We start from the raw sequence: 52246 nt of genomic DNA on the forward strand, positions 1-52246 counted from the left end.
CCGCTGGAAAGGCGAACCCGACCCCGCCCACGTCGCCGCCATCGACGCCTACTGGGTCTCGGCCGCCGAACACGGCATGAACGCCTCCACCTTCACCGCCCGCGTCATCGCCTCCACCGGAGCCGACGTCGCCGCCTGCCTCTCCGGCGCCATCGGCGCCATGTCCGGACCCCTGCACGGCGGCGCCCCCGCCCGCGTCCTACCGATGATCGAACACGTCGAGAAGACCGGCGACGCCCGCGCCCTGATCACCGGCATCCTCGACCGCAAAGAAAAACTCATGGGCTTCGGACACCGCGTCTACCGCGCCGAAGACCCCCGCGCCCGCGTCCTACGCGCCACCGCCAAGAGACTGAACGCACCCCGCTACGAGGTCGCTGCCGCCCTCGAACAAGCCGCGTTGACCGAACTACGTGAACGCCGCCCCGACCGCGCCATCGAAACCAACGTCGAATTCTGGGCCGCGGTGATCCTCGACTTCGCCGAAGTACCCGCCCACATGATGCCCGCCATGTTCACCTGCGGACGCACCGCAGGCTGGTGCGCCCACATCCTCGAACAGAAACGCCTCGGCAAGCTCGTCCGCCCGGCCGCCCTGTACACCGGCCCCGAACCCCGCACCCCCGAGTCCGTCGACGGCTGGGAACTGATCCGGTAGTCGAAGCCGCGGCGGCACCCGACTAGCCTATGGGTGCCATATTCCATCGACGCTAGGACGCGCTACTCCATGGCCGATTTGCCGATCATTCCCGCCGATCTCCTGCCCGCCGACGGACGCTTCGGTTGCGGCCCGTCCAAGGTTCGCCCCGAGCAGCTGCAATCCCTGGTCGACGTCGGCGCGTCCGTGTTCGGCACCAGCCACCGACAGAAGCCCGTCAAGGACGTCGTCGGACGCGTACGCAGTGGCTTGAAGGACCTGTTCTCGCTCCCCGACGGCTACCAGGTAGTGCTCGGCAACGGTGGCACCACCGCGTTCTGGGATGCCGCTGCGTTCGGCCTCATTCGCGAGAAGTCGCTGCACCTCACCAACGGCGAGTTCAGCTCGAAGTTCGCCTCGGTGGCCAAGAACAACCCCTTCATCGGCGATCCCATCGTCGTCAAGGCCGAGCCGGGCAGTGCACCCGAGCCCACCTCCGACCCGTCCGTCGACCTCATCGGGTGGGCACACAACGAGACGTCCACGGGCGTGGCCATCCCGGTCAGCCGTCCGGCGGGCTCCGAGAACGCCCTCGTCGCGATCGACGCCACCTCCGGTGCGGGCGGTCTTCCGGTGAACGTCGCCAATTCCGACGTCTACTACTTCGCACCGCAGAAATGCTTCGCCGCCGACGGTGGGCTGTGGGTCGCGCTGATGAGCCCGGCCGCGCTTGCCCGCGTCGACGAGATCGCCTCCAGCGGCCGTTGGGTTCCGGACTTCCTGTCTCTGCCGATCGCCGTCGACAACAGCAGCAAGGACCAGACGTACAACACCCCGGCGGTGGCGACACTGCTGCTGTTCGCGGATCAGATCGAATGGCTCAACGGCAAGGGCGGCCTCGATTGGGCCACCAAGCGCACCGCCGATTCGTCCTCGCGCCTGTACGACTGGGCCGAGAAGAGCGAGTTCGCAACACCGTTCGTGACGAACCCGGATCACCGCAGCCAGGTTGTCGGAACCATCGACTTCGACGAGAAGGTCGACGCAGCTCAGGTCGCCAAGATCCTGCGCGCCAACGGCGTCGTCGACACCGAGCCGTACCGCAAGCTCGGCCGCAACCAGTTGCGCGTCGGAATGTTCCCGGCCATCGAGCCGGACGACATCACCGCACTGACGAAGAGCATCGACTGGGTCGTCTCCGCGCTGTGAGCTAGTTGCCAGCAAGCTCCCAGCTGGGGTGCTCCCTTCGAGGCCTACACTTGCATTCAAGTACGCAAGCGTAACGACCTCGGAGGGAGCGCTCGTATGTTCAGGCTCCTGGCATTCGCGCTGCGGATTCGCGTGACGCTGGTCTACTGCATCCTCGCGGCGGCAGGCACGGTAGCGCTCGGCCAGATCGGGCCGCACGACCGGTGGCACGTGCTGCATGCGGCGAGTACCAACCTCCACAATCTGACCGACGGCCACCTCGCCACCCTCGTCACGAGCGTCTTTCTCACCGAGGGTCGGGTGAATTGGCTGTGGCTCGCCGGAGTCGCATTCCTGTTCGCCGTCGCCGAATGGATATCCGGTTGGCGACGATTCCTGGTCACGTTCAGCGCCGGCCACATCGGCGCGACGGCTCTGGTTGCGGTCGGACTGTTCATCGGCATACGCGTCGATTGGTTGGCCGACTCACTGGCAATGGCAGTCGACGTCGGGGTCAGCTACGCAGCTGCAGCGGTGGCCGGATCCATGATTCGTTACCTACCGATGCCGTGGCGGCTGGGCTGGGCCGCGCTCTGGATCGCGGTCGTCGCCGTCAGCGGAATATCGAACCCGTCGTTCACCGCCGTCGGACACGCAGTCGCCCTGAGCATCGGCCTCGGCCTGGGCACGTTGTACTTACAGAGGGACGCATCGATGTTGCGTCACAAGACAATTGACGCAACATCGGCCGATCGAGTGCAGCCGAGCCCGCAGCTGTCTACTCTCTGATGGAGAAACGATCGCCGGCGCAGCGATGCGTGTCGAACACCCACCGAGGACACCCGGTGAACTAGGGTCGAATTCGACGGTATCGCGAGCCGGCGCGATGAGGAGGTCACAGTGCGAGACTTACACGTGGTGGGTCTCGGTGCCGACGGAAAGTTCGTCGTGTGCGCAGATCCCAAGACCGGCGACAGATTCCGGCTTCCGGCCGACGACAAACTCCGCGCGGCCTCACGCGGCGACATCGCTCGACTAGGACAGATTGAGATCGAAATGGACAGCTTGCTTCGGCCGAAGGAAATCCAGGCTCGAATTCGGAGTGGAGCGACCATCGAACAGGTCGCCGCCGATTCCGGAATGGCCGTCAGCCGCGTCGAGGTGTTCGCTCACCCCGTTCTGCTCGAGCGCTCGCAGGCCGCGTCGATGGCTCAGGCCGGTCATCCGCTGCGCCACGACGGACCCGCCGTCCAGACTCTGCTCGACATCGTCACCCTTGCTTTCCGCGCTCGTGGCCACAATCTCGACGACGCCGAGTGGGACGCGTGGCGCGACGAGGACAACAAGTGGGTCGCACAGCTGAAGTGGCAGGCGGGACGCACCACCAACAAGGCGCACTGGCAGTTCCTGCCCGACGGACACGGCGGCACCATCGCGCCGCTCGACGACACCGCACACGAACTGATCGACCCCGACTTCGGACGTCAGCTACGCGGCCTCGCTCCGGTACGCGCCCTCGCGCCCGCATCGGCAGACGACGAAGCCTCGCAGCAGAGCTTCGACGAGTACTACGGAACCACCTCGGACAGCGAACTCGACGCCGAGACGGTCGAGATCGAGGCCGACGAGACCCCGGCCCCCGAAGTCGATCAGCCGCACGAGCCGGTGGCCAGAGACCCCAAGCCCGCGCTCAAAGCTGCACCCGGTCACGGCGGTAAGGACAAACGCGGCAAACCGGCTATGCCGTCCTGGGAAGACGTCCTGCTCGGCGTCCGTAGCAGCGGTCACAACTGACTTCGTCGATGCACAACTGACTTCGTCGAATGACCGATTTACCGCTCGGTGACAAATTGCCGACGCTCACGCCGTAGGCTTCCGACGAAGCTTACGGAGAGAGAGGTGCCGGCAGTGGGGGCCAAAGCGTCAACGATCTGGTACGTGGACACACCGGATCCGATTTCTGTCCTCCGAGAGGCGACCACCTCGGACTGGAATGCTGCGACGGCCCTCGTCGGCCGTCTGTACCCCCACCTGACCGCTGTGCCCCTCGCTCAGGGTCCGATATCGACATCGGCGGGTGTGGACGACGATCACGTCTTCATCGGCTGCTATCCGGGCGTGACCGTGGTGTGCGGGTCCAATATTTCGGTCCCGACACCGTCGACGCTTCCCGAATCCTTCACTCGCCCTCTGGCATCCGAGCACACCTATCTCGTCGCATCGGATCCCCAGCACGCGTGGGGTGCCTTCGCCTACTGGGAACGCGGTGAATTTCGTCGATCGTTCAGCGCTACTCCGGTGTACATCTACGAGGACGCGGGCCTACCGCTGGTGTGGGAGCGGTCGTTCTGGGCCGGTGAGCATCCGCTGATCTATCCCCCCGGAGTGATGCCGGATCCTCAGTCTCTGCCGTTTCACCCGCAGGAATTCGCCGAGGCCGCCAACGCCCAATGGCTCGGATTCCGCTACACCGGTGCCCCGCACCCCGGTGAATTCGATCCGGCCACACTGCCGGTCTGCGGCTTCACGATGTACGTTCCCGGGCAGGAGCCACCGCCGCCGAACCAGCAGAGCCGAGGCTCGAACGGATCGAGTGGCCAGGCCCCCATGCCGGACGCCTCGGACCAGACGGCACCGCGACCGAAGAAGCGTTGGTTCTCGCGCAAATAGGCGAGTCAGAAGGCCAGGGCCGCGAGTGCCACGAAGCTCAGTAGCGCACCGGCACTCGCACCGTAGACGGCCCAGCGCCAGACCGGGACGGCGATCCATCGCAGGACCGTCGGGGCTGCGCCTGCCACGACGATGATGTTCAAGCCGATCGCGAGCAGCGGTTGAATTCTGGCCAGTTCCAGCCCGAATGCCGTCAGTGCCACTGCCACCAGTGTCGCCGAGATCAGGGCGATCGGAAGACCTGTCCAGCGAACACCCGGGTCTCGATCGGTCACGTCAGACGCACCCGTTCGTAGAATCCCATTGCCGCAGCCGTCGCGACGTTGAGTGAATCGGTACCCGGTGCCATCGGGATACGAGCCCGAATGTCTGTGGCGCGCATGGCATGTTCGGTCAGACCCGGACCCTCTGCGCCGAGCAGCAACGCGACCTTCTCCCCCGTCATCGCCGTGGCCAGCGACACGGCCTCCGGATTGGGCGTCAGTGAGATCAGCTGAAAACCGTGCGCGCGAACACGATCGAGACCACGCGGCCACTCGGGCACCTTCGCGAACGGCACGCGCAGAACGTGCCCCATGGACACCCGTACCGACCGCCGGTACAGCGGATCGGCGCACGCGGCACCGAACAGCACGGCATCGACGCCGAGGCCGGCCGCATTCCGGAACATCGACCCGAGATTCTCGTGGTCGTTGACCCCCTCGAGAATCGCCACCGTGTTCGCGCCGGCCAGCACCTCGTCCAGTTCGAGGGCCTGCGGCCTGTTCGCCGCCGCCAGCACTCCACGATTGAGATGGAAGCCGACGACCTCGGCCATCACCTCGGCCGACGTCCGATAGAACGGGACATCCGATTCTGCGAGATCGTCGCGCAACGCGTCGAGTCGTCGATCCACGCCGAGCAGGCTGATCATCGGAAAACGCGAGGTCAACAGGCGCTGCGCGACAAGCACCCCCTCGGCGATCACCAAACCCTTGCCCTCGGGCAGATCGGGTCGCCTGTCCGAGGAGTTGAGGTCGCGAAAATCGTCCAGCCGGGGGTCGAGAGGATCGTCGACATCGATTACATGAACCACCCGCTCATCTTGTCACCCGGCCTTTCCGGCAGTCCGTCGGCGAAGGCCTACATCTGTATGGAAAAGTAAAGAGCGATGACTACCGACGAATCGATCACCATCCGCACCGCCTCCGACCACGACTGGGATGCCGTCGCGCTACTCGACGCCCACGCGTTCGGCGAGCACCAGAACGCCGAGGATCTTGCCGAGACGCAGATCCTCACCAAGTCCGAGCACGTGTACCTGGCATGGGACGGCGAGACCCCGGTGGGTGTCGCCATGCACTTCCCGATGTCGGTGACCGTTCCGGGCGGCGCGCAGGTCGAGGCCTCCGGAGTGTCCTGGGTGTCGGTCGCACCGACGCATCGCCGACGCGGCATCCTGCGATCGATGTTCACCCAGCAGCACCGCGCTCTGAACGACGCGGGTGCGCCGCTGTCTCTGCTGACAGCCAGCGAGGCGACGATCTACGGACGCTTCGGGTACGGGCCGGTGACCGAGGAGATCAGCGTCTCGATCGACCGCCGGTTCGCGCAGTTCCGCAAGGACGCTCCCCCGGCGACGGGTGTGCGGCTGATCGAATCGGCCGAGGCCACCGAGCTGCTCCCGGACATCTACCACCGGTGGCAGCAGCAGACCGCAGGTGCCCAGCCCAAGCCGCCGATCCGCTGGGAGCGCTTCTTCGCCGATCGCGAGAACCGACGCGACGGATTGACCGCACTGTTCTTCATCGTCCATGCCGACGGCTACGTCGCCTACCGCCGCGGACGCAATCCAAGCCGGGTGGTGGTGCAGGAATTCATTGCCGTGACAGACGACGCGTACGCCGCGCTGTGGCAGATCCTGGTGGGGGTCGACCTGGTCGACACCATCGAGGTCAGGCAGGCAAAGGACGAAGCACTGCCGTTCCTGCTGACCAACAACCGGCTACCGAAGGTCACGGCTCACCACGACGCTCTGTGGGCCCGCATCATGCACGTCGAGGCAGCGCTCGAGGCGCGCACGTACGCTCTCGACACGTCTCTGATCATCGCCGTGCGAGATCCGTTCCTCGAAGCGGGCGGTACCTACTCGTTCACCGTGACCGATGGCACAGCGACCTGCACCCGGGTGGAATCCGAACCGGACATCGAACTCGACATCGATGTGCTCGCCAGCATCTACTTCGGCGCGCACCGGGCCAGGTTGTTCGCCGCGGCCAATCGCCTCACCGCCCGCAACGAGGAATCTCTGCATGCGCTGGATCTGACGTTCGGAACAGCACGCCCGGCCGTCATGGGTTGGGGTTTCTAGACCGTCCCGTTCGGCTTGTCGAGCGCAGTCTCCGAGCCGCCCTGCATCCGGAGGGCGGCGTACAGCGTCACCGCGAGCAGCACCGTCATGTAGGCGATGAATTCGACACTGCCGTGACCGCTCGTGGCGTGGTAGATCAACGGTGCCGTGCCCCCGAAGAGCGAGTTCGCCAGGGCGTAGCCGAAGCCGACGCCCAGCGCTCGGATGTGAGGGGGAAATACTTCCGCCTTGGCGATGCCGTTCACCGACAGGTAGCAGGTGAGCACGAAGAACGCGCACACCAGGATTGCGAAGACCGCGGGCGGGGACGTGACCCGGGTGGTGGCCAGCACCAACGCCCCGGTAGCGGGTATCCCCAGCGCCCCGAATACGACGAGCAAGGGCTTTCTGCCGATGCGGTCGCTCAGTGCACCGCCGACCGGCTGCAGCACCATGAGCACAACGAAGGCCGCGAGTACGAGGCCGGTCGCGGTGAGCTCTCCCCTGGCCCCGTCCGCGGCGAAGAACGTCTCGCGAACGATCGAGGGAGCCGTGACGGTGTAGGTGTAGAACGCCGCGCTTCCTCCCGCGGTCAGCAGGAACACCCACAACAGCGGACGCCAGTGATCGCGAAACAGTGCACCCATCGTGGCGTCCCGGTCCGCCTGCGGTGCCGTCGGTTCTCGCGGGGCGCGATCGAGTCCGCGCGCCCACCACAGAGACGCCAGGCCGGCCGCGCCTCCCGCGGCGAACGCGAGGCGAAAGCCCCACTCGGAGATTGCCGCACGGTCGGTGCTCGCGAGCAGCACGAGTAGGCACGTCTGCGCGAGCACAAGGCCGCCGACGATGGTCGCGGCCTGGAACGAGGCGAAGAATCCGCGATGACCTCGGGTGCCCGACTCGGAGAGCAACACCGTCGCCGCCGCGTACTCGCCACCGGTTGCGATGCCCTGGACGATGCTCACGACCGCGAGGATCACCGCTGCCCAGGCACCGATGTCGTGGATCGTGGGAGTGACCGCCAGAGCAACCGATCCGGCCGACATGAGCGTGACCGCCGCGACGAGCGCGAACTGTCGGCCTCGAACGTCCGCGAGCCTGCCGAACAGCCAGGAGCCGAGCGGGCGCACGACGAAGGTCAGTGCGAAGAGTCCGTAGACGTACACGAGTGAGTTCGTCGAGGCCGGATCGAAGAATTCGGTCCGAAAGTACGGCGCGAACGTCGCGTAGAGGTACAGGTTGAACCACTGCACGAGGTTGGGCACCGAGCCCACCAGAATGACGCGCATCTGTGTACGACGGCCGGGTCCAACTGCCGGCCTCGCCGGGTCGGTGCGATTCACGAGCTGAAAGTACCCGAACAGGTGCGTTCCCGCAGGTGAGCCGCTTATCCCGCCAAACCGTGGGTGAATGCGAAGTGCACGGCCTGAGCCCGGTCACGTAGTTGTGCCTTGGCGAACAGATGATTGATATGTGTTTTGACCGTCGCCTCGCTGACGAACATCTGCTGAGCGATCTCCCGATTCGAGAGGCCGGCGGCGATCGCGCGTAGGACGTCCAGCTCGCGTGGCGTCAACCCGGCCGGGATCTGCTGCGTGCGAGGCGCTTCGACGGCTCCGAGCAATCGTGCCTGGACCTCCGGGTTCAGCACCGCCTGCCCCGCTGCTGCCGCTCGCAATGCCGCCGCGATCTCGACCCGTCCGGCGTCCTTGGTGAGATATCCGCGTGCGCCAGCGCCGAGTGCATCGAGTATCGAGCGTTCGTCCGAGAAGGTCGTCAACACCACCACGGGCAAGTCGGGGAAGCGCCCCTTCAGGATTCGCGTGGCTTCGATTCCGTCGGTTCCCGGCATCCGCAGATCCATCAGCACCACGTCGAGGGGATCGTCGCTCATCGCCGCGGTCACCTCGGTGACCGCGCTCGCTCCGTCGGCAGCGGTCGCAACCACGGTGATGTCCTCGATGAGGTCCAACATCGTGGCCAGCGCCTCACGCACCGACGCCTGATCGTCGGCGATCACTATCCGAATGCTCATGCTCTCGTTTCCGTATCCGGTTCTGCGCGGTTGTGCAGAGGAACCCGGGCACGCACGATCCAACCGCGCCCGTCGGGACCGGCAGTGACCGACCCGCCGACGAGCGCGGCGCGCTCGCGCATACCGACAAGCCCCATTCCTGTGCTCTCGACCGGGTCCGGTGGCGACAGGGCTGGGCCGTTGGCCACGGAGAGTTCGACCGATCCGGCATCGAACCGAAGCACTACATCGACAGCAGCCCCGGGGGCGTGGTTGCGTGCGTTGGTCATCGCCTCCTGCGCGCACCGAACCATGGACTGGGCCTGCGGAGTATCGAGATCGCACGCCGTGCCGTCGACACGGAAGCTCGCGTCCTCGCCCACGAGAGCGGCCAACGTCGGCACGAGGGGCAGCGCATCCTGACGCAAAGTCTGTACGGCACGGCGGGTCTCGGTGAGTCCTTCCCGAACGAGACTCTGCGCCTTGCCCACTGCCGCTCTGGCCTCCTCGGCGCGGCCGGCGTCGAGCAACGCGTCGGCGACTTCGAGTTGCATGTTGACCCCGGACAGCGAGTGAGCGAGTACGTCGTGAATGTCGCGGGCGATGCGGGCACGCTCGGCCAGGGCATGCTCGCGGAGTTCGGCATCGGTGGCGCGGCGCGCATTACGCAGTGCGTCCAGCCGACTGCGCCGTGAGTACCCGATCAGCACCGGCCAACCCGCGAACAGCCCTGTAGCCCATGGCCATCCGTCGACACCATTGTGCTCGGCGATCCACAGCGCGGTTGCGCACGCCACGCTGAGCGCGATCGCGAACGGGAACGAGATCGACGGCTTGAATCGCCACCCCGCATGTCCCGCGAACAGAAACGGGAACAGCGTTGCCGCAGTGGTGCCCCCGAGGGGAAGCATCGCTGCAGACGCGACCAGCGCGACACCCGCACCGACCAGAGACGAACGCGGACCCACGAACCGCCGCGGAATCGCCGATGCCAGCAGCACGGCACTGTTGACGACGAGCAGCGCGAGCAGAATCGGATTGCTCAGGTCCGAGGTGGCAAAGGCCGCGACGATCACGACGGCCGCGACATACGGCCGGCTCGACAGCCTGAGGCTGTCGAGCGTGGGCAACCGTACGTCGGGGTTGGGTGCCGATGTCACCGAATCTTCGTTCCTCCGCCGCGAACCCGATTGTGCATGTCGGACAGCGTAGGCGAGATCGTGTGGTGACCCGACTTGTCGGCGCGCCAGACGATGGTGGCGTCGGAGTGCATGGCGCGGTAGAGAACGGCGATCGACTCGGCGAGGAATCCGATGCCCACGGCCAGCATCGTGGCCTGACCGGCGACGGACGCCGCGGTCGGATCGATGGCGCTCTCCACCGGAATCAGCAGCACGCGGACGGCGATGGCGGCGATCCACAGGCCGATCGACGCGACCGAGTACCGCATCCAGGCCGTCCCGTCCCGCTCGGAGATTCTGACGGTGTAGCCGCGGATCACGCCGAAGCCCACGCCGACGATGCAGCCGAGGAGCAGGAACCCGATGGCCGTGGCCGACAGGTCCGTCGAGTTCAGTGATGCCAACCCGACGAGCGCCAGAATCGCCGGCAGCACCAGCATGCGCCGGGCTTCCATGAGCTGGCCGGTCATGCGCCGCACCAGCAGGTATCCGACCAGGAGGACTACGAGAGCAATCGTTGCAATGTTCATGGCAGTAACGCTACGAAGATCGCGGTGGTGGCGAATCGACCCACGGGTGGAGATCGGGTGGAGAACGACAGCCATGACTTTTGTCATGGCTGGACCGTGACGGTGTCATCTCAGGTCATGATGCGCTGCACTGTTTTCGGTGGTTCGGGCGCAGCAGACTCGTAGTCATGAAGCAACCAGACGAAGGAAATCTGTTCACCGATCTGATGGAGCTCGGACCGGCTCCGACCATGGCGCGTGAGATCGTCGTCATCGTCATCAGTCTCGCGATTATCGCTGTGCTGTTCGCGATCGTCGGTACGTCGCTTCCGGCGTTCGTCGCACTCGGCGTCATCGTCGCCTTCATGGGCGTCCGGTTCGTCATCGGACTGCGCCAGTGGGGAAAGCAATCATGACCATCATCGACGTCGACGGTATGACGCGTCGCTACGGCTCGGGCAAGAATGCGTACGAGGCCGTCCAGGCTCTGGATCTGCATATCGCCGAGGGTGAGCTGTTCGGATTACTGGGCACCAACGGTGCCGGCAAGACCTCGACTCTCGAAGTGATTCAGGGCCTTTCGCGGCCCAGCAAGGGCACGGTACGGATCATGGGAATGGATCCTGTGGCCGATCGCCGTAAGGTGCGGCCGGCTCTGGGCATCATGTTGCAGAAGGGTGGCCTGCCACAGGATCTGACGACCGCCGAGAGTCTGCGAATGTGGGCCGGCACCTGCAGCGATCCGTTGCCGGTGACCGAGGTACTCGGTCGCGTCGACCTGGCCGATCGCGCCGATACTCGGGTGAAGTTTCTCTCCGGCGGCGAGCAGCGCAGGCTGGACCTCGCCTGCGCGATCATCAGCCGTCCGCGCATCCTGTTCCTGGACGAGCCCACCACCGGTCTCGATCCCGAAAGTCGACGCAACACATGGCGGTTGATTCAGGAGCTGAAGAACTCCGGCGTGACGATCATGTTGACGACGCACTACCTGGACGAGGCCGAGTCGCTGTGCGATCGACTCGCGATCATGCACCGCGGCAGGGTTGTTCGCAGTGGCACCGTGGACGAGGTGGTCGCCGACCATCCGGCGAAGATCGAACTGAAGGCCCCGGGCACGGCACTGCCGTCGCTGCCGGGCACGTCGATGGACGTCTCGGGTGACACGATCTCGATCCAGACGTCCTCGGTTCAGGAGACGCTGACCGATCTGCTGCTGTGGGCCCGCACCAGCGGGGTGACGCTCCACGGCCTGGACGCCCGAGCGGCATCACTCGAGACCGTATTCCTTTCCATCGCAGATGAATTCGACAAGCCGGACTTCACAGACCAGAAGGTGATGAGCGCATGAACACGATGACCGCCCTGTCGCGAGCAGAGTTCACGCTGCTCGGACGCAACCGAGTACTGCTGTTCAACGCGGTCGTCATGCCGTTGATCTTCCCCGTCGTGCTGCTGATCGTCGGCAGCCGGGGCGACGACGGACTGACCGACACCGGCGTCGGAGCGGCGCTCGAGATCTTCGCCCTGTTCCTGTTGGTGTTCATGGTCTACTACAACATGCTCTCGATCTACGCCACACGTCGAGACGAGTTGGTGCTCAAGCGACTTCGTACCGGGGAGAGCTCGGACGTTCAGATCCTTCTCGGACCGGCGATACCCTCGCTGATTCTCACCGTCGCACTCGGTCTGATCGTCGGTGCCGTTGTGGTGGCCTTCGGCGGCCCGGTTCCCACCAATGCTTTGCTCGTCGCCGTTGCCCTTCTCGGCGGTGCCGCATTGTTCGCCGCTCTGGCATTGATCACGTCTGCCTTCACCCGCAACGCCGAAGCGGCGCAGATCACCAGCCTGCCGGTCATCCTGATCGCCATGGCCGGTTCGTCCCTGCTGCGCGACGTACTTCCGGATTCGCTGAGCAAGGTCATCGAACTGACTCCGATGGCGGCCGTGTCGGACCTGTTGAATCTGGGCTGGTTCGGTACCACCACGCCCGGCGACACGTCGATCGGATTCGCCGGCACCTTCGGCGAGGCCGTTATGCCTCTCGCGGTGATGCTCGCCTGGATCGTCGGGAGCGTCCTGATCGCCCGTACGCACTTCCGCTGGGAACCGCGGTCCTAGATCGCACCTGTCGCCGTCCGTCTGCGAGGCTGGAGATCATGAAGCTGTACGAGTACCTCAATCCACTGCACGGCTGGAACGACAGCAGTGCAGTGGACAAGGTACGCGTCTACACCCGCCAGTCCTTCCTGCTCATCACCGTCGGTATTGCCGGCGGCGCGATGCTGACAACGCTTCAGTACGACGATTATCTATCGGCGGCGGCAGCAGCAGTGTGTGCCGCCGCCGCTTTCGTAGTTGTGCAGCGCACCCCCGCACTCGGCGGCGAGTCGACGGCCAACCCACGAATCCCGTTGGCGATCATGGCCGTCGCCGCTGTGGTGCTGGTTGCCGGAGGGACCACGAGCAACGCACTGTGGGCCGCCGTACTCGTCACCACTGCGGTCGCGACCCTGATTCCGTTGCGATGGTCCCTGGCCGCGGCCGTGGCGGCCGCGGCGCTTGCTGCGGCTCTGGGAACCCCCGCAGTGGAAACCCTGATTCTCGGCATCTTCATCGCCTTCATGGCGTTCACCGTGCAACTGTCGGCGTGGTTGCTGCGCATCGTCACCGAACTCGACGCCACCCGCGACGCCGCCGCCGCCCTCTCGGTGGCCGAGGAGCGTTTGCGATTCTCGCGAGATCTGCACGACGTCGTCGGACGCGCACTCTCGGCCATAGCCGTCAAGAGCGAACTCGCCGCGACACTGGCTCGTCGGGGGGACGACCGAGCGGCCGGCCAGATGGACGAGGTTCGCGTTCTGGCCCAGGAATCCATGGCCGACGCCAGAAAGCTGGTCCGGGGCTACCGATCGGTCGATGTGGCGTCGGAACTCGACGGAGCTCGATCACTGCTGTCCGCGGCAGGCATCTCCACCGAACTGGTCGGCGAGACCTCGGTCCTGTCCGAGCGTGCGGCCGAGGCGGCCGCCTGGGTGGTCCGCGAGGGAGTGACGAACATTCTGCGACATTCCGCGGCCACCTACTGCCGGATCGAGCTGACCGACAACGGCATTCGACTGATCAACGATCATCCGCAACCATCGACCGGTCGCGACGACGGCACCGGTCTGAGCGGCCTGCGCGAAAGGTTGGTCGCAGTCGGAGGCACCGTGACCGCGGAACAGACCAGCGACGACTTCACCCTCACGGCGATTTTGCCCCAGAACCCGAGGACCACACCATGATCCGAGTCCTGTTGGCCGACGACGAGAATCTGATTCGATCGGCGCTGGCGACCATGCTCGATCTCGAGGACGATATCGAGATCGTCGGCCAGGCCGACTCCGGCGAGATGGCACTGACCGTGGCGGCCACCCACACACCCGACGTGGCGGTGCTGGACTTGCAGATGGGCGGGATCGACGGCATCGAGACGGCCCAGAAGATTGCCGAGACACTGCCCGCCTGCGCGTCGATCATCGTCACCAGTCACGGTCGGCCGGGCTACCTGAAGAAGGCGCTCGAAGCAGGCGTGCGGGGGTTCCTGCCGAAGACCACCTCGGCCGCCACCCTGGCCGAGGTGGTGCGCACCGTGCACGGCGGCGGGCGCTACGTCGATCCGACACTCGCCGCAGAAGCCATCGGGGCCGGGGACTCACCGCTCACACCGCGTGAGGCCGATGTGCTCGAGTTCGCCGCCGACGGCGCGTCGATCGCGGAGATCGCACAGCGCGCGCATCTGTCGCCGGGGACCACTCGTAACTACCTGTCCGCGGCGGCCGCGAAACTCGGGGCGGCGAACCGGCACGAGGCCTGCGCACTGGCCCGACGCCACGGGTGGATCTGACGAGCGTCAGACCTTGCTTCCGACGGCCACCGTGTCGAGAGTGGGCAGCCGGTGACCGTCTGCAGGCGGCACCACGGTGATCCGCAAGTTGTTGTGCCGCAGTAGATACACGGCTGCGAAGAGACCCGTCGCCAGTGAGATGACGCCGCCGAACACGAGCGGTGCGCGAGGGTCGAGGACGTCGGCGAGCCAGCCGAGCACCGGGCTGCCCAGCGGGGTTCCACCCAGGAAGCACAGCATGTAGATGCCCATCACGCGCCCGCGCATGTCGGACGGTACCGACATCTGCAGAATGTTCATCGCCGACGTCGTGAACGTCAGCGTCAACGCGCCGGTGGGCACCAACAGAATGGCCACCAGAACGTAATTGGGCATCAACCCCACGAGCAGTTCGAACAGCCCGAACGCGATGACGGCACCGATGAAGAGCCGCAATCGCGGGGCCGTGGCGCGCCGGGCCGCCAGGGTCGCTCCCGCCAACGTGCCGACCGCGAGGGTGGTCGAGAGCAATCCGTATGCGTCGGCTCCGCTGCCGAACGTGTTGCGCGCCAACACCGACAGACTCAGGGGAAAGTTGAGTCCGAACGTCGAGACCATGAACACCGTCGCCAGCAGCACGCGAAGGTCTCCCCGTCCCCAGACGTACCGGAAGCCTTCACGCACCTGCCCTTTGGCTCGCGGGGCCGGTTCGACACGGAAGAGCTGGCCGACGTTCATCGCCACCAGGGCACCGAACACCGCGGCGAACGACACCGCGTTGATGAGAAACACCCAGCCGGTACCGACGAGGGTGATGAGAACTCCGGACACCGCAGGCCCGACGATCCGCGCCATGTTGAACGTCATCGAGTTCAACGCGATCGCGTTGGAGAGAGTTTCCTTGCCGACCATCTCGATGGTGAACGACTGCCGCACCGGCGCGTCGATGGCGGACGAGCAGCCGAGGATGAAGGCAATGACGTAGACGTGCCACAGCTCGACCATGTTGCCGACGTCGAGCACGCCGAGCACCAGACCACAGACTGCGGCGAACACCTGGGTGATCATGAGGAGCTTGCGCTTGTCGTACCGGTCTGCCAGTACCCCACCCCAGACCGAGAGAAACAGCGTCGGCCCGAATTGCAGGGCCATGACGATGCCGACGGCGAAGCCGTTGCCGCCGGACAGCGTCAGCACGAGCCAGTCCTGGGCAACCCGCTGCATCCACGTTCCCACCAGCGAGACGATCTGCCCCGACGCCCACAATCGGTAGTTGCGAGTCTTCAGAGCAGCGAACATCGACGAACCGGATGTAGAGGAAGCAGGGGCCACCACTCAGATAATAAACCTAGGTAACTACTCGGAGTCGCTCACCAGGGCACCGATGATGTTCACCGCGTCACGCAGGATGTCGAGTTGCTCGGCTGTGAGGCCCGCGAGCTGGGCGGTCATCCACGCCTCGCGCGCGCTCGCCTCGTCGGCGATCAGCTCCTGACCGGCAGGCGAGAGCGAGACGATCACCTGGCGTCCGTCGGTGGGGTGCGGAGTGCGCACCACGAGGCCGAGTTCGGCCAACGACGCGATCACTCGCGTCATCGACGGCGGCTGCACCCTCTCCCGCGCAGCCAACGCACCGGGCGTCATGTCGCCCTCCCGGCTCAGCGTGGCCAGAGCCGACAGCTGCGTCAGTGATACTTGCGAGTCCACTCGCCTACCTCGAAGGTGGCGAGTCAGCCTCACCACCGCAAGCGACAGATCGCTTGCCAATTCCCGGTTGTCTTTAACTACGTTTCCCGACGTCACAGCGCAGAGAATACGCCCTGGTACCGACCGCGCGTCATGTAACCGCCTCGGTGATGGGTCCCACCGCGAAATATGCAACAAACAGCAGTGCAACAATCCACAACAGGGGATGTACCGACTTCGCACGGCCGGATCCGACCGCGAGTACCACCCAGGTGATGAAACCGACGCCGATCCCGTTCGCGATCGAGTAGGTGAACGGCATCACCACGATGGTCAGGAAGGCGGGCAGCGCGTAATCGAAGCGTCGGAAGTCGATGTCGAGTACCTGCCCGATCATCAGCGCACCCACCACGACCAGCGCCGGAGCGGCCGCTTCGATCGGGACGACGGCCGTGAGCGGAGTGAAGAACATGGCCAGCAAGAACAGTAATCCGGTGACCACGTTGGCCAGCCCCGTGCGGGCACCCTCGGCGATTCCAGACGCAGATTCCACGAACACGGTGTTCGACGACGCCGACGCACCGCCACCGACGATCGCGCCGGCACCCTCGACCACCAGAGCCTTACCGATGTTCGGCAGTTTCCCGTCCTTGTCCAGATTCGCTTCCTTGCCCAAGCCGGTCATCGTGCCCATCGCGTCGAAGAAGTTGGCGAGCACGAGCGTGAACACCAGCAGGCTTGCCGCCAGCACGCCGATGCGTGTGAACGCTCCGAAGAGATCGACGTTGCCGACGAGCGACAGATCGGGAGACTGCACCAACTGGCTCGGCAACTGCGGCACCGACAGATTCCACCCCTTGGGGTCGACGCCGTTGGAGGGTCCCACATCGGTGACGGCCTCGACGATCGCCGCGAAGATCGTCGTGACGACGATGCCGATCAGCAGTCCGCCGCGGACCTTGCGCACCACCAGTACACCCATCAGCAGCAGCCCGAACACGAAGATGACCGTCGGCCACGACGCGATCGACCCGTCGATGCCGAGCCCGACGGGAACCGTCGTACCTGCGGCGTCGGGGATACGGCGCACGAAGCCGGAGTCGACCAGCCCGATAAACGCGATGAACGCGCCGATACCGGCGGCGATCGCTGCCTTCAGCTCCGCCGGTATCGCGTTGAAGACCGCCGTGCGGAACCCGGTGACAGCCAGCAACACGATGATGATGCCGTCGATGACCACCAGCCCCATCGCCTCGGGCCACGTCACCTGAGGTGCGATGGTCACGGCGAGCAGCGTGTTGATACCCAGGCCTGCCGCGATACCGAAGGGGTAGTTCGCGATGATGCCGAAGGCGATGCTCATGAACCCGGCCACCAGCGCTGTCACAGCGGCAACCTGGGCCACCGGCAGAATGTTGCCGAGCACGTCGGTCTTGGCCGCTGCGTCGTCGGCGGAGAAGCTGCCGAGAATGAGCGGATTGAGGACGACGATATAGGCCATGGCCACGAAGGTGACCACGCCTCCCCGTACCTCGGACCCCACCGTCGAGCCGCGCTCGGTGATCTTGAAGTAGTTGTCGAGTAGCCGCGACGACAATTGCATGAGCGAACGATAAAGCACACTGCGAGACTTGGGGAAATATGGTGGCGTAGCGTGATTTTGTGGCCGACCTCCCCCAGATCCCGCGCAGCCTCACCGATCCGGTTCCGGTGTTGGCGATCGGCATACTCGGCTGGATCGTCGCGCTGGTCGTGTTCACCGCCACCGGAGACCGCACCGGCGATGCGCTCGCCACGTGCTGGTCCGGCATTGCGGTCGGTGCCGTAGGGTTCGGAATCTTCCTGATGCAGAGAGCCGCGTCACGTCGTGGGAGCAAAACCGCCCAGCGCGGCCTCGATTGAGACCAGCATCACGTTAGCCCGATCACCACACCGCCCCTGACGTGGGCAAACTAACCCCTCAGCCGGTTGAGTAACACAAAGTTAACGTGGACCATGGGTTATGTCAGTTAATCAACCTCTTTGATCCACGAAAGCCAGGCCATGAAGCTCGTCTCTCAGTACCGCAACCGTCGCAACCACGTCCGCTCGCTCCGCGCCCTCTACGCACGCGCCAACGCTGTCTCCAGCCCGGCCATGCGCGACGAGCTGCTCGTCATCGCCCAGCGCTCGGATTTCTCGCGCTGATCAGCCTGACGGCATAGATCCATCCCAGCCCCCACAGGGCACCGAACACCCAGCCGGCCAGTACGTCCGTGGTCCAATGCGCACCCAGATAGATCCGAGAGAACCCGATCAGCAGGGACGCGACCACCGGTAGCGCACGCAGTACCGGCCGATGCAGCCACGGATGCGGCGATCGCATCATCACCGCGATCGCCACCGTGGCAAGCAACATCGACATCATCGCGTGGCCCGACGGAAACGAATGGCTCGCAATATCCACCAGCCGCTCCGGCATCGGTGGGCGCTCCCTCGCGAACGCGAATTTGAGCGCATTCATCAGACCCCAGCCGGTGAGCATCGACCCCGCGACGACCACGGCATCCGATTTGCGTCCGACGCGAAGCACCGCAACGACGACCACCGCGGACAACAGAAACATCGACACCGTGTTGCCGAGTGTGGTGATGATCCAGAACATTGTGGTGAGCCAGTCGACTCGATGCCCGACCATCCAGTCCAGCACTGTCGCGTCAAAGCCCACGAGGTCGCTCCCAACTCGCCGCACAATGGACGGTACCGTCTGCGGTAACCCACAACGGCACGGCGTGGTCACCACTGACGTCCCCGGTCGATCGGACCACCAGTTCCCGGTGCACCACCACCCCTCCTGATGGCAGCGGCAATCCCATTACTGCACAGGCCAATACAGCTCCAGGTTCGCGGTCCCAGGAGCTGACACGTCCGACTCCGAGCACTTCTCCGCTGATCGCCTCCGACGCAGGCCTGATGTCGAGAACGTCCGCCAGAGCGGCCGCGGTAGGGATGTCCGAGAGAACTGCAACCTCCGGCGGTACGACGCTTGCCAGCCACGGCGTGTCGATCACCAACGCGTCCGACGCGTCGATGACGGCTCCGCCGAGAGTGCGAACTCGATCCGGTGGATCGATGTCGGCGACGTCGATGCGCCCGTCGACAACTGCGGTCGCGATCAGCGTGTGAGTACGTGCGATCACCGCGGGACTCGGATGCCTCTGCGGATCCGACAGAGCCTGCAGCAGTACACGAGCTGTCTCGACGCTCTCGCACTTCGGCGCGGCGAGCACCGCCTCCAACTCGTCGGCGCGCGGGTGATCCAGCGGATCGAGCAGGCCTGCGAAAGTCTCGTCGGACGGCGCACGGAACGCACTCAGGGGCACCCTCTGCATTCGCGCATGACGCCTGAGCCACCACGCGGTGTAGCCGTCCCGATCGGTCAGAGCCGCACGGGTACTCGGATCGTCGAGCAGAACGGTCAACGCCTCGGACCATGCGTCCGAACGAACGAGATCGAGATCTCGGACTGCGAGCAGCGTGTCCGGTTCCGCGGACAGGCCGGACCACCACGCCGACTCGTCGTCGAGGTCGTGATCGGGCCCCGTCGGCAGCTCGTCGCGTACCACCGAGAAACCCCACCCGACGCCCACCGCGCGCAGCGCCCGTTCACCGAACCTCGTCACCACCGCAGGCGCGAGTACGCCGAACGGTGAATCCTGCACCAGCAGCTTCGCCAACGGCGCTCCGGGAAGCAACAATTCGTCGGCACTGCGCAGCTCGCCGTGCTCGTCTTCGAGTGGCAGGCCGCCGATCCAGCCGGGTAATTCACCCGCCTCCGAGGCCAGGGCGAGAACGGCATTCACCAGAGTCTCGACGTCGTCGTGGCTGTCCCAGTCGAGATCGTCGAGCGCCGCCTCGAGGGCCGGGTCCGTCAGCAATTCGGATGCGGTTGCCGTGCGGGCACCGAGCCGCGTCAGCAGCGGACTCACTGCACCCGGATGCACCAGACGCACCCACGTCACCGCTGCCGAGGCGTCGGAGCCGATCACCGTTGTTCGCGCACCGGTCACCGTGCGGCCATCTGCCAGCGGAACAGGCAGGGCAGCAAGCTCTTCCGCAGCAACACCGTCGACGACGAGGGGCGTCAACGCGTCGTACAACTGCTGCCACCACTGCGGCTCGCGATCCAGACCACCGAGCATCTCCGCCAGCCCGGCCAATCCGATCCGGTGCACCCCCACTGCCGAGAGCGCCGACGCGTGGCGCGCTCCCGACAGCGTCGCGTCGACCAGATCGGGTACGACGTCGATCAGCACCGAGGCGAGTTCCTCGGAGGCGTCCGCGACGACATTCGACCGCTCCGGCACGAGGTCGCGTCCGTGTGCACCGGGAAGCCATGGCGCACTGGACAATCGGCGGAAGATCAGCTCTCGCAACTGCCCATCGACCTCGCTTCGAGCGAATCCGACCTCGGGCACGAACGTCACCCGCGACGGCGCAGGCAGTGACGCTACGAATTCTGCGTACCCGCGTGCCACCGCATCGAACGAGGCACCCGGCAGCACGCGCCGCCGGTCCGGCTGCATCGGCACATCGGCAATCACCAACGCGGGCAACGACAACAGCTCGTCCGATCGGGTGGGAGCCCGCAACACGTCGGGTGACGCAGGAACCGGTAGACCGTCGACCACCGGAGCCAGCCAGCGCGCGGCAGGGGTGGTGAACTGTCGCCATGTTCGCGATCCGATCGCGATGTCGGCACTCCGGGCATCGAGTGTCGTTCTGACACAGTCGATCACAACGCCCTCGATCTCGATCGAGTCCAGCGCTTCGAGTTCGAGAAGCAAATCCACGGCCTCGTCCGAACATCCGGACGCAAAGGAGTCCGCGTCCGCATCCGTTCGCGGCGTCAACACGATCTCCGTGTCGAACCCCGCAGCGGGCGGTTCCGCCACCGGCCACGCCAACCTCAATACCGGCACGCCCGCCTCGGGCATGGCCATCCCGCGCTCGCGCAGCGCAGCCGAGGTGCGCCGCGCACTGAACAGCACCCCGCCGCCCAGCGATCGCACCTCGATCTCGTCGGACACCGATCGCACCGCGGTGAAACCGACTCCGAACTGCCCGACGCCTCCGTCTGCAGCGGACTTGGCCGACGCTCTCAGGGCCGTCAGTGCATGTACACCGGAAACATCAAGCCCAGCACCGGTATTGGCGATGTGAATGGAACCGGCGTCATCGGTCCAGACAGCCAACCGTCCCGAAACACCCGCCCGCGACGCCGCGTCCGCGGCGTTCTGCGCGAGCTCGGTCAACAGCCGATCGCGGTAGCCTCCGCGCACCAGATCCGACTCGGACGCCGAATCCTCACGAAGTCGCGTGGGCGACGAACCCCAGGCCGCGAGAATCGACTCGCGCAGCGACCCGGTATCGAACGGGTCGATCAGCTCGGCGATACCGAATCCTCTTCGTGCTCAGTCTCATCGGCCACCTCGGGTTCCACAGACTCGGTAGATACCGGAGCCGTTTCACCGGCCGGTACGTCTGCTTCCTGAACTGCCTCCACCTGCTCGGCCTCGGCCGACGTTTCTGTTCCCTCGGTCGATCCGTCGGACCCGTCCACACTGTCGGTGGTCTCGCCCGTGGAAGCGGCCTCGACCGGAGTACTTGTCTCGTCCGACGCACTCGCCTCGACCGGAGTACTTGTCTCGGCCGGAGGCGTCGGCGCTGCGGTGACGTCGAGAGCCGCGTCGTCGTACGGCTCGAATTGCGGCGATCCTGCTCCGGTGGGCAGTTCGGTATCGGAATGCGCACCGCAGCCGTACTCCGCATGCACCACGCGCCCGTCGGCGGCGAATTCGTTGCCGCACACTCCGAATGCGGCCGACAACGATCCGGCGATGGGCAGGTAGAAGCCGCAGAGCCCACACGTCGACGGCGCAGCCTTGGCCATCTCGGCATCGGGACCGAAATCGCCGTCGTGCCAGCGTTGGGCGGCGTCGAGACGTCCTTCGAGGCTAGTGACCTTCGTTCTACCGAGACCGATCTCGCCGGCAACGTCGTCGATGGCGGGATCACCGGAGCTGACGTAGCCCGGCACGAGTCGTGGGTCGTCCTGCCGCGGAGACAGCAGATCGCCAGGTCCCAGATCGCCGGGACGGATACGTTCGTCCCACGGCACCCAGGACGGTGCCACCAGAGCGTCGGGGCCCGGCAGCAGAACCAACTCGCTGACCGTGGCGCGGTCGGCGTCCTCCGGAGCCGCGACCACGACGGCCCACTGCCACCCTCGGTAGCCCTCGAGATCGCTGGCGAACCGGTGAGTGGCCGCGCTGGCGTCCTCGACGGTGACCCCGAGATACTCGCCGACACCTCCCTCTCCCAGGTCGAGCAGAGCCTGCCGCGCGAGGTCCACGGCATCGGCCAAGACGGGGCGGATGGAATCGAGCTCTGGAGAAGATACGAAACTCACACATTCAGTTTGCCGCATCGACTCGGTGACGCCCAGTTCGGGCTGCCATCATGGATGCAATGACCGTCCGCGCTCGCACCTTCGCCGCCGTCCTGATCTCTGCACTCGCGGTCACCGCCTGCTCGTCGCCATCGGGATCGACGACCGCAGCTCCGACGACCTCGGACTCGGTGCCGACCCTGACTGCAGACGTCGTGCGCGAATACGACCGCGGCGACGACGCGTTCACTCAAGGATTCGAGATCGACGGTGACGTGCTCTACGAGGGCACCGGGCTGGAAGGCTCGTCGTTCGTCAGGCGCACCTCACTCGAGAACATGACCGAGCTGGAGCGGGTCGATCTGCCGTCCGACCTGTTCGGCGAAGGGATCACCGTCGACGGGGACACCCTGTGGCAGATCACCTGGCAAGACGGAGTCGCCATCGCCCGCGACCGGGACACCCTGACCGAGCAGCGTCGAGTGAACTACGACGGCGAAGGCTGGGGACTCTGCACCGAAGGTCGAGGAACACCGGACGACCGCCTCGTCATGAGCGACGGCACATCCACCCTGACCTTCCGCGACCCCACCTCTTTCGACGCCGTCGACACGGTGGACGTCACACTCGACGGCAATCCGGTGGAACGGCTCAACGAGCTCGAATGTGCCGAGGACGGCTCGATCTACGCCAATGTGTGGCAGACATTCGACATCATGCGCATCGACCCCGAGACCGGGAAAGTGACGGCCGTCATCGACGGCACACCGCTGTGGAATTCGATGTCCGACTCCGATCGAGGCGGAGCCGACGTCTTCAACGGCATCGCACAGATTCCGGGTACCGACCGATTCCTCGTGACCGGAAAATTCTGGCCCAAGATCTTCGAGGTGCGATTCACCGATACCGCGCCCGTAGGACAGAATTGACCCCGTGACCGATCCCCGTCTCCCCCACACCCCACCGGGTGCGGACGACCCCGAACAGAACGGCGTGTCCGGTCACTCCGCAGGCTCCGCTCCTGATCACTCGGATCATCCGGGTCTGGCCAACTACCCGCCCGCACCTGCTCACTCCGCCCATGTTCCGAGTCGCCGCGAACCGCTGCCGCCGCTGCATCCGCCGCGAACCGAGAAGATCACCGCTCCGCGTGGCCGGTCCGGCACTCGCAAGCCCCCGCCGATGCCGAAGAAGCTGACCGTCACTCGCGTTGCCGCCATGCGCGGCCGCGAGCTGACCGGCAAGGGCATCGCGTCGTTTCAGCGAGCTGCGAAAGCAGACGGTGCGGACAAGTCCGGGCTCACGGCACTGACCTACGCGACCATGGCCAATTTCGCGTCGGACGCGGCGTTGGCGATCGCCTTGGCCAACACACTCTTCTTCTCTGCGGCCACCGGTGAGGACAAGACCAAGGTCGCGCTGTATCTCGTCATCACTATCGCGCCGTTCGCGCTGATCGCACCGTTGATCGGACCGCTACTGGACCGCCTTCAACACGGTCGACGCATCGCGCTGGCCACATCGTTCGGGTTGCGCACCGTGCTGGCGGTAGTGCTGGTGTTCAACTTCGACAGTTGGGTGCTGTACCCCGCCGCCCTGGGGATGCTCGTACTCAGCAAGTCCTTTGCAGTCCTCAAAAGTGCGGTCACACCGAGGGTGCTACCGCCGGAGATCGACCTCGTCCGCGTCAATTCTCGGCTCACCGTCTTCGGCCTGCTCGGTGGCACCATCGCGGCAGGGGCCGTCGCCGGCGGTATCGCCTTCTTCGCAGGCTCACCCGGCGCGCTGTGGTTCGTCGCCGCGATCACCGTGCTCGGCGGCTACCTCAGCATGCAGATCCCGTCCTGGGTGGAGATCACCGAGGGTGAAGTGCCGGCCACCCTGAGCTACCACGCCGACCAGCACAACGGCAGCGACTTCGCCGGGAGCAGTGCCCCGACAGAAAATCTGCGCCGCACGCCGCCGAGCAAAGCGAAGAACCGTAGACAGCCCCTGGGACGGGCCGTCATCGTGGGACTGTGGGGAAACGGCACCATCCGCATCCTCACCGGCTTCCTGACGCTCTACATCGCGTTCGTTGCCAAATCCCGCACCGAACACGAGCCGCTGCAGCAGGCCGCGATGCTCGGACTCGTCGGAGCCGCCGCCGGTCTCGGCAACTTCGCGGGTAACGCGCTCGGTGCCAGGATCAAGCTCGGCCGGCCGTCGTTGGTGGTCCTACGGTGCACCATCGCGGTGACGGTAGTGGCAGTCGTCGCTGCGATCACCGACAGCCTGCTCACCGCAGCCGTGGCAGCGCTGGTGGCGTCGAGTGCCAGCGCGCTGGCCAAGGTCTCCCTCGACGCGTCGCTGCAGGCCGATCTGCCGCCGGAATCGATCGCGTCGGGATTCGGCCGATCGGAAACCGTCATGCAGTTGTGCTGGGTTCTGGGCGGCACGCTCGGGGTGCTGCTCCCCACCGAATACTGGCTCGGTTTCACCGTCGTGTCGGTGTTGCTTACGATCGGCCTCGTGCAGACCTTCCTCACCTACCGCGGCAGATCGCTCCTACCCGGCTTCGGCGGCAACCGCCCCGATCACGTCGAACAAGAAATGTCCGACGGCTCCTTCGGCGAAAACGTGACCAAGTGAATCTCGCTCCCCGCACCAAGAAGATCGCGGCGATCATCGTCGCCGGTCTCGTCGTCATCGCCGTCGCATTCGTTGCGGTGCTCGCCTTGCTGATCGGGAGAGCACCGGAGAAGGAACCGACCGTCACCGCGTACGCCAACGGTCGCGCCGTCGTGGTGGAGCCGTACCTGTACTGCGCTGTCAGCGACCCACTGTGCACCAATGTCGGTGAGACCACCGAGGTCCAGGTCGGCAACGCCAGGACGGTGCAGCTCTCGCTGCCCGCCCCCATCTACTCAGCCCCGTGGGTGCTCGCCGTGGTCTACGGCGACGACAGTGGCGACGTGGTGGAGAACACCGAGTTCAACGAGCCGGACACCAAGCTGAGCGTCACGGTTCCCACGAAGGACGACAGCAACCGGACGCTGCTCGGCATCGAGGTGCGCTTGCCCACCGGCATCATTGACACCGATACCAATCAGGAAGGGTTCGTCAGCCACGCCATCTGGTCGATCGGCACCCGCCCGTAGTTTCGGTGGATGTCAGCTGTCGAGCTCACGGGCGACGGCCCGAACGACCTCGGAGATTCGCTGCGCGATCTTGCGATCCGGGTACTTCCCCTTACGAAGTTCGGGCTGCACCGTCGCCTCGAGCAGTGTGATCATGTCCTCGACCATCCCGTGCAGCTCGTCGGGTGTGTGCTTGCGCTCGACGGGCTCACGGCGCGTGCTGCCGGTGTTCTGCCGCACCGACGGTGCAGGCTCGAGCACCTTCAAGCTCAGCGCCTGTGGTCCGCGACGGCCCGCGGCCATTCCGAACTCGACGCGCTGACCGGCTTTGAGGCCCTCGACGCCCTCCGGCAACGCCGACGAACGCACGTAGACGTCCTCGCCTTCCTCCTGAGAGAGGAATCCGAATCCCTTGTCGACGTCGTACCACTTCACCTTGCCGGTCGGCACTGAGCTCACCCGTTCATCTGTTGCTGTCGGTCGTTTCGTTGTCCGCCGGCCCGATGTTCGGACCTGCGGTCTGCACAAATTTCGCGCCCCACGAAAACGTAGGACGCGAATACACCAGTCTAGCGCGGTGAGTACCGATGAAGCATTCGAGTTCTTCGCACCCCGCACTTCGCATTACCGTGGTGCACGTGGACACGACACATGGACGAAGCAGGACCCGTAAGAGCAGCACCGTTCTGCTGCGCATCGCGCTCGCACTGTTCGCGATAGGCCTCGTCGCCATCGTCGCGATCCTGCTGTTTCCGATCTTCTCCGACTCGAAGCCCCCGCTGAGCCTGTATCTGACGGCCATGTTCTCGGCACCGGCCGGGTTCGTGCTGGCTTTGGTGTACGCGCTGGCGTCCGGACGGCGGGCTCGGTAGATCATGCGATTGATCCTGAACATCATCTGGCTGGTCTTCGGTGGGCTGTGGCTGGCCATCGGTTACTTCTTCGCCGGCCTCCTGCTGTGCATCCTGATCGTGACCATCCCGTTCGGCATCGCGTCGTTCCGTATCGGCGTGTACGCACTGTGGCCGTTCGGGTCGACGATCGTCGACAAGCCAGGGTCCGGGTCCGGTGCGCTCGTCGGGAACGTGCTCTGGTTGATCCTCGCCGGCTGGTGGTTGGCGCTCACTCATGTGGTCACCGCCGTCGCAATGGCGATCACCATCATCGGCATTCCACTCGCGATCGCGAACCTGAAGTTGATCCCCGTATCTCTGATGCCCCTCGGCAAAGACATCGTTGCCGTTCGGTGACTTTCCGGACGACTCTCGCTGCCTGTGACTTCCATCACATAACGCTGAGGTAACAGGCCGGCAACGGACCGGGGTTCACTGCCCGCAACGCCCACTAGCTGGGCGGACGCGAGAGGCCCGAAAGAGGTACGAAATGTGCTCGGGACGACGCCGCGAAATCGACAGTTACCAAATAGTGACGTAGGCCGGGAATTTCAGTACGGTCAGCAGCGGCCGGAAAGTTCGGCCGAACTCCGGTCCGCAGCGCCAAACCTCGTCCCGCGGATACCGGAACACCCTCGACGATCACCCAGGGGACGAGGACGGGGGACCCACGTCCTCCACGGACAACCGGGAAGTTGTCGCAACTCACGAAGTTGCACCGACTTCCCTTGGGGTGAAGCCCAATTGCCCATTCGAGACGAATGAGCGAAAAGGCCGGGCTACCTCTCAGCCCGAACCCGACAGCTGACCTCGCAGGCGCGTGTGGAGAGGATTTCAACTCGTATGAGCGGACGTCATCGCAAGCCGAGCACCACTGGCAAGACCGTCGCGAAGGTTGCTGTCACCGGAGCCATCATGGGTACCGCGGGCATCGCCTTCACCGGCACCGCGAACGCGGCACCGGATTCCGACTGGGATCGCCTTGCACAGTGTGAAGCCGGCGGCAACTGGGGCATCAACACCGGCAACGGCTTCCAGGGCGGGTTGCAGTTCTCCCCCAGCACCTGGAACGCACACGGCGGCCAGCAGTACGCAGCCACGGCCAACCAGGCCAGCCGCGAAGAGCAGATCGCAGTCGCCGAGAAGGTCCTCGACTCGCAGGGCTGGGGCGCATGGCCGTCCTGCTCCTCGAGCCTCGGCCTGAGCAGCGCGCCGACCGAGCGCAGCGTTCCGGTCACCCCCAAGGCACCGGAAGTTCCCGCACTTCCCGATCTGTCGTCCATCCCGGCAGTCGACAGCTCGGCCGAGGTCGTCAACGGCATCGTCACCGCCGTCCAGAACCTCACCAACGATCCGGCGATCGCCTCGTTCGTCCAGAACGCAGCGCAGGGCATTCAGCTCGATCCGCAGGTCGTGAACTTCTACCAGGCCAACAAGGCATTCCTGCCCCAGTAAGCGCCCGCGACGGTTCGCATCTCGTACGAAAAAAGCCCCCGACATCGTCGGGGGCTTTTTCGGTACTGCGTGGCCTTTGCTAGCGGTTGACCACGGTCACCGGATGCGCGTACGGCAGGTCTTCGACGGGCAGCGGGAACTCCGTGTCCTCGCCGAAGGGCGACAAGCCACCCGATCGAGCGGACGAGAGTTCGGTCACCGCGTGGTCACCGCGAGCGGTGTCCGGCCAGCCTGGATCGACATAGGGCTTCTTCGACTTGTTCACCATGCGCCTATTTTGACACCTGCACTGCGGCGAGCACCAGCCCAGGTCTCTAATCTGATAGACGATGACCGACACGACTGTGCCTCGACACACCGACACGCCCCCCGATCTACCGCAGTGGATCGCAGCTCGCTCCGACGCCGAGCTGATCAAGGCCATGTCGCTGCGTCCGGATCTGACCGCTCCGCCGCCCGCCTCCCTGGCCGTACTCGCCGGACGGGCCGAGCAGCGACGGTCGATTCTGCACACCGCGGACACCCTCGACACACTCGCCTTGACCGTCCTCGAGATCCTCGCCATCGAGGAGGCCTACGAACGGCCGGTCACTCGCACCGCACTACTGGCCGTCGTGGCCAAACGGGCACCGGCCAAGAGCGTCGACAAGGCGCTGGCCCAGCTCCGCGAGCGGTTGCTGGTGTGGGGCGACGCGTCCGGCCTCCGGATCAGCGCGACCGCCGCGGACGCCGTGCCGTGGCGCATCGGACGCGCGCTCGATCCGGTCGACAATCTCACCGAGTCGCACATCACCGCAGCTCTCGCCGAACTCGGCGAGGGGGAACGCAATCTGCTCGACACCCTCGCCAGATCGTCCCCGACCGGCCGCACCCGAGACGCGGCACCGGGCACTCCGCCCGACCGGCCGGTCCAGAAGCTGCTCGCCGCCGGCCTGCTGATCTGGCTGGACGAGCAAACCGTCGAACTGCCCGTCCAGGTGGGGCAGATTCTGCGCGGCGAGCCGATGTCCGATCCACGGTCGCTCGCCGAGCCGAAGCTCGCCACCACGACACAGTCGCTCACCGACGTCGATGCCGCTGCCGCAGGCGAGGCCCTCGAATTGGGTAGGCACTGCGTCCTGATCATCGAAGCCCTCTCCGCGTCGCCTGCTCCTGCTCTCAAGGCAGGCGGACTCGGCGTGCGCGAGCTCCGCAAGATCACCAAGGCGACCGGCCTCGACGACGACCGAGTCAGCATCCTCGCCGAACTGCTGGCGGCAGCGAATCTGATCTCCAGCGGAACACCGGATCCGGTTCCCGCATCCGACACCGGCGACGACTACTGGGCTCCCACACCGGCGGTCGATGCCTGGCTCACCGCTGCCCCGGCGGCCCGCTGGCACACGCTCGCCTCCGCCTGGCTCGAGGTGCCGCGGGCGCCGTGGGTCATCGGTATGCGCGACCCCAACGACAAGCCCATCGCCGCCCTGTCCGAGGAAGTTCGCTCTCCGGCAGCACCGCGGGATCGACGGATGATCCTGGAACTGCTCACCGAACTCGGCAGCGGACACTCGGCCCAGCCGGCGGATCTCGCCCGGATCCTGGCGTGGCGTCGTCCCCGATGGTCCGGACGCTTCGGCGTCACACCCGTCGGACACGTCATCGCCGAAGCAACCGCGCTGGGAATCGTCGGCCGCGGAGCGATGTCGACCCCGGGACGATCGCTGCTGCACGACGGCAACGCCGAGGCCGACATGCGCGCGGCCCTGCCCGAGCCCATCGACTACGTCCTGGTGCAGGCAGACCTCACGCTGGTGGCACCCGGTCCGCTCGAGCCGGACCTGCACGATCGGATCGAACTGGTCGCCGACGTCGAATCCGCAGGCGCAGCGACGATGTACCGGATCAGCGACACGAGCCTGCGACGCGCCCTCGATGTGGGACTGAGCGCGTCCGAGCTGCACGCGTTGTTCGCGACCCACTCACGCACACCGGTGCCGCAGGCCTTGACCTATCTCATCGACGACGTGGCGCGTCGACACGGTCGGCTGCGGGCAGGCGTCGCCGCGTCGTTCGTCCGATGCGAGGATCCGGCGTTGCTGGCGGAGGTGATGGCGTCCCCGGCGGCGGAATCGCTGGCCCTTCGAGCCCTCGCCCCGACCGTCGCGATCTCGCAGGCCCCGCTCGCCGAGGTGCTCACGGTGCTGGCCGGGGCCGGTTTCGCGCCTGCAGGTGAGGACTCGTCCGGAACCATCGTCGATCTGCGCGCCCGCGGGTCGCGAGTATCGGCGCGGCGGCCACGCCAGACGTTCCGAACTCCGGCTGTTCCCACCGAGGAACAGCTGGGTTCGTTGGTGCGTGGGATGCGCGCGGCCGACCGGGCGGCAGGCAACGGCGGTACGGTGGTGCGCGCCGACGGGTCTCGCGCCAGCAGCACCGCGACGATGACGCTGTTGCAGACCGCAGCCAAGGTCAAACGCAGCGTCAGCATCGGCTACGTCGATGCACAGGGTGTCGCGACCCACCGGATCGTCGATCCGATCAGCATCGGCGGCGGCCAACTCGACGCCTTCGATCCCGCTACCGGAGGGGTTCGCCGCTTCACCCTGCATCGCATAACGTCGGTCGCTCTGGTCGAGTAGTTCGACGCTCACGTGCACGCGCGCCCCTACCTGTGGACAATGGAGAAGTTGCGCTCTTTCGGGCGCGGCGGAAGTCTCTAGGAGGAACCGTGACCGACGGCCCGCTGATCGTTCAGTCCGACAAAACGCTGTTGCTCGAGATCGATCACGAACTCGCGGGTGCAGCGCGGGCGGCCATCGCACCGTTCGCGGAGCTCGAACGTGCCCCCGAGCACGTGCACACCTATCGCATCACCCCGCTGGCCCTGTGGAACGCGCGCGCTGCAGGCCACGACGCAGAGCAGGTGGTCGACGCGCTGGTGAACTTCTCGCGTTACGCGGTGCCGCAGCCGCTGCTGGTCGACATCGTCGACACCATGGCACGCTACGGCCGACTGCAGTTGGTCAAGAGCCCGATCCACGGCCTGGCCCTGATCAGTCTCGACCGCGCTGTGCTCACAGAAGTGATGCGCCACAAGAAGATTGCGCCGATGCTCGGTGCCATGGTGGACGAGGACACCGTCATCGTCCATCCCAGCGAGCGCGGCCACCTCAAGCAGATGCTGCTCAAGATCGGCTGGCCTGCCGAGGACCTCGCCGGATACGTGGACGGCGAAGCTCACCCCATCGAACTCGACACCGAGGGCGGCAACTGGACGCTGCGCGACTACCAGGAGATGGCGGCGGATTCGTTCTGGGCCGGAGGCTCGGGCGTCGTCGTACTGCCGTGTGGCGCGGGCAAGACGATGGTCGGCGCAGCGGCGATGGCACGAGCCAAGGCCACCACACTGATTCTGGTCACCAACACCGTCGCCGGTCGGCAGTGGAAGCGCGAGCTGATCGCGCGCACCTCGCTCACCGAGGAGGAGATCGGCGAGTATTCGGGAGAGCGCAAAGAGATTCGCCCTGTGACAATCGCCACGTACCAGGTGATCACGCGTCGCACCAAGGGTGAATACAAGCACCTGGAACTGTTCGATTCCCGCGACTGGGGTCTGGTGATCTACGACGAGGTCCACCTGCTCCCCGCCCCGGTGTTTCGCATGACGGCAGATCTGCAGTCGCGTCGACGTCTCGGTCTTACTGCAACGCTCGTCCGCGAGGACGGTCGCGAGGGTGACGTCTTCTCGCTCATCGGCCCGAAGCGATACGACGCGCCGTGGAAGGACATCGAGGCGCAGGGGTGGATCGCACCGGCGGAGTGCATCGAGGTTCGCGTCACTCTCACCGATGCCGAGCGCATGTCGTATGCCGTGGCCGAACCCGAAGAGCGCTACAAGCTGTGCTCGACGGCTCATACCAAGATCGCCGTCGTGAAGTCGATCCTCGCCAAACACCAGGACGCTCCGACGCTGGTGATCGGCGCGTACCTCGACCAGTTGAACGAGCTCGGTGAGGCCCTGAACGCTCCGGTCATTCAGGGTTCGACCAAGAACAAGGAACGTGAAGTGCTCTTCGACGCGTTCCGCAAGGGCGAGATTCAGACGCTCGTGGTGAGCAAGGTGGCGAACTTCTCGATCGATCTACCCGAAGCATCTGTCGCAGTACAGGTTTCGGGCACATTCGGATCGAGACAGGAGGAGGCGCAGCGACTGGGCCGACTGCTCCGACCCAAGCACGACGGCGGTCAGGCCCATTTCTACTCGGTGGTGTCGCGCGACACTCTCGACGCCGAGTACGCCGCGCACCGTCAGCGTTTCCTGGCCGAGCAGGGGTACGCGTACCGCATCACCGACGCGGACGACTTGCTCGGTCCGGCGATCTGACGCTTCTGTCGGCATGGGCGGCGTGCTAGGAATAGTTGTGTGCGCCGATTCCAGTTCCCAGTAGACGTAGCCCACGCGAAGTCGGTGAACGAGACGTTCACCGAGCTTCGCCGGCTGCGCGCCTCGGCGGCGCTCACTGCCGTTATCCTGACTGCCCTGGGGGTGTGGTTCATCTGGATCGCAACCCCGTGGTCGTACATCCTCGGTGCCGTGTTCTGCATCGGTGCGGCCACCTCACTGTGGGTGATGCTGTGGGCACCGCGCAAGATGGGGTCCATCGAATCGCAATATGCTGCAGGCGATCTGGTTCCTGCGATGGTGGCCGAGAAATTACCGGGCGGAGCGCTGTTGCTGGCCTTGGTCGACATCGCGAAGCCGGGTGTCGAAGATCCGCACTACGTGTTGATCACCCGGGTCGTGCGAGCATTGCCCGGCCACGCGATGGAGCGGGGAGCGAAGGTGCCCTCGGTGTCGGTTCTCGCCGACCGCGGCGCGAACACGGGCGGGCGAACGTGGCAGTTGGTCTCGGCGATGCCCATCGCCTGGGGCACTCCCGATACCACGGTTCTCGCGCGCGCAACCGACGAGATCACCGAGGGCGAGTGGGCGCTGTTGCACGCGAACATCGGGTTGTCGGAGAAGGTTCGCAAGGCAAAGAACCAACAGTTGCTCATCGATCCGGCAGATCTTCCCGACGACCTGAGACGAGCTACGGGAGAGCCGGGATGACCTCGCGCTCGAAGAGTTCGATTCCGGAGCGATCGTAGGCAGCTTCCGGGAAGTAGAAGATTCCGTACGTCATCCCCTGCTCCTGCAGCGCCGTCAGATTCCGGGCGATCTGTTCCGGGGTTCCGACGGCCGGCATGCCGCGGAACGCCGTCAGGGCTCCTTCGGCTTTGTCCGCACCCACGTAATCGGTGAGCCGACTCTCCAGGGCGCGGAGCTTGTCTTCCACTTCCGACTCGGTCGCCGCGATGACGACGTTGTAGTTCGCCGAGCGGACGATGGCATCGAAGTCGGTACCCACGGTGGAGCAATGCTCGCGCAGCAGAGCCGATTTGGCGGCGAATCCGGTGGGGGTTCCATCGAAGTTGGTGTAGTTGGCGTACTTCGCGGCGATCTTCAGAGTGACCTTCTCGCCCCCGCCCGCGATCCACAGCGGGATTCCACCCTCCTGCAGCGGCAGCGGCCGCACCACGGCACCGTCGATCTGGTAGTGCTTTCCGTCGAGGAACACCTCGCCGGTCGTCCATGCCTGCTTGAAGATCTGCACGCCCTCGTCGAGCCGACCCAATCGTTCACCCGGAGAGGGAAACCCGTAGCCGTAGGCGCGGAACTCGTGCTCGTGCCAGCCGCCGCCGATGCCCATCTCGACGCGTCCGCCGGAAATGATGTCCACCGTGGCAGCAACTTTGGCGAGGTAGGCCGGGTTGCGGTACGACATCGCAGTGCACATCTGCCCCAGCCTGATCCGGGAGGTGCTCGCAGCCAGTGCGGACATCAGCGACCATGCCTCGTGGGTCGCCTCGTCGGTTGCGGTGGGAACTGTGTGGAAGTGGTCGTACACCCACAGGGACTCCCAGGGACCGGCCTCGGCGGCGAGCGCGTGGTCACGCAGCACATTCCAGTGCCGGGCGGGGTCGATACCGACCAGATCCAGGCGCCAACCCTGTGGAACGAACAATCCGAATCGCATGACAGGCACAGTACAGACGCAGGGCGAAAGACCGGTTCCGGCCGGTGAACTACGCTGGACGAATGTCCGAGATGCCGCCCTCGCGCACCGTGGCGCGCCTGCGCCCGTTCGCATCGACGATATTCGCCGAAATGACCGCTCTCGCGGTGGCGAAGAATGCCGTCAACCTCGGTCAGGGCTTTCCCGATACCGACGGGCCGCCTGCCATGCTCGAGGCCGCACGTGAGGCCATCGCGAGCGGACTCAATCAGTACTCCCCCGGCCCCGGTATGCCGGTGCTGCGCAACGCCGTCGCCGCCGACCGGGAACGGCGATTCGGGCTGCACTACGACCCCGACTCGCAGGTACTGATCACCGTCGGTGCCACCGAGGCGATCTCGGCATCACTGCTCGGCCTGATCGAGCCGGGCGACGAGGTGCTGCTGATCGAGCCGTTCTACGACTCCTACGCGGCCGCCATTGCCCTTGCCGGAGCGACCCGTACCGCCGTGCCGCTGGTTCCCGACGGCAACGGGTGGACGGTCGACACCGAGGCCCTCGATCGTGCCGTCGGTCCCCGAACACGCATGCTCATCGTCAACTCCCCGCACAACCCCACCGGTACCGTCTTCGACCGCGCCACCATGGTCCGCATCGCCGAGATCGCCGTCGAACACGACCTGCTCGTCCTCACCGACGAGGTCTACGAGCACCTGACCTTCGACGGCACAGTGCACACGCCGATCGCGACACTGCCGGGGATGTTCGAGCGCACCGTCACCGTCTCGAGTGCGGCGAAAACCTTCAACGCAACGGGGTGGAAGACGGGCTGGGCGCTGGGCCCGGCCCACTTGATCGATGCCGTGCGCGCCGCCAAACAATTCATGAGCTTCGTCGGCGGTACCCCTTTCCAACCTGCCGTCGCCTATGCCCTCGAGCACGAGCAGCCGTGGATCGCCTCGATGCGCGACGGCCTGCAGCGCAAGAGGGACACGCTCTCGGCTGCACTCGACGCCGCAGGCGCGGACGTGAAGTACAGCGCGGGAACATATTTCGTGTGCGCCGACGTCGCGCCCATCGGGCGTGGGGACGCGTACGAATTCTGCCGCTCCCTGCCGGATCTGGTGGGCGTCGCAGCGGTTCCGGTCACGGCCTTCGTGGACAAACCAGCTCCCTGGAAGTCCCTGGTACGCTTCGCTTTCTGCAAGCAGGACGAGGTACTCGCCGACGCAGCCGAGAGGTTACGGAGATTGTGACTCCGCAACCGACGATCCCGGCGTATTTCGTCCGACAGGCCGTCGACCTCGCGACGAGCGGCGGGATGGATTTGACGTACCCGTTGTCGATGGCCGGGATCGGGCCCACCATTCTCGGGAACCCGGCGGAACGGCTTACCACCCGCCAAGTCACGGCCTTCACCCAGGCGGTCTGGGCGATGACCGGCGACGAACTGTTCGGCCTTGCCGCAGTACCGGTGCGGCGCGGCAGCTTTCGCGTGATCTGTCAGACCCTGATTCATTCGGAGAACCTCTGGGCGGCTCTGATCAGGATGTCCGAGACCATGCGGGTGCTTATTCCGGTTCGCCCCATGACGTTGGACCGCACCGAGGAGTCCACGGTGTTGACGGTCCACGTCACGCCCACGACTCATCTGAGCCCGGAAGCCAACGCCCTCGCCGAACGCTTGCTCACCGACTTCCTGTTGATTCTGCTGCACCGCTTCGCGGCGTGGCTCATCGGCAACCGCGTCAAACTGCTGTCGGTGCAGCTGCCGTACGCGCTTCCCGGGCCCGAGGCGGGCAAGATGTACGACTCCATCTTTGGGACGCACGTCGAGTTCGGAACCGACCGTGCCACACTGGAATTCGACAGCGCGGTGATGCGAGCACCGATAGTGCAGACCGAGGAGACCCTCGCCGAGTATCTGGCCGAGTCACCCAATCTGCTGTTCTCGTCCCGAGACTACGACAGCACCGCGTCGAGCCAGGTTCGCCGGGCGCTCGAAACCGGGTTCAAAGGCGGCGCACCGGGAACCGAGGACATCGCGGCGATGCTCAACATCAGCCCGCCGCACCTTCGACGTGTGCTTCGGCAGGAGGGCACCTCGATCAACCAACTGCGCGAAGAAGTGCTGCGCGATGCAGCGATTTCCGGGTTGAGCCGCGGCGACAGTGTCGACGACATCTCGGCTCGTCTGGGCTTCTCCGAGCCCAGCGCGTTCCGCCGTGCCTTCAAGCGCTGGACCGGTCAGACTCCCGGCTCGTACCGTCTCAGCTGACGCAGAATTCGTTGCCCTCGGGGTCGGTCATGGTGATCCAGACGCTGGGACCCTGAGTTCCCCGATGAAGTACCGCCGCACCCCGCGCTTCGAGTTCCGTCACCACCGACTCACGCTCGTCACCGACGCGGATGTCGAGGTGCAACCGATTCTTCACCGATTTCGGCTCGGCTACCGACTGGAACAGCACCCGCGGGGAGCCGGGTGAGTCGGGATCGACGATTCCCGCGCCCGCCTGCCACACCAGAACGCCCTCGAAGGTGGTCGTGTCCTCCTCGCGAGCATGACCCGCAGCGACCATCTCGCGAATGAAGTCCTCGTTGCTGGGTTCGGACTGCCAACCCAGCGTCTGTGCCCACCATTTCGCCAGCGCATGAGGGTTGGCACTGTCCACGACGACCTGAAATCGATAGCCCATGCGACGAAGATACCGCCGCACAGTGGAAATGGGAACACCTGTTCGATACAGTCGATGCATGTCGCTCGCGATGCAAGGCTCGTTGTTCGGTGACGACGACGGTGGCGTCGGGTCGCTGCAGTCCGTCACCCGACGAGAGCTGACGCTCGGTGCCTGGATCGACGTGCGTCCGGGCTGGTTGTCCGATACCCGTCTCTTCGACTCGCTGGTGACCGACGTCGATTGGCGCGCCGAACGCAGGCAGATGTACGACCGTGTAGTCGATGTGCCACGCCTGGTCCGCTTCTACGCCGAACGCGAGCGTTGGCCGCACGCGGCACTGTACGAGGCGCGTGACGCGCTCGACGACCACTACCGCGCCGAACTCGGTGAGTCGTTCGCCACCGCAGGGCTGTGCTACTACCGCAACGGCTCCGACAGCGTCGCCTGGCACGGCGACAACATCGGCCGCAGCGCGACCGAGGACACCATGGTGGCGATCGTCTCACTCGGTGCGACAAGACAACTCATGCTTCGGCCTCGCGGCGGCGGTACGTCGCTCAAGTTCACGCTCGGGCACGGCGATCTGGTGGTGATGGGAGGCTCGTGTCAGCGCACGTGGGAGCATGCGATTCCCAAGTCCACCCGCGCGATCGGCCCACGCATCAGCGTGCAGTTCCGACCGCGCGGGGTTCGTTAACGAGCGGTTCGGGAGTTCCGACGCTCCTCGACCGCCGCAGCCAGCACGTTCAATTGTGTTGCCGTGGTGTCCCAATCGAGGCAGGCATCGGTGATCGACTGCCCGTACACCAGGTCGTCGCGGTGGCCGAGTTCGAGATCCTGACGGCCCGCCACCAGGAAGCTTTCGAGCATGAGCCCGACGATGCCGTGTTCGCCTGCTGCGACTCGGCCTGCCACATCGGTGACCACGTCGACCTGCTTGTTGTGATCCTTGCGGCTGTTGCCGTGACTGGCGTCGATGACGACGCGCTCCGGCAGACCCGACTTCCGCAGTCGCGCAACGGTATCTGCGACCGATTCGGCGTCGTAGTTCGGGCCGTCGACGCCCCCGCGGAGAATGACGTGGCAGTCCGGGTTCCCGACGGTCCGAACGAGCGCTGCCTGGCCGTCCAGATCGGTGCCGGGGAAGACATGGCTCGCCGCGGCGGCGCGGGTGCCGTCGACCGCCACCTGGACGTCGCCCTCGGTGGAGTTCTTGATCCCCACCGGCATCGACAGCGCACTGCACAGCTGGCGGTGAACCTGGCTCGCAGCGGTCCGTGCACCGATCGCGCCGTAGCTCACCAGATCTGCGATGTACTGCGGAGTGATCGGGTCGAGGAATTCGCATCCGACAGGCAGGCCGAGCGCCGAAATATCGAGCAGCAGTTGGCGTCCCACCCGTAGTCCGGAATTGATGTCGAAGCTGCCGTCGAGGTGCGGATCGTTGATCAGTCCTTTCCACCCCAGCGTCGTCCGGGGCTTCTCGAAGTAGACCCGCATGACGATGTGCAGTCGATCGCCCAGTTCGGCTGCCGTGGCAGCGAGGCGCCGCGCGTAATCGAGGGCAGCATCGGTGTCGTGCACCGAACACGGGCCGACGACGACGATCAGTCGATCGTCGCGGCCGTCGAGAATGTCGACCACGCCGGAGCGTCCGGAGCGGACCGTCGCGGAGATCGCGTCGTCCACGGCATGTTCGCGGCGCAACACCGACGGCGCAACCAGCGGACTGATACTGATCGTCCGTTGATCATCGAGTGACGGGGTGTCCAGAGAGAGCGTCATGAGAGGTTTCCTGTTCCCAGGCCGACTCAGCATGCTCCACGCGCACTTCGAGCCGGTCTGTATCCGGCTCGTGGGGTGGAGGTCAGCGCATGGCGTCGCTGGCTGACCCACCCGGGGCCGGCCTGCTAAACCAGAAATACGTGCGCTGCATGGAGAGCACCGTAACAGACGCGCCGACGATGCATCTATGCTCGTCCCTGCAGTCGGTTCGCCAGGTGGTCATGAGGAGCCCCGAAGTTCACCACGGCGCCGAAGCGATGCGCGGAAGTTCCGGCGCGTCGTGAGAGGGAACCCGGTGAGAATCCGGGACTGTCCCGCAGCGGTATGCAGGAACGACCGCCGTCAACAGCACTGAAGAGGCCTCTTCGGGAAGCGACGGCCAGTAGGAGTGGGCTCTTCGTCCACGTGCCCGCGAGTCCGAATACCTGCCGTCTGTGCTGTGCACGCCGTGCGCAGCGGTTCACCGCCTCGTGGAATGGGCGCGTAACCCTGGTACGGCTGCTCGTGGGGCTCTCCGGGATGCGCGCGCCCGAGAAGGCGGTGCGCCATCGATGCAGCAGTCAACTGGAGAACTACCGTGAGTATCGAATTCACCGCCACCGTGCTCGGCGCGGCCCGTATCGGACCGAACCGAGAACTGAAGAAAGCCGTCGAATCCTACTGGGCCGGAACGCTCGACGCACCCGCACTCGAATCCGTTGCGCGGACATTGCGCGAGAACACCTGGCGAGAACTCGTCGCCGCCGGACTCGATTCCGTTCCGGTGAACACCTTTTCGTACTACGACCACGTGCTCGACACCGCGGTCATGCTCGGTGCACTACCCGAGCGGGTTCGGAGCATCGACAGCGAGCTGGACCGCTGTTTCGCCGCCGCCCGAGGCAACGAGACCGTCGCACCACTCGAGATGACCAAGTGGTTCGACACCAACTACCACTACCTCGTGCCCGAAATCTCCCCCGCGACAACCTTTTCCCTGCACCCCGAGAAGGTGCTCGCCGAGCTCGAAGAAGCTCGCGCGCTCGATGTCCCGGCTCGACCGGTCGTCCTAGGACCGGTGACGTTCCTGTTGCTGTCGAAGGCAGTCGGCAGCAGCGCCCCGCTACTGGACCGCCTCGACGAGATTCTGCCGCTGTACGCGGAGCTGCTGACCAACCTCGCCGATGCCGGGGCGGAGTGGGTCCAGCTCGACGAACCTGCGCTCGTGGCCGATCGCACCCAGAGCGAGATCGACTGTGCGAAGAAGGCTTACGACTACCTGAGCGCGGTGTCGACGAGGCCTGCCATATTGCTGGCGTCGTACTTCGGTGACCTCGGTGCCGTACTGCCCGTGCTCGCGTCGACCGGCATCGAGGGATTGTCGATCGATCTGACGGTGCCGGGCACCGTGGAGCACGTTGCCGTGGTACCTGCGCTCGCGAGCAAGCACATAGTTGCGGGCGTCGTGGACGGGCGCAACATCTGGCGGACGGATCTCGACAAGGCGCTGGCAACGTTGGCGAGCCTGTTGGGTAGTGCCGGCACGCTTGCGGTGTCGAGTTCGTGCTCGCTGCTGCATGTTCCGTACACCCTCGACGGAGAAACCGACATCGTCGATCCGCTCCGATCCTGGTTGGCCTTCGGTGCCGAGAAGGTTGCCGAGGTGGCCGTCCTCGCCCGGGCACTACGACATGGGACCGAATCGGTGTCGTCCGAGCTCGAGCAGGCCAGGACCGCGCTCGAGACTCGTCGCACCGACCCCCGTCTGCACGACGCGGCCGTTCGGGCACGTCTCGACGCGGGAATCTCCGTCGACCGCACCCCGGCCGAGGAACGCCGCCGGGCTCAGGCTGTGCGACTGGACTTGCCGTCGTTGCCGACGACCACCATCGGTTCGTATCCGCAGACCACGCAGATTCGACTCGCTCGGGCAGCCCTGCGCACCGGTGAGATCGACGACGCCGAATACGTGTCCCGGATGCAATCCGAGATCGCCGATGTCGTTGCACTGCAAGAGAACATCGGCCTCGACGTGCTGGTCCACGGCGAACCCGAGAGAAACGACATGGTGCAGTACTTCGCCGAGCAGCTCAGTGGCTTCGCGGCCACGTCGAACGGCTGGGTCCAGTCGTACGGATCTCGATGCGTCCGACCGCCGATTCTGTACGGCGACGTCTCGCGTCCGAAACCGATGACCGTGCACTGGTCCGAGTACGCGCAGTCGCTCACGGACAAGCCGGTCAAAGGCATGTTGACCGGCCCGGTGACGATTCTCGCGTGGTCGTTCGTCCGAGACGACATACCGTTGGCCGAATCCGCAGCCCAGATCGCCCTGGCGATTCGCGACGAGACGATCGATCTGGAGGGAGCGGGGATTCGCATCGTCCAGGTGGACGAACCTGCCCTTCGTGAGCTTCTCCCGCTGCGCTCGAAAGATACAGCGGCGTACCTGGAGTGGGCCGTGCGATCGTTCAGGATCTCGACGTCCGGCGTGTCCGACGACACTCAGATTCACACGCATCTGTGTTACTCGGAGTTCGGTGAGATCATCGACGCGATCGTCGACCTGGACGCCGACGTGACGTCCATCGAGGCGGCCCGCTCGCACATGGAGGTACTCGACGACCTGAACTCCGTCGGATTCGACCTCGGTGTCGGCCCCGGCGTCTACGACATCCATTCACCGCGGGTGCCGAGCGTCGACGAGATCACCGAATCGCTACGTGCGGCATTGAAAGCCGTTCCTGCCGAAAGACTCTGGGTCAATCCCGACTGCGGACTCAAGACCCGCGGTGTGGCCGAGGTGGAGCGGTCGTTGAGAAACATGGTGCAGGCGGCGGCCGCGCTGCGCTGACCCCAGGTGAGCGGAACTTCGACCCCTGCTACGAAGTTCCGCTCACCTCGGTCGCGAGGTACAGGCTAGGCTTACCTGCCTACGCCCGTCCTGTGAAAGAGAACGAAGTGAAACGTCTACTCCTGGCCACCACGATCGCCGCAGTCACCGCGCTGACCACTGTCGCCTGCGGCGGCACCGCCGAGCAGACAGCCTCGCCCTCCACCAGCGCAGAATCTGCCACCGTCGACGCCGTGACGGACGCACCGGGGCCGACAGGCATCCCCGACGGTATGGGTTCGGGAGCGGCCGACGGAGTGTTCCCACGCACCGTCGGCCACTTCGGCGGCTCCACCGAGATCCCCGCCGAACCGAAGAAGGTCGTCGTCATCGCCACCGGTCAGCTCGACGCGGCCCTCACACTGGGCGTCGTACCGACCGGAGTCGCGTACGGCGACGGAGCCGAACTGGTGCCCGATTACATCAGCTTCTCGTTCCCCCAGTACGCGGACCGGATGACGCAATTCGTGAATGTGGGTAATCGACAGGAAGTCGACATCGAGGCCATCGCCGCCATCGAACCCGACCTCATCCTGGCGAACAAGACCGGCTCCGAGGACATCTACCCGACGCTGTCGACCATCGCGCCGACCGTGCTCACCGAAGGCACCGGAGTGAACTGGAAGCAGGACTTCCTACTGCTGGCCGACGCGTTGGGCCGAACCGAGCAGGCGCAGACCTTCATCGACACCTTCACCTCCGACGCTGCGGCACTGGGTAACTCGGTTGCCGGCACCAGCGGCACCCCTACGGTCTCCTTCGTCCGCTTCACCGCGGATCGAGCGCGAGTGTTCGGCGTCCCCTCGTTCGCCGGTTACATCGCCTGGGACGCCGGTCTGGCACGGCCGGAAAGTCAGCAGTTCGACAAGACCTCGCAGGACTTCAGCGAGGAGGAAATTCAGCTCGCGAACGCCGACTGGGTGTTCGTATCGAGCCAGGACGCGGGAGCCGATTCGAGCGCCGCGTCGTACACCACCAACCCGCTCTGGACCGGCATGAGCGCAGCCACCGAGAACCACATCGTGCGCGTCGACGACGACCCGTGGTACCTCAATGCAGGCCCGACTGCGGCAACGATCGTGCTCGACGGCCTGAAGAGCGCCCTGCAGGGCTGATCCCCATGTGCATGGAACTTCGTAGCCCACTACGAAGTTCCATGCACCTCGGCGAGATAGGTTGCGCACAACTTAACCGTGCACTACTGTTCTTGACGTGACCAACGAACTCGCACTCGACCGTCAGGTGTGCTTCGCGCTGTACTCCGCATCGCGGGCTACGACCGCGGTGTATCGCCCGATGCTCGACGAGCTCGGCGTCACGTATCCGCAGTACCTCGTGCTGCTGGTGCTGTGGGAGAAGGACGGGCGCGGCGTCAAGGAGATCTGCGCCGAACTCGACCTGGACACCGGCACTCTCTCACCGATGCTCAAGCGACTCGAAGGCCTCGGTTTCATCGAGCGTCGACGGTTGAGCACCGACGAACGCCGCGTCGAGATCCACCTCACCGAGACCGGAAGCGCCATGCGCGCCAAGGCACTCGACATCCCGCGCAAGCTGGCCGAGAAGACCGGCATGGGAATCGACGATCTCGTCAGACTCAAAGAAGCGCTCGACGCATTGACGAGCGCTCTGCATCACCCCGATTCGAGCACGACAGAAGGAGAATCATGAAGACCATCTACACCGCCGAAGCCCTCGCGACCGGAGAGGGCCGCAACGGCCACGCCCGCACCTCCGACGGACGTCTCGATCTCGACCTCGCCATCCCGGAGGCCATGGGCGGCAGCGGCAACGGCACCAACCCCGAGCAGCTCTTCGCCGCCGGCTATGCCGCGTGCTTCCATTCCGCACTGCAGATGGTGGCGCGCCAGGGCAAGGCCGACGTCACCGATTCGGCCGTCGGCGCTCGTGTCGACATCGGCCCCAACGACGCAGGCGGCTTCCAGCTCGCCGTCACCCTCGAGGTGACGCTGCCGAACCTGAGCCGCGACGACGCGCAGGCCCTGGCCGACAAGGCCCATCAGGTGTGCCCGTACTCCAACGCCACCCGCGGCAACATCGACGTCACCGTCACAGTCACCGAAGACGAGTAAGAGGAAACACCATGAAGGCACACGAAATTCACCTCGCGTCCCGCCCACAAGGCTGGCCGACCGAAGACAACTTTCGCGCGGAGGTCGTCGATCTCCCCGAGCTCGCGGACGGGCAGATCCTCGTCCGCAACATCGTGATGTCGGTCGATCCGTACATGCGTGGTCGGATGAACGACGTGAAGTCCTACGTCCCGCCGTTCCAGATCGACGCCCCGCTCGACGGCGGTGCCGTCGGCGAGATCGTCGAGTCCAAGGCCGAGGGCTTCGCGGTGGGCGACGCGGTTCTGCACGGCAAGGGCTGGCGCGATCTCGCCATCGTCCCGGGCAAGGGAGCGAGCAAGGTCGACCTCTCGGCCGCGAAAGCATCCGCCTACCTGAGCGCACTGGGAATGACCGGAACGACGGCGTACGCCGGGCTGACCGAAGTCGCCTCGTTCAAGGAGGGTGACGTCGTCTTCGTCTCCGGCGCTGCCGGAGCAGTCGGGTCACTCGTCGGCCAGATCGCCAAGGCGCTCGGCGCTTCCCGCGTCATCGGCAGTGCCGGATCTCCCGCCAAGGTCGCCCGCCTGCTCGAGCTCGGTTTCGACGCAGCATTCGATTACCACGACGGCCCGGTTGCCGAGCAGCTCCGCACGGCGGCACCGGACGGCATCGACGTGTACTTCGACAACGTCGGCGGCGAGCACCTCGAAGCCGCCATCGGTTCGATGAACAAGTACGGCCGAATTGCCATGTGCGGAGCCATCGCTCAGTACAACTCCACCGAGCCGACTCCCGCTCCGCGCAACCTCGCGCTGGCGATCGGCAAGGAGCTGACGCTCAAGGGCTTCATCGTCGGCTCCTACGCGCACGTCACCGAGGAGTTCCGCACGAAGATGACCGAGTGGCTGGGCAGCGGTGCCATCGAATTCGACGAGACGGTCGTCGACGGTCTCGACAACGCTCCCTCGGCGTTCATCGGTCTGATGAAGGGCGAGAACACCGGCAAGATGGTCGTCACCATCTAGGTCGGACCCGAACGGTTCCACCGCAGACCACACCCCGGCCGGAATTTCCGGCCGGGGTGTTTCCATGTCGACCGATTACAGTCGTGACCATGCCCGCCGCTCCCCTGCCGTTGCGCGACGGCCTCGACCCCACTCGGGTCCGGATGCCCGAGATCGCAACCGGGGCCACCGTGCTCGAGTACCTGTGTGCACGGTTTCCGCAGGACGCGGCGAGGCTGACCGAGAAGGTGGCGGGCGGCGAAATCGTCGACGCGGCAGGCGTACACATCGATTCGGCGACGGTCGCGAGGCCACGTGCGGACATCTACCTCTACCGCGACCCGCCGGTGGAGCCGACGGTTCCGTTCTCCCTCGACGTCCTCCATCGCGACGAGAATCTACTGGTGGTCGACAAGCCGCATTTTCTGGCCACCACTCCGCGCGGCGCATACGTCGCTCGCTCGGCCCTCGTTCTGCTCCGACGCCGATTCGACCTGCCCGAGCTGAGCCCGGCGCACCGTCTGGACAGGCTCACCGCGGGGGTTCTGGTGTTCACCGTGCGTCAGCAGGCTCGCCGGCCGTACCAGGAGCTGTTCGCTCAACGCACCATCACCAAGCAGTACGAGGCGATCGCCCCACTCGCTCACGAACTCCGGTTCCCGTTGACGGTGCGCAGTCGAATCGTCAAGGAGCGCGGCGTTCTTCAGGCCGTGGAGGTACCGGGCGAACCCAATGCCGAGACACTCGTGGACCTGATCGACACCGTCGGGTCCTATGGCCTGTATCGACTGCACCCCCGTACCGGGAAGACGCATCAACTTCGGGTTCATCTGTGCTCGTTGGGTATTCCGATCGTCGGCGACAACTTCTATCCCTCGTTCCGTGAGGTCGCCGGCGACGACTACTCCGATCCGCTCCGGCTGCTGGCCCGTTCGATCGAATTCGTCGATCCCCTCACTGGTCTGATCCGACGGTTCGAGAGCAATCGGAGTCTCGATCCTCCTGCAGCACAACCGAGTTCTCCATGATCTCGGTGGTGCGCACCGTGATGCGATGCGAGATGACCGCGAGCGCGAACAGTCCGATCGCCACGTTCCCCAGCGCGGTGAAACCCTCCTGGGCAAAATCCACCAACGCGTTGAGCAAGGTGAAGATCAACGCCGACACGCGGAGGGTGCGCAGCGGCCAGAGCGGACCGTCCTTCCGCAAGCGCAGCATCGCCGGGAGCGCCGAGGCGAACGTGATGCACGCACTGACGAACAGGATTCCGCTGGCGATGCCCATTCCGTCGACGTCGATCGTCAGGTCTCGGCGATCGATGTGCAGGTCTCCGAGAACGAGTTCGACGATCCCGAACACGACGCCTGCACCGGAGATCAGAACCAGTCCCCAGCCGACGACGGGAACCCACCGGGCACTGGTGAAGAACGCCGGGATCAGCCGGGGAACGAACTGACGCAAGGAATGGGTGCGTGACGTCGACCGACCACAGGTGCCGAGCACCATCCTGATGCCGGCCACGGTGTCCGGATCGGCTCCCTCCGCCTCGGCCCGCACGAGCATCCGCAGCGCCCAGTCGCGGCGGTGATCGGGGAGTCCGTGCCCGACGCCATCGGCGGCGATCGCTGCCGCGTTGGCCAGCGACTCGCCCCGGGAGGGCCGACGGAACTCGCGAACGATCCTGCTGAACACCAACAGCAGGACCACCAGGACGTACATGATTTCCGAGGACGGGCCGTAGAAGTAGTCGTTGTCCTTGGTGACGAACTTGCCCACCTCGTCGAGAAACAACCCGAACCCGACACCGCCGAGCAGCACGGTGAACACTCGAACGCCGAACCCGATGAACATCCAGCCGACCAGCAGAGCCAACATCATCGCAGCGCCGCCGTACAGGGCATGCGCGATGTGCAGCGACTTGCCACCGACCTGGGGGTAATGGGTCGCCTCCAGGTACGCCCTGGTGATCAGAATTGTCGCAATGGCCACGACCATGAAGGCCTCGGACGCGGGGCTACCGTAGGCGTCGCGAATCACGCCCCTACGTCGTACGCGCCCAGCACGAGCGGTCATGAAGCGAGTATGTGCCGTCCGCCGACGTCCACGGGCAGTTTTCGACGGTCCACCCCTGCGAGACTTGACAAATTTGTTTGCTGAAACTGCAATACAGGGATGAAGGAAGCAGCGGCAAGCCTCGACGAGGTCATCGCGGGCCTCGGTCCCCGCCTCAAACGCATCAGGATGGAGAAGAACACCACCCTGGCGTCACTGTCCGAGACCACGGGAATCTCGATCAGCACGCTCTCACGTCTCGAATCCGGCGACCGCAAACCGAGCCTGGAACTCCTGTGGCCGATAGCCCGGGCCCATCAGATGGCGCTCGACGATCTGGTGACCGCGCCGCCTGTAGCCGACCCTCGGGTGCGTACGACGGCCACCGTACGCGAACACGTGACAATTCTTCCCCTGACTCTGCGCCCTGGCGGACTGCAGGCCTACAAACTTCTGGTCCGACCCGAGGACTCCGAGCCTCGCCCCAGAACGCACGAGGGGTACGAGTGGCTCTACGTGCTCGACGGCACCCTGCGGCTGATTCTCGGCGAGCACGATCTGACGATGAAACCCGGTGAGGCAGCAGAATTCGACACCCGGGTACCGCACTGGTTCGGCGCCGTCGGGAACCGGCCGGTGGAACTGCTGAGCCTGTTCGGACCCCAGGGCGAGCGCATGCACGTGCGGGCGAAACCGACGGTATGAAATGTCATGTCGGTGTGAGACAGTGAAGCCCGCTCGACGCCAGGATCCGCTTCGGTCATCCGCACCGACCACACCATCTCGAGGAAAAAGATGACCGACAGACTTCCCGAATCGCCTGCATCTCGCACCCACGTGGACATCGCAACCGGAGTGCTCATCGGCATCCACGGTGGATCCGTTGCCGACGCCATCGACGAGCTGTTCACGACCGCGAGAAATCACCGGGTCAGTCTGTTCGAGCTCTCCCGCACGCTCATCACCGTCGCCGAGGGCCGCGATATCGAGCGATCCTCGACCACCGATGCTGTGTACGCGGTGTGGGGCTCGGCCCTCGGCCGACGCGGTGCCGAGGCTACGTTCGGCTCGGTCACCGATTCCGCGGCGGTCTGACCCACGCAGACCGGTTAACCGCGCACAGCCGGGTCGGTGCGCAGTTCCGGAAACCGGGCCGTCATCGCATCGATGTGGCGATACATCTCGTAGAGCTCGGCCCGGAGCGTCGACGCCTCGGACTCGAACGCTCGGGCTCGGGATTCTGCGCGGTCCGCGCGTGCTCGAAATGCCTTGGACTGTGCGCTTTCGATGGACGCCGAGCACGTCTGGATGTGTTCGGCCAATCCTCGGGCGAAGACCCTCGCCTGTTCGAGGTTGACGGCATAGTTGTCGTCTCGCGGAGCCGGTGACGGCGCGCCGTTCGCTGTGCCCATGAAACTCGTCACCCTCGATCGTCGGCCGGAAATTCTTTCGCGACTCTACGCCCGGCGTCGGAAAGTTCGTCCGTGAACCGGCATCAGCCGAAGACGAGCGCCAGGACCACCGATGCCGAGGTGGCAGCAATGGCGATGACGATGGTCGCCGCGATCGCGCGCTGCCGCACCGTTCGGTAACTCGACCCTGCGCGGTCGTAGTCCGAGTCGACCTGATCGCCGTCCGAGCCGTAGAAGTCGTCGGAGTTCAGTCCGTCCTCGTCGAAGTAGACGACGTCACGCGGCGGCACCCAGCGCTGACCGTTGGCTTCGACGGCGGCCTCGAGTCGTTCGAGGCGGACCCGAGCCCGGCCCGGATACCAGTCCGAGGGCGCGTGGATGGGAAGAGCCTCGGCCAGGGCCAACGGTGACCGGTACTGCCTCTGCAGTGCGGCGAATGCAGCCGACGCCGTTGGATCGTCGTCGGATTTGTCGGTGAGGAACCATGCTGCGCCTGCGGCCGCGCGGTCGCCGAGCACAAGATGGGTGTACGCGAGCAGTTCTAGAATGCCCGGCGAGGCCGGGTTCCGATGCAGGGCGCGAACGAGCCGATCCCGAGCACCGATGGTGTCTCCACGCGCCAGATCCTCTTGCGCTCGATCGATCACGTCCACGCGTCGACCATATCGCTCGACGAGTGCTGTCGTCTCGGCACGGAGGCGTCATGACCACGAAAAAGCCCCTCCCGGATGCCGGAAGGGGCTTTCATCGTGCATGTCGATCCAAAACCGTGGTGGCCAGGGCCGGGATCGAACCGGCGACCTTCCGCTTTTCAGGCGGACGCTCGTACCAACTGAGCTACCTGGCCGGGCGGCACCGGTAAAACAATGCCATCGCAATGTCGGTGATTTCGCACCGATGTTGCGACCCTGACGGGACTCGAACCCGCGACCTCCGCCGTGACAGGGCGGCGCGCTAACCAACTGCGCCACAGGGCCTTGCTGTTGTTGCCGCGCTATTTCTAGCGCAGTAACTCTCCGAACTGCAAATCCGCACCTCGTGAAGAGCGAGACGAAGACTGCTGTACTGCCGACCGGGTTGTCAAACCGATCTCTTCCTACGTACCCCCTACGGGATTCGAACCCGCGCTACCGCCTTGAAAGGGCGGCGTCCTAGGCCGCTAGACGAAGGGGGCCCGCCGAACTGCTTCGACGTTACCCTCAACGGCGTTCCGTTGGGAGCTGGGATAGCTTAGGACACTTTCGCTGTAAATCTCAAACCGGCAGGTCAGAGGTGGTTTTCGCGCAGTTTTCGCCGTAGTGCTCCCACCCGTGCAGTTTGAATTCCGCGAGCCAACGCTCGGACGCCATGGCCAAGAGAACGACCTCGACGGACTCCTCGAACCGCTCGCGCAGATCCGCGTTGTCGGCCACCAGATCGGACATGTAGCGCTGGCCTGCCATCGACGCAGCGAGCACGCGGACGAACTTGGCCGCGTCGAACTCCGACTTGAGGTCCCCCATCGCCAGAGCACGCTCGGCCTGCTTGTGACCTTGCGCTCCCCATACTCGACCGCCGCCGGAATGCACCTCGGCGTAGAACTCAGGCTCGACTATCAGCCGGAACTCGGCACGCACGATCACGTCGTTCTGGAAGTTCTGCGCTATGTCGTCCACGATGCCCCGGATGACATAGAAGGGGTGTGCGGTGGTGTCGGCCCACTTCTCCGTTATCGCCACATACCGATCCAACCCGGCCGCGAGCACCGCTCTGGCCAGATCCTCCTTGGATTGGAAATGGAAATACATCGCACCCTTGGTGGCGTTCGAGCCTTCCAAGATGGTGTTGACGGATGCTGCTGCGTATCCACGCTTGGCGAATTCCGCCGCCGCCGCCTCTACGATGGCCGCCCGGGTCCGCCGTGCGCGCTCCTGTTGTGCCATTTACTTCGTGCCTCCGAGCCCAAGCGCCCTGCGTATCCACAGGTAGTACAGATAGAGAGTACTTCACCCGAACGACACACGAGTCGACTCACCAGCGGTTCGGTTCGACGGGCACTGCCGACAGAAAATTTGATTAGGCAACCAAAACAAGCCTGATGGTATGGTCTGCGCGGCTCGAGTGCGCTGCAGGGGGTGCGCACTCGAGCCGCTTCACTACCGGGGTACCACCCATCGACAACCACCTGTCCTCATCACACCTCCACCGCGCCGCACCTCTACCGCGACCACCCGTGCCGTCACCGGATCCGAGGCCGAAAGCGCGCGCATCGCCCGATCGACACCTCGAGAACGAAACCGTCGACGCGTTGCCCGACACAGTCTCGGGCACCTGCCTCGCTTTCAGTTGAAAGCCGAATTATATTTGCCCATAACAAGTCTCGAGATCAACTGGTTCGCCAATCTCGTTAGCGTGTCAAATCTATTGCACACCAGCGCCTTACGCACACAATCTTGTCGACTGCGGTCAAATGTCAAGTTGGATAATCGATATCGAAGAGACCAGCAGATAACGTTTTCGACACTTTCGCCATATCGCACATCCCTCGCGATCACATCGGCTTACTGTGAGCTGCATCACACATCCGGCTCTGCCTATCGGAAACGAGTGCACGCCATGAGGGGATCGGTCCGAATATTTCGTTCCATGACAACACTTTTCGCTGTCTCGCTTCTGCTGATCCCGACAACCAGCACGGCGATCGCAGATCCCTTCGGCAACTTCGTGGCCCCCGTTCCCGACCCTGCCCTCTACTTGCCCACCCCGCTCGGCGAGCCCTGGTTCGATCCGCCCGACGGCTACGAACAGCAACCACCCGGGTCCGTCCTGGCAACCCGACAGGTCACCGTCGGGCCGCTGTTCACCCCCGTCAGGTCGACGCAAATCCTGTTCCGCACCAACGATTCCAAGGATCGGCCGGTCGCGGGTGTCACCACGATCATCGTGCCCTCGGCACCGTGGACGGGACCCGGTAGCCGGCCGGTAGTGGCGTACAACATGGCCATCGACTCACTCGGAAACACCTGCGCTCCGTCGTGGACCCTCCCTCGCGGAATCGCGCCGGAGATCGTTCCGGTGCAGTCCTTCCTGGCGAAGAACTACGCCGTCGTCGTCACCGATCATCAGGGGCCGCGCCAGGGATATGCGGCGGGACCGATGGCGGGCCACGCCATCCTGGACGCCCTCCGCGCGATGGTGAAACTGCCCGAGCTGGGCTTGCCCGCAGAGTCTCCGATCGCCGCGACGGGATATTCCGGGGGTGCCATCGCCTCCGGATGGGCCGCGCAGCTGGCTCCCACCTACGCCCCGGACGTGAATCTCGTCGGCGTGGCGTTCGGCGGTGCACCCACCGATTACCGCATTCTGTTGCACTCGCTCAACGGAACGGTGGGGTCGACACTGTTCCTGTCGGCCACGCTCGGAGTCGCCCGAGAGTATCCCGAGATGTTCTCGTTGATGAACGCCAACGGTCTCCGCCTGGCCACCATCGCCAAGGACATGTGCATCTATCTCACCGCCCCGGGAGGCCTGGTGGCTCCCATTCCAGCACAAGCTCTTTCGGACATTCCGGACGTGGATCGGACGCCGATCGCCGAGCAGATCATCGCGTCGACACGCATGGGTGGAGACAGGACACCGACCGTCCCCGTCTTCATCTATCACGGGCAGCAAGAGTTCTGGGTACCCGCGGAAGGGGCCGAGAACCTGTACGACGAGTGGTGCGCCAACGGCGCGAGCGTCCGATTGGAGGAATACGTCGGCGAGCATCTCGTCGTCGCGGTGACCGGAATACCCGGTGCGTTCGCCTGGATCGACGACCGTCTGGCCGGCATTCCTGCGCCGAGCGGGTGCAGCAGCTTCGGACGCTGACCCATCGGTAGCAGTGTCGGGGGTACATGCCGTCGGCGCTGCGCGGCCCGTTACACTTTCGAGCCGCGCCCCTATAGCTCAGTTGGTAGAGCTACGGACTTTTAATCCGCAGGTCGTAGGTTCGAGTCCTACTGGGGGCACCACACACATCCCGGGTAACAGGGATCACACCTGCCCGGTACGTACACTCGGGAGTAACGATCGGCCGAGACGAAGCGACGTGCAGGGGGAACTGCAACAGTCGCGACAGGCCGACCGGTCGATCGACATTCGGGGGATTCGGGTCGGTCGACACCGGACATCACGACTGCCGGAACAGCAAGTGAACAGGCGCGACACGGTTCACACCGAACCTACGGTGCCGTAAGCTGGACCGGTCGTACGCAATCTATGGAGGCGATCTAATGGCGAGGGATCTGACACAGCTCGAGCTTCTGCAGGAGCTGGTACCCACTGCCGAAGACAACGTGAACCGTCACATCACGATGGCGCGCGAATGGCA

At 65.2% G+C, this 52246-nt stretch carries 55 protein-coding genes, 4 tRNA genes, 1 pseudogene and 2 riboswitches; of the genes and pseudogenes, 36 read left to right on the forward strand and 24 right to left on the reverse strand.

Features of this window, described 5'->3' with window-relative positions; translation table 11 throughout:
• The 5 genes from CH294_RS03320 to CH294_RS03340 all read left to right on the forward strand — a co-directional run.
• Positions 1-658 (forward strand): citrate synthase 2 (locus CH294_RS03320; protein WP_141216438.1); only part of this gene is annotated, 658 nt, incomplete at its 5' end.
• A 69-nt stretch (positions 659-727) separates the two neighbouring features.
• Positions 728-1846, forward strand: coding sequence for a phosphoserine transaminase (gene serC / locus CH294_RS03325; RefSeq protein WP_094737013.1), 1119 nt, complete (start codon positions 728-730; stop codon positions 1844-1846).
• Positions 1847-1942: 96 nt separating this feature from the next.
• Positions 1943-2614, forward strand: a complete 672-nt coding sequence (locus CH294_RS03330; RefSeq protein ID WP_032404396.1) for a rhomboid-like protein — start codon at positions 1943-1945, stop codon at positions 2612-2614.
• Positions 2615-2725: 111 nt separating this feature from the next.
• Complete coding sequence (gene sepH, locus CH294_RS03335) at positions 2726-3619, forward strand: septation protein SepH (RefSeq protein ID WP_094737014.1); 894 nt, start codon at positions 2726-2728, stop codon at positions 3617-3619.
• Between the two features lie 114 nt (positions 3620-3733).
• A complete protein-coding gene (locus CH294_RS03340; protein ID WP_242640357.1) occupies positions 3734-4495 on the forward strand; it encodes a hypothetical protein in 762 nt (253 codons plus the stop codon).
• A 5-nt stretch (positions 4496-4500) separates the two neighbouring features.
• Here CH294_RS03340 and CH294_RS03345 read toward each other — a convergent pair whose 3' ends face one another.
• Positions 4501-4770: a DUF2537 domain-containing protein gene (locus CH294_RS03345; RefSeq protein WP_032404398.1), complete on the reverse strand. Its 270-nt coding sequence runs from the start codon at positions 4768-4770 to the stop codon at positions 4501-4503.
• Complete coding sequence (locus CH294_RS03350) at positions 4767-5570, reverse strand: RNA methyltransferase (RefSeq protein ID WP_094608405.1); 804 nt, start codon at positions 5568-5570, stop codon at positions 4767-4769. The genes CH294_RS03345 and CH294_RS03350 overlap by 4 nt, the downstream gene beginning before the upstream one ends.
• 75 nt (positions 5571-5645) lie before the next feature.
• Between CH294_RS03350 and CH294_RS03355 the strand changes: the two genes are divergently transcribed.
• Positions 5646-6845, forward strand: a complete 1200-nt coding sequence (locus CH294_RS03355) for a GNAT family N-acetyltransferase (RefSeq protein WP_094737015.1) — start codon at positions 5646-5648, stop codon at positions 6843-6845.
• Here CH294_RS03355 and CH294_RS03360 read toward each other — a convergent pair.
• From CH294_RS03360 to CH294_RS03375, 4 genes are read right to left on the reverse strand one after another with little or no spacing between them, the layout of a single operon-like run.
• On the reverse strand, positions 6842-8167 hold the full coding sequence (locus CH294_RS03360; protein ID WP_249305020.1) for an MFS transporter: 1326 nt from the start codon (positions 8165-8167) through the stop codon (positions 6842-6844). The two genes, CH294_RS03355 and CH294_RS03360, sit on opposite strands and share 4 nt — an antisense overlap.
• Positions 8168-8211: 44 nt before the next feature.
• The gene (locus CH294_RS03365) at positions 8212-8859 is read right to left on the reverse strand and encodes a response regulator transcription factor (RefSeq protein WP_032404402.1); all 648 of its coding nucleotides are present in this window, start codon (positions 8857-8859) and stop codon (positions 8212-8214) included.
• A complete protein-coding gene (locus tag CH294_RS03370; RefSeq protein WP_094737017.1) occupies positions 8856-9998 on the reverse strand; it encodes a histidine kinase in 1143 nt (380 codons plus the stop codon). The genes CH294_RS03365 and CH294_RS03370 overlap by 4 nt, the downstream gene beginning before the upstream one ends.
• The gene (locus tag CH294_RS03375) at positions 9995-10549 is read right to left on the reverse strand and encodes a CcdC protein domain-containing protein (RefSeq protein ID WP_032404404.1); all 555 of its coding nucleotides are present in this window, start codon (positions 10547-10549) and stop codon (positions 9995-9997) included. Before CH294_RS03375 ends, CH294_RS03370 begins: the two co-directional genes overlap by 4 nt.
• A gap of 167 nt (positions 10550-10716) precedes the next feature.
• Between CH294_RS03375 and CH294_RS03380 the strand changes: the two genes are divergently transcribed.
• The 5 genes from CH294_RS03380 to CH294_RS03400 are packed head-to-tail and all read left to right on the forward strand — an operon-like array spanning position 10717 to position 14414.
• Positions 10717-10944: a hypothetical protein gene (locus CH294_RS03380; RefSeq protein ID WP_170944570.1), complete on the forward strand. Its 228-nt coding sequence runs from the start codon at positions 10717-10719 to the stop codon at positions 10942-10944.
• Entirely contained in the window at positions 10941-11876 is a 936-nt protein-coding gene (locus CH294_RS03385; RefSeq protein WP_032404405.1) for an ABC transporter ATP-binding protein, read from the forward strand. Before CH294_RS03380 ends, CH294_RS03385 begins: the two co-directional genes overlap by 4 nt.
• Positions 11873-12646 carry an ABC transporter permease gene (locus CH294_RS03390; protein ID WP_037154971.1) on the forward strand — a complete coding sequence of 258 codons (774 nt, stop codon included), beginning with the start codon at positions 11873-11875 and terminating at the stop codon, positions 12644-12646. The genes CH294_RS03385 and CH294_RS03390 overlap by 4 nt, the downstream gene beginning before the upstream one ends.
• 38 nt (positions 12647-12684) lie before the next feature.
• The gene (locus CH294_RS03395; RefSeq protein ID WP_094737018.1) at positions 12685-13812 is read left to right on the forward strand and encodes a histidine kinase; all 1128 of its coding nucleotides are present in this window, start codon (positions 12685-12687) and stop codon (positions 13810-13812) included.
• Positions 13809-14414, forward strand: coding sequence for a response regulator transcription factor (locus CH294_RS03400; RefSeq protein ID WP_032404407.1), 606 nt, complete (start codon positions 13809-13811; stop codon positions 14412-14414). Before CH294_RS03395 ends, CH294_RS03400 begins: the two co-directional genes overlap by 4 nt.
• Before the next feature lie 6 nt (positions 14415-14420).
• Here CH294_RS03400 and CH294_RS03405 read toward each other — a convergent pair whose 3' ends face one another.
• Genes CH294_RS03405 through CH294_RS03415 form a run of 3 tightly spaced genes read right to left on the reverse strand, consistent with a single transcriptional unit; the run spans position 14421 to position 17682 of the window.
• Positions 14421-15692, reverse strand: a complete 1272-nt coding sequence (locus tag CH294_RS03405) for an MFS transporter (protein WP_032377417.1) — start codon at positions 15690-15692, stop codon at positions 14421-14423.
• A 57-nt stretch (positions 15693-15749) separates the two neighbouring features.
• Positions 15750-16196, reverse strand: a complete 447-nt coding sequence (locus CH294_RS03410) for a MarR family transcriptional regulator (protein WP_032377418.1) — start codon at positions 16194-16196, stop codon at positions 15750-15752.
• A gap of 34 nt (positions 16197-16230) precedes the next feature.
• Positions 16231-17682 carry an NCS2 family permease gene (locus CH294_RS03415; RefSeq protein ID WP_094608410.1) on the reverse strand — a complete coding sequence of 484 codons (1452 nt, stop codon included), beginning with the start codon at positions 17680-17682 and terminating at the stop codon, positions 16231-16233.
• Positions 17683-17741: 59 nt separating this feature from the next.
• Here CH294_RS03415 and CH294_RS03420 point away from each other — a divergent pair, with 59 nt between their 5' ends.
• Positions 17742-17981, forward strand: coding sequence for a DUF2530 domain-containing protein (locus tag CH294_RS03420; protein ID WP_032377420.1), 240 nt, complete (start codon positions 17742-17744; stop codon positions 17979-17981).
• Positions 17982-18122: 141 nt separating this feature from the next.
• On the forward strand, positions 18123-18266 hold the full coding sequence (locus CH294_RS27360; protein ID WP_155289340.1) for a hypothetical protein: 144 nt from the start codon (positions 18123-18125) through the stop codon (positions 18264-18266).
• Here the strand turns inward: CH294_RS27360 and CH294_RS03425 are convergent.
• From CH294_RS03425 to CH294_RS03435, 3 genes are all read right to left on the reverse strand, one after another.
• Positions 18235-18786: a phosphatase PAP2 family protein gene (locus tag CH294_RS03425; protein WP_170944571.1), complete on the reverse strand. Its 552-nt coding sequence runs from the start codon at positions 18784-18786 to the stop codon at positions 18235-18237. The genes CH294_RS27360 and CH294_RS03425 overlap by 32 nt on opposite strands.
• Complete coding sequence (locus CH294_RS03430) at positions 18776-21400, reverse strand: ATP-binding protein (RefSeq protein WP_249305022.1); 2625 nt, start codon at positions 21398-21400, stop codon at positions 18776-18778. Before CH294_RS03430 ends, CH294_RS03425 begins: the two co-directional genes overlap by 11 nt.
• A 101-nt stretch (positions 21401-21501) precedes the next feature.
• The gene (locus CH294_RS03435) at positions 21502-22548 is read right to left on the reverse strand and encodes a DUF3027 domain-containing protein (protein WP_094737020.1); all 1047 of its coding nucleotides are present in this window, start codon (positions 22546-22548) and stop codon (positions 21502-21504) included.
• 32 nt (positions 22549-22580) lie between these two features.
• On the opposite strand from CH294_RS03435, the gene CH294_RS03440 reads away from it, so the two are divergent.
• Genes CH294_RS03440 through CH294_RS03450 form a run of 3 tightly spaced genes read left to right on the forward strand, consistent with a single transcriptional unit; the run spans position 22581 to position 25649 of the window.
• Positions 22581-23438: a glutaminyl-peptide cyclotransferase gene (locus tag CH294_RS03440; protein WP_094737021.1), complete on the forward strand. Its 858-nt coding sequence runs from the start codon at positions 22581-22583 to the stop codon at positions 23436-23438.
• Positions 23439-23442: 4 nt separating this feature from the next.
• The gene (locus tag CH294_RS03445; protein ID WP_170944572.1) at positions 23443-25140 is read left to right on the forward strand and encodes an MFS transporter; all 1698 of its coding nucleotides are present in this window, start codon (positions 23443-23445) and stop codon (positions 25138-25140) included.
• The gene (locus CH294_RS03450; protein ID WP_032404410.1) at positions 25137-25649 is read left to right on the forward strand and encodes a DUF2771 family protein; all 513 of its coding nucleotides are present in this window, start codon (positions 25137-25139) and stop codon (positions 25647-25649) included. Before CH294_RS03445 ends, CH294_RS03450 begins: the two co-directional genes overlap by 4 nt.
• Before the next feature lie 12 nt (positions 25650-25661).
• On the opposite strand, the gene CH294_RS03455 is transcribed toward CH294_RS03450, so the two are convergent.
• Positions 25662-26078 (reverse strand): cold-shock protein, encoded by a 417-nt coding sequence (locus tag CH294_RS03455; protein ID WP_008719325.1) that lies wholly within the window; start codon positions 26076-26078, stop codon positions 25662-25664.
• Positions 26079-26266: 188 nt separating this feature from the next.
• Here CH294_RS03455 and CH294_RS03460 point away from each other — a divergent pair, with 188 nt between their 5' ends.
• From CH294_RS03460 to CH294_RS03470, 3 genes are all read left to right on the forward strand, one after another.
• Complete coding sequence (locus CH294_RS03460) at positions 26267-26500, forward strand: hypothetical protein (protein WP_094737033.1); 234 nt, start codon at positions 26267-26269, stop codon at positions 26498-26500.
• A gap of 3 nt (positions 26501-26503) precedes the next feature.
• The gene (locus CH294_RS03465) at positions 26504-26878 is read left to right on the forward strand and encodes a YccF domain-containing protein (RefSeq protein ID WP_032377424.1); all 375 of its coding nucleotides are present in this window, start codon (positions 26504-26506) and stop codon (positions 26876-26878) included.
• 269 nt (positions 26879-27147) lie between these two features.
• Positions 27148-27356: riboswitch (cyclic di-AMP (ydaO/yuaA leader) on the forward strand.
• Positions 27357-27364: 8 nt separating this feature from the next.
• On the forward strand, positions 27365-27976 hold the full coding sequence (locus CH294_RS03470; protein WP_032377425.1) for a transglycosylase family protein: 612 nt from the start codon (positions 27365-27367) through the stop codon (positions 27974-27976).
• A 79-nt stretch (positions 27977-28055) separates the two neighbouring features.
• Here CH294_RS03470 and CH294_RS03475 read toward each other — a convergent pair whose 3' ends face one another.
• Complete coding sequence (locus CH294_RS03475; RefSeq protein ID WP_032395857.1) at positions 28056-28244, reverse strand: hypothetical protein; 189 nt, start codon at positions 28242-28244, stop codon at positions 28056-28058.
• Between the two features lie 61 nt (positions 28245-28305).
• On the opposite strand from CH294_RS03475, the gene CH294_RS03480 reads away from it, so the two are divergent.
• From CH294_RS03480 to CH294_RS03490, 3 genes are all read left to right on the forward strand, one after another.
• A complete protein-coding gene (locus CH294_RS03480; RefSeq protein WP_094737022.1) occupies positions 28306-30597 on the forward strand; it encodes a helicase-associated domain-containing protein in 2292 nt (763 codons plus the stop codon).
• An 89-nt stretch (positions 30598-30686) separates the two neighbouring features.
• Positions 30687-32342, forward strand: coding sequence for a DNA repair helicase XPB (locus CH294_RS03485; protein ID WP_094702548.1), 1656 nt, complete (start codon positions 30687-30689; stop codon positions 32340-32342).
• Between the two features lie 39 nt (positions 32343-32381).
• Entirely contained in the window at positions 32382-33071 is a 690-nt protein-coding gene (locus tag CH294_RS03490; protein WP_037154960.1) for a DUF3239 domain-containing protein, read from the forward strand.
• Here CH294_RS03490 and CH294_RS03495 read toward each other — a convergent pair.
• Entirely contained in the window at positions 33052-34038 is a 987-nt protein-coding gene (locus CH294_RS03495; protein ID WP_094737023.1) for an LLM class F420-dependent oxidoreductase, read from the reverse strand. The two genes, CH294_RS03490 and CH294_RS03495, sit on opposite strands and share 20 nt — an antisense overlap.
• A gap of 62 nt (positions 34039-34100) precedes the next feature.
• On the opposite strand from CH294_RS03495, the gene CH294_RS03500 reads away from it, so the two are divergent.
• Together CH294_RS03500 and CH294_RS03505 are read left to right on the forward strand one after the other, a co-directional pair.
• Positions 34101-35273 carry a pyridoxal phosphate-dependent aminotransferase gene (locus tag CH294_RS03500; protein ID WP_094737024.1) on the forward strand — a complete coding sequence of 391 codons (1173 nt, stop codon included), beginning with the start codon at positions 34101-34103 and terminating at the stop codon, positions 35271-35273.
• The gene (locus tag CH294_RS03505; RefSeq protein ID WP_094737025.1) at positions 35270-36295 is read left to right on the forward strand and encodes an AraC family transcriptional regulator; all 1026 of its coding nucleotides are present in this window, start codon (positions 35270-35272) and stop codon (positions 36293-36295) included. Before CH294_RS03500 ends, CH294_RS03505 begins: the two co-directional genes overlap by 4 nt.
• On the opposite strand, the gene CH294_RS03510 is transcribed toward CH294_RS03505, so the two are convergent.
• Positions 36288-36713, reverse strand: coding sequence for a VOC family protein (locus CH294_RS03510; RefSeq protein WP_094608439.1), 426 nt, complete (start codon positions 36711-36713; stop codon positions 36288-36290). The two genes, CH294_RS03505 and CH294_RS03510, sit on opposite strands and share 8 nt — an antisense overlap.
• Before the next feature lie 58 nt (positions 36714-36771).
• On the opposite strand from CH294_RS03510, the gene CH294_RS03515 reads away from it, so the two are divergent.
• Positions 36772-37392 (forward strand): alpha-ketoglutarate-dependent dioxygenase AlkB, encoded by a 621-nt coding sequence (locus tag CH294_RS03515; protein WP_094737026.1) that lies wholly within the window; start codon positions 36772-36774, stop codon positions 37390-37392.
• On the opposite strand, the gene CH294_RS03520 is transcribed toward CH294_RS03515, so the two are convergent.
• Positions 37389-38480 carry a 3-deoxy-7-phosphoheptulonate synthase gene (locus CH294_RS03520; RefSeq protein WP_094737027.1) on the reverse strand — a complete coding sequence of 364 codons (1092 nt, stop codon included), beginning with the start codon at positions 38478-38480 and terminating at the stop codon, positions 37389-37391. The genes CH294_RS03515 and CH294_RS03520 overlap by 4 nt on opposite strands.
• A 238-nt stretch (positions 38481-38718) precedes the next feature.
• Positions 38719-38928, forward strand: a riboswitch (cobalamin riboswitch).
• 129 nt (positions 38929-39057) lie between these two features.
• Here CH294_RS03520 and metE point away from each other — a divergent pair.
• The 6 genes from metE (at position 39058) to CH294_RS03550 (ending at position 45459) form a co-directional block, all read left to right on the forward strand.
• Positions 39058-41313 (forward strand): 5-methyltetrahydropteroyltriglutamate--homocysteine S-methyltransferase, encoded by a 2256-nt coding sequence (metE, locus tag CH294_RS03525; RefSeq protein ID WP_094737028.1) that lies wholly within the window; start codon positions 39058-39060, stop codon positions 41311-41313.
• Positions 41314-41420: 107 nt separating this feature from the next.
• The gene (locus CH294_RS03530; protein WP_094737029.1) at positions 41421-42467 is read left to right on the forward strand and encodes an iron-siderophore ABC transporter substrate-binding protein; all 1047 of its coding nucleotides are present in this window, start codon (positions 41421-41423) and stop codon (positions 42465-42467) included.
• Positions 42468-42564: 97 nt separating this feature from the next.
• The gene (locus tag CH294_RS03535; protein ID WP_032404419.1) at positions 42565-43023 is read left to right on the forward strand and encodes a MarR family winged helix-turn-helix transcriptional regulator; all 459 of its coding nucleotides are present in this window, start codon (positions 42565-42567) and stop codon (positions 43021-43023) included.
• Positions 43020-43445, forward strand: a complete 426-nt coding sequence (locus CH294_RS03540) for an organic hydroperoxide resistance protein (RefSeq protein WP_094737030.1) — start codon at positions 43020-43022, stop codon at positions 43443-43445. Before CH294_RS03535 ends, CH294_RS03540 begins: the two co-directional genes overlap by 4 nt.
• Before the next feature lie 11 nt (positions 43446-43456).
• On the forward strand, positions 43457-44452 hold the full coding sequence (locus tag CH294_RS03545; RefSeq protein ID WP_037154945.1) for an NADP-dependent oxidoreductase: 996 nt from the start codon (positions 43457-43459) through the stop codon (positions 44450-44452).
• Positions 44453-44541: 89 nt separating this feature from the next.
• Complete coding sequence (locus CH294_RS03550) at positions 44542-45459, forward strand: pseudouridine synthase (RefSeq protein WP_094737034.1); 918 nt, start codon at positions 44542-44544, stop codon at positions 45457-45459.
• Here CH294_RS03550 and CH294_RS03555 read toward each other — a convergent pair.
• Positions 45386-46504: a hypothetical protein gene (locus tag CH294_RS03555; protein ID WP_052058770.1), complete on the reverse strand. Its 1119-nt coding sequence runs from the start codon at positions 46502-46504 to the stop codon at positions 45386-45388. The two genes, CH294_RS03550 and CH294_RS03555, sit on opposite strands and share 74 nt — an antisense overlap.
• 99 nt (positions 46505-46603) lie before the next feature.
• On the opposite strand from CH294_RS03555, the gene CH294_RS03560 reads away from it, so the two are divergent.
• Positions 46604-47188: an XRE family transcriptional regulator gene (locus CH294_RS03560; RefSeq protein WP_032377437.1), complete on the forward strand. Its 585-nt coding sequence runs from the start codon at positions 46604-46606 to the stop codon at positions 47186-47188.
• A 90-nt stretch (positions 47189-47278) separates the two neighbouring features.
• Complete coding sequence (locus CH294_RS03565) at positions 47279-47578, forward strand: ANTAR domain-containing protein (RefSeq protein ID WP_032404421.1); 300 nt, start codon at positions 47279-47281, stop codon at positions 47576-47578.
• A gap of 14 nt (positions 47579-47592) precedes the next feature.
• Here the strand turns inward: CH294_RS03565 and CH294_RS27690 are convergent, their stop codons facing one another.
• The 6 genes from CH294_RS27690 to CH294_RS03595 form a co-directional block, all read right to left on the reverse strand.
• A complete protein-coding gene (locus CH294_RS27690; protein ID WP_032377439.1) occupies positions 47593-47895 on the reverse strand; it encodes a hypothetical protein in 303 nt (100 codons plus the stop codon).
• Positions 47896-47978: 83 nt separating this feature from the next.
• Positions 47979-48548, reverse strand: a complete 570-nt coding sequence (locus CH294_RS03575) for a DUF6584 family protein (RefSeq protein ID WP_094737031.1) — start codon at positions 48546-48548, stop codon at positions 47979-47981.
• A 117-nt stretch (positions 48549-48665) separates the two neighbouring features.
• A tRNA-Phe gene (locus tag CH294_RS03580) sits at positions 48666-48742 on the reverse strand.
• A gap of 56 nt (positions 48743-48798) precedes the next feature.
• Positions 48799-48872, reverse strand: a tRNA-Asp gene (locus CH294_RS03585).
• A gap of 124 nt (positions 48873-48996) precedes the next feature.
• Positions 48997-49069 (reverse strand) — tRNA-Glu (locus CH294_RS03590).
• A 79-nt stretch (positions 49070-49148) separates the two neighbouring features.
• On the reverse strand, positions 49149-49817 hold the full coding sequence (locus CH294_RS03595; protein WP_032404423.1) for a TetR/AcrR family transcriptional regulator: 669 nt from the start codon (positions 49815-49817) through the stop codon (positions 49149-49151).
• A 703-nt stretch (positions 49818-50520) separates the two neighbouring features.
• Between CH294_RS03595 and CH294_RS03600 the strand changes: the two genes are divergently transcribed.
• The 3 genes and pseudogenes from CH294_RS03600 to CH294_RS27750 all read left to right on the forward strand — a co-directional run.
• Positions 50521-51744 carry a lipase family protein gene (locus tag CH294_RS03600; protein ID WP_249305024.1) on the forward strand — a complete coding sequence of 408 codons (1224 nt, stop codon included), beginning with the start codon at positions 50521-50523 and terminating at the stop codon, positions 51742-51744.
• 67 nt (positions 51745-51811) lie between these two features.
• Positions 51812-51887: transfer RNA gene (locus CH294_RS03605), tRNA-Lys, on the forward strand.
• A 261-nt stretch (positions 51888-52148) separates the two neighbouring features.
• Positions 52149-52246: pseudogene (locus tag CH294_RS27750) on the forward strand (acyl-ACP desaturase); the annotation flags it as partial.

Origin of the sequence: Rhodococcus sp. 14-2483-1-1 (assembly GCF_002259335.1) — a bacterium.
Classification (GTDB): domain Bacteria; phylum Actinomycetota; class Actinomycetes; order Mycobacteriales; family Mycobacteriaceae; genus Rhodococcoides.

Bases quoted from the DNA above. Each gene is read 5' to 3' on its own strand.
- serC (WP_094737013.1), top strand. From the start codon at position 728: ATGGCCGATTTGCCGATCATTCCCGCCGATCTCCTGCCCGCCGACGGA.
- CH294_RS03330 (WP_032404396.1), top strand. From the start codon at position 1,943: ATGTTCAGGCTCCTGGCATTCGCGCTGCGGATTCGCGTGACGCTGGTC.
- CH294_RS03355 (WP_094737015.1), top strand. From the start codon at position 5,646: ATGACTACCGACGAATCGATCACCATCCGCACCGCCTCCGACCACGAC.
- CH294_RS03365 (WP_032404402.1), bottom strand. From the start codon at position 8,859: ATGAGCATTCGGATAGTGATCGCCGACGATCAGGCGTCGGTGCGTGAG.
- CH294_RS03375 (WP_032404404.1), bottom strand. From the start codon at position 10,549: ATGAACATTGCAACGATTGCTCTCGTAGTCCTCCTGGTCGGATACCTG.
- CH294_RS03380 (WP_170944570.1), top strand. From the start codon at position 10,717: ATGAAGCAACCAGACGAAGGAAATCTGTTCACCGATCTGATGGAGCTC.
- CH294_RS03385 (WP_032404405.1), top strand. From the start codon at position 10,941: ATGACCATCATCGACGTCGACGGTATGACGCGTCGCTACGGCTCGGGC.
- CH294_RS03390 (WP_037154971.1), top strand. From the start codon at position 11,873: ATGAACACGATGACCGCCCTGTCGCGAGCAGAGTTCACGCTGCTCGGA.
- CH294_RS03395 (WP_094737018.1), top strand. From the start codon at position 12,685: ATGAAGCTGTACGAGTACCTCAATCCACTGCACGGCTGGAACGACAGC.
- CH294_RS03400 (WP_032404407.1), top strand. From the start codon at position 13,809: ATGATCCGAGTCCTGTTGGCCGACGACGAGAATCTGATTCGATCGGCG.
- CH294_RS03405 (WP_032377417.1), bottom strand. From the start codon at position 15,692: ATGTTCGCTGCTCTGAAGACTCGCAACTACCGATTGTGGGCGTCGGGG.
- CH294_RS03415 (WP_094608410.1), bottom strand. From the start codon at position 17,682: ATGCAATTGTCGTCGCGGCTACTCGACAACTACTTCAAGATCACCGAG.
- CH294_RS27360 (WP_155289340.1), top strand. From the start codon at position 18,123: ATGAAGCTCGTCTCTCAGTACCGCAACCGTCGCAACCACGTCCGCTCG.
- CH294_RS03435 (WP_094737020.1), bottom strand. From the start codon at position 22,548: ATGCGGCAAACTGAATGTGTGAGTTTCGTATCTTCTCCAGAGCTCGAT.
- CH294_RS03440 (WP_094737021.1), top strand. From the start codon at position 22,581: ATGGATGCAATGACCGTCCGCGCTCGCACCTTCGCCGCCGTCCTGATC.
- CH294_RS03465 (WP_032377424.1), top strand. From the start codon at position 26,504: ATGCGATTGATCCTGAACATCATCTGGCTGGTCTTCGGTGGGCTGTGG.
- CH294_RS03470 (WP_032377425.1), top strand. From the start codon at position 27,365: ATGAGCGGACGTCATCGCAAGCCGAGCACCACTGGCAAGACCGTCGCG.
- CH294_RS03475 (WP_032395857.1), bottom strand. From the start codon at position 28,244: ATGGTGAACAAGTCGAAGAAGCCCTATGTCGATCCAGGCTGGCCGGAC.
- CH294_RS03480 (WP_094737022.1), top strand. From the start codon at position 28,306: ATGACCGACACGACTGTGCCTCGACACACCGACACGCCCCCCGATCTA.
- CH294_RS03495 (WP_094737023.1), bottom strand. From the start codon at position 34,038: ATGCGATTCGGATTGTTCGTTCCACAGGGTTGGCGCCTGGATCTGGTC.
- CH294_RS03500 (WP_094737024.1), top strand. From the start codon at position 34,101: ATGTCCGAGATGCCGCCCTCGCGCACCGTGGCGCGCCTGCGCCCGTTC.
- CH294_RS03510 (WP_094608439.1), bottom strand. From the start codon at position 36,713: ATGGGCTATCGATTTCAGGTCGTCGTGGACAGTGCCAACCCTCATGCG.
- CH294_RS03515 (WP_094737026.1), top strand. From the start codon at position 36,772: ATGTCGCTCGCGATGCAAGGCTCGTTGTTCGGTGACGACGACGGTGGC.
- CH294_RS03520 (WP_094737027.1), bottom strand. From the start codon at position 38,480: ATGACGCTCTCTCTGGACACCCCGTCACTCGATGATCAACGGACGATC.
- CH294_RS03540 (WP_094737030.1), top strand. From the start codon at position 43,020: ATGAAGACCATCTACACCGCCGAAGCCCTCGCGACCGGAGAGGGCCGC.
- CH294_RS03545 (WP_037154945.1), top strand. From the start codon at position 43,457: ATGAAGGCACACGAAATTCACCTCGCGTCCCGCCCACAAGGCTGGCCG.
- CH294_RS03550 (WP_094737034.1), top strand. From the start codon at position 44,542: ATGCCCGCCGCTCCCCTGCCGTTGCGCGACGGCCTCGACCCCACTCGG.
- CH294_RS03555 (WP_052058770.1), bottom strand. From the start codon at position 46,504: ATGACCGCTCGTGCTGGGCGCGTACGACGTAGGGGCGTGATTCGCGAC.
- CH294_RS03560 (WP_032377437.1), top strand. From the start codon at position 46,604: ATGAAGGAAGCAGCGGCAAGCCTCGACGAGGTCATCGCGGGCCTCGGT.
- CH294_RS03565 (WP_032404421.1), top strand. From the start codon at position 47,279: ATGACCGACAGACTTCCCGAATCGCCTGCATCTCGCACCCACGTGGAC.
- CH294_RS27690 (WP_032377439.1), bottom strand. From the start codon at position 47,895: ATGGGCACAGCGAACGGCGCGCCGTCACCGGCTCCGCGAGACGACAAC.
- CH294_RS03595 (WP_032404423.1), bottom strand. From the start codon at position 49,817: ATGGCACAACAGGAGCGCGCACGGCGGACCCGGGCGGCCATCGTAGAG.
- CH294_RS03600 (WP_249305024.1), top strand. From the start codon at position 50,521: ATGACAACACTTTTCGCTGTCTCGCTTCTGCTGATCCCGACAACCAGC.